Source organism: Streptomyces sp. NBC_00376, from assembly GCF_036077095.1.
GTDB lineage: Bacteria > Actinomycetota > Actinomycetes > Streptomycetales > Streptomycetaceae > Streptomyces.
The window spans coordinates 570779-628449 of the sequence record NZ_CP107961.1 but is presented as its reverse complement, the minus strand read 5'-3'; the positions used below and the strand labels follow the sequence as shown (position 1 = coordinate 628449).

The following is a 57671-nucleotide window of genomic DNA, read 5'->3' as shown; positions in this document are numbered from 1 at the left end:
CCTGACTCGGTGACGTCGTGGACGCGGATGCCGGGGGTGTCCGGGCCGTTGAAGGTCTGGGTCAGCGGCAGCACGATGACCTCCGACCCGGGCGGGAACGGGGTCGGGAAGGTGACGCGGGTGAAGGTGGAGGTGTTGCCTCCCGTCGTCTCGACCGCGTTGTCGGAGCGGAGTTCGATCTTGCCGGTCTGCATCATGGTCATGGTCTGCTCCCTGAGGTCTGTCGGCTGCCGTCCGGCAACCGGCGCCAGTCTGACCCAAGTTGGAGCAGATGATTCCGCTTTCATTACAACGAGTGATCGGCTTTCGGCCGTCACTCCCACGGGGCGGGCGCCGCCCCTGTCTGGCTCCTGCGAATGCCGCGTAGCCCATGGCACCGCCCCGGCAATACCGTCCGCTCGCCCACCGCAACCGCCCATCAGTCGAGATTTGTCCGCAAATCGACGATTTGCAGGGTCGTTAATGTCGCCCAAAATAGGCGGTTTGTCGTGCCGGTGGGGCGTCCGTGGTCTGGCCGGGCTCGTTGGTCAGGGTGTCTGTGCGCTCCAGGTGGTGGCGCGGACGTCGATGATGGTGAGGCCGGCGGCCAGGGCTGCGGTGACGCCTTCGTCGGTGTTCTCGAAGGCCAGGCACCGGGCGGGTTCGGTGGCGAGTTCCGCGGCGGCCAGCAGGTAGCACTCGGGGTCCGGCTTGAGGCGCTCGACGTGTTCGCGGGCGACGACGGTCTGGAACAGGGCGGCCAGGCCGATGGCGGCCAGGCCGGCGTCGACCACGCGGCCGTCGTTGGCCGAGGCCACGGCCGCGGGCACGGTTGTGGCGAGGTGGCGTGCCACGGCCGTGACGCGCGGAATCTCCCGCACCTGGTGGCTGTGGGTGAGCCAGTGCCTGCGGGCGATCGTCACGAACTCCCCGTCGGTGCAGGGAAGCCGCAGGTTCAGGTCGGTGTACAGGCGCTGGCGGAGCAGGGCGATGTCGGCCAGCGGCGCGTCCTGCAGCCACGGTTCGGGGACGGTGAGGCCCAGGTCGGCGAGGGTGGCGCGGGCGGCGTCGGTATTGAGGGTGCTGGTGTCGGCCAGGGTGCCGTCGAAGTCGAAGACGACCACGGCCGGGCGAAGGGTCGTCAGCAGAAGGCGGTCGGCCGGGGCCGGGGCCGACAGGTGGCGGCCGGTAGTGGGATACACGGAGGTCACGGGCGCGGCCCCCGGTGCTGGTCGGCGGTGAGGGTGTCGCGCAGGCCACGGGCGGCCAGGGCACGGATCTGGGGGCGGGTGGCGGTGAGGAAGGGCCTCGGCCCGTACATGAGGGGCCGGTCCCTCCAGGTGCCGTCGTCGGTCTGGGTGTTGATGAGGAAGCGCACGGCCTTGTCCACGGCGGGGGCGGATTTCGGGAGGTAGCGGCGGTGTGCGGTGAGGGCGGTGAGGGCGAGGCCGGTGGCGGCGGGGCTGGAGTACGGTTCGCCGTCGATGCGTGGCCAGCCGCCGTCGGGCCGCTGCTGCGCGAGGAGGGTGTCGACGGTGGCGGGGTGCGGGGCGTGGGGGTGGGCGGTGGTGCTGATCTCGGCCGCGCCGTAGGCAGCAGGGACGTACCAGTCACTGGGCCAGTACCCGCTCCTGCCGTGGTCGGCGAGCCACCGTCGCGCCGGGGCGGTGTCAATGCCGGACAAAACGGCGAAGTCGATGCCGGCGACCATGTGTGCGACGACATCGGGAGCGGGGGTGTCGTCGTGCGAGAGCCAGGTCGTCCACAGCCCCTCGGGGGTCTGGTGGCGGCGCGCGTAGCCGGAGGCCGCGGCACGCACCTGGTCGGCCCACGGGGTGCCGGCCAGCACGAGGAGGGTGTTGCCGGTGGTGTCGTTGTCCGAGTCCAGGGCCGCGGCGCAGCCCCACCCGCCGTCGCCGTTCTGGTCCTGCGCGAGGAACGCCAGGGCGTCGGGCAGCGCGGCTTGGTCGAAGTGGTGGTGTCCGCGTAGGGCGCGGACCATCAGGCCGGTGTCCCAGGTCTCACTGACCATGAACCGCCACGTGCCGTCCGGGTGCTGGCCGGCCAGCAGGTTCTCCCGGGCCCGCAACGTTGCCCGGTGCCCGGGCGCCACGCGGTTCAGGGCCAGGTGCAGCATCCCGGTGACCAGCGGCATCCCGTAGAACGAGCCGTCCGGGCCCTGGGCACGGCCCAGTGCCTCGATGCCGGCGGCCGGCACCGGCAGCCCGAGAACGCTGCGGGCGATCGCTTGGAAAGCCAGCAGCATGGTTCGCTGCCAGGGCTTGAGCCGCTGCCCGTACTCGGCCGCGAGCGCCTGCCCGACCTGATCGAGCAGCCGGCGCGCATCGGCCCCCTCGCAGCCCGCCGCGCAGGCCAGGGCGTGCAGGTAGAGCGCCCGCCTGGCCCGCGGCCCGTCCGAGACGTCCAGGTCCACGAACGCGGCACCGGCGCCGGTGGTGGCCACCGCGACGAGCCAGCCGTCAGCGGCCTCCGCGAACCGGTCGTGCCGCTGCACCTGTGCACCGGCCAGCCAGCGCGCGGCACGCGCCCGCGCCGCCTGCGCGCCCTCCACCCCCGTCAGGGAGCAGGCGACGACAGCGTTCTCCAGAATGCGCGGCTCCGTGAACACGCGCCAGGCGCCGTCAAGTCCCTGGGTGCTGGCGGCGAACTCCGAGGCCATCCGCAGAGAGCGTGCTGCCGCCGCGGCGGCACCGCCAGGCGTGGGCCGGGACGGATGACCCGCAACGGCGGCCCCGGGTGAACTGATGGTGCTGCGTGACATCCGCGCCCCTCCGTGAACGTAGCCCGCTTGCCTCATCGCGCCTGGCGGTGGGCAGAAGCAGCGACGCGCCCGTGACCGGTCGCCGGGACGTACGGTGCCTCTAGACCGGTTGTTGTCGCCGCGATCAACGACCGGCCCCCTCGGCGGGACACGGCCCCGCACCGCCGTTCAGGAGTCGCGCGGAAACCCTTGCCGGCCCACCCTCGTCCCCCACCGCCAGGACCAGATGACGCGGTCTGAGCCGGGGGCCGGTGAACCCCAGCACCAGGGCGTCGACCGTGTCCGCGTGCCGAACCGTCACCCACCGGCGCTGTCCCGACGGATAGCCGGCACTGCCGCGGTTGCAGACGACGCCCTCGATGCCCTGCTCCCGCAGGGCGTCGTACCAGAGCGCGGCGACGTCCCGGTCGTCGGTGGCTGGGGTGGCCTGGATCGGCGGCCCGACATCGGCGAGGAGCTCCAGGAGGAGGGCGCGGCGCTCGGTGTACGGCAGGCGTCGGCAGTCACCGATCGCCGGGTCTGGGTGCTGCAGAACGTCCCGGCAGATGTAGGAGGCCGGGTCGCCAGGGCGCGGGCCCGGGTCGTGGATGACGCGGCCCGTGACTGCGCCGCGGCGAAGTCGAGCCGACCGTCCCGCCAGATCACGGCCTCGCCGTCCAAGACCGTGCCTGGCCTGAGTGTCATGCCGACAACGGCCAGGTCCATCCAGTGCTGGGTGACAACTCTGCCGGACCGGGCGTACAGCACGACGGTCTCGTCGGCACGGCGCAGCACTGTTCTGTGGCCGTCCTTCTCCAGACTTCGATGTGTCTCATGAGACACATCGGGCACCGGAGCCATGGTCATCGCGACGCTGAGACCGGTCACCGCCGGGGCCAAGTCCTGTCGGTGCATCTCGGCGGGGAACGCAGGTTTCTCGAGGCGCAGCCGAAGATCGATGTCGTACACCCTCCCTCCGGGAGAGTCATGTCGCTACATTCGCGCTGTCTTGTGAGGCTTCTTCCTTGGAGTGCGGCTTCAGGACGCCCCGCCCACGCGTACGGTCTATCTCGCGCCATTCCGGACGCAGTCCAGCCAGATTCGTGGTGAGGAAGTACGCGGCGCCGCAGGCGAGCAGCACCGGCACGAGTCCGACACCGGTCACCGCCGCCCCGGCGAGCAGCCCGCCGAGAGGGATACCTGCCCAGGACAGCGAGTCACCGAGCGCGTTGACGCGGCCCAGCATCCGGCGCGGCACCCGCTCGACGAGGACGGCCCCCAGCACTGGGTTGACGAAGCCGGCACCGAACCCACTGACCGCGAAGACGGCCAGTACCACCCCCAACGGAGCATCGAAGGCGAGGATCAGGAACCTCGGTGCGCCGGCCAGTAGGAACCCGGTGAGAACCACTACCCGCCGCCGCAGCCGGTGCGCGACCACTGCGGCGATCAGGCTCCCGCCGACCGCTGCGGCCCCCATCACGCTACCCATGAGGCCGATCGCGGTTGGCCCGTTGCCGGACTCCCTGGCCCAGACGGGCACGAGCACCGAGGTGAACGCCGCGTCCAGCAGGTTGGTGATCCCCACCATGACGATGACAGTGAGCAGCAGCGGCTCGCCGCGCAGGAAGGTGAAGCCCTCGCCGAACCGCCGCCAGTAGCCCGGTCCTGTTCCCCTGGCCGGCGAGGGGGCTTCCTCGACCGCGTGCCCCATGCCGCGAGGCAGCGCGAGTTTGATGATCACCGATCCGAGGGCGAAGCAGCCCGCGTTGACGGCGAGTCCGGTCAGGGGACCGAGCAGCGCCACCAGGGATCCGCCGACGGCCAGGCCGATGGTAGAGGCGAGCCGCTCGATCACACCGGCCAGACCGGTGGCCCGCTCCAGCGGTATCCGGCCGCGCTCAGCCGCCTCCGGGACCATCACCTCCTTGGCCAGGTCGCCGGGTCCCCGGGCCGCGCCGATCAGCGCGACCAGAACCAGCAGAAGGGGAAAGGACAGCAGGTCCAGGGCGTGGAGCAGGGGAACCGCGGCGGCGGCGGTCGCGCTGGCCAGATCGGTGGTCCAGGAAACGGCACGCGGGCCGATCCGGTCCACCAGCGGCCCGGTGAACGCCTTGACCACCACGTAGGGCGCCATCTCGCAGAAGGCGACCAGTCCGGTCTGGGTGGCGCTGCCGGTTGTGACGAGGACGAACCAGGGCAGTGCCACAACGGAGATCCGCGTGCCGGTCAGCGACACAACCATGGCCGCCAGCACCCCGCTCAGCGGCCGTAAGGACCTCTTGCCGGGTATGCCGCCGGCCTCCGAGGCGTCGTCGGTCATGACGTCGGGCTTCCTTCCTCTTCCTGAGGGCCTGAAGGGAGCGACGACGCGGCAGGCGTATCCAGTTCGGGCAGGATCTGCGTGATCACGGCGACCCGTTCGGCTCCCTCGGGGGCACTCGCCGCCGTCTCCGGTGCGTCTCGCCGATAGCGCGCGATGACGTCCGCCAACTCCCGGTACAGGGCAGCGGCTTCCTCTGGCGTGAGCCGCAAGGCCCAGTCGCTCATGTCGAAGGTGTTCCGCCATGCGCAGGGCATCGTCTGAAGCCCGTTCAGGGTCTGCTGCGTACGCAGGGTGTAGGTGGCGGCGACGGACTGCTGGTAGGCCAGTGCGGCCTCGGGCTCCCGCTCGGCCAGCTCCGGATCGTTGAACCAGGTAGTCCGGTGCACCGACCGCCACCAGCGCTCACGCGCGTTTCCGCGTTCGGTGTCCTCCTCGACGAAACCGGCCGCACCCAGCTGCCGGAGGTGGTAACTGGCCGTACCGGAGTTCACACCCAGCCGCTCCGCGAGGCGGGTCGCTGTCGACGGGCCGTACTTCCGCAACAGCCCGACCAACTGCACGCGCACCGGATGCGCGAGGGCTCGCAGCCCCTTGGCATCCAGAACAGCCGAGTCAGCTTCGGTTTGCGGGCCGTCCGGCCTCACTTTTGGGTCAGTCATACCGCGCACTCTAGACCGCAAAGACTTGTTCGCGAAGACTTCTTTGCGAACAAATCTTTGCGGTCTAGTCGGCCTTCGCTGTGCCACTGCTCAGACACGTCCTCGCGTCATCGGCGACGAACGTGCCTCGTCTACGGAGGTGCGCCGCCTGAGACACCCTGGGGCTGAGACGCCTTGTACAGGTCGCATAACGCCGTCCAGCCCCGTACCGGCGGGCAGCTGGGCGAGCGCGGCCTGCTGGATCTCCAGGAAGGCGCCCGTCAGGTCGGCATCACGGCGCGAGCGCAGGACCGCCACCCCGGCCTCATGGACCTCGAGTCGGCACCGGAACCCGTCCCACTTCGGTTCAGCCGCGTGGCCGGGATGAGACATCTTCAGATGTCTGGAGAACCGTCGCACTTGGGCTCGTACCACCAGCCCGGACCCTCGGGCAGGACCGGGACGGCCTGGGCCAGCGCCACCTTGGTCGGGAACTCCACGGAACCGATCCTGCGAGCCCGGCGGCCGCGGAGCGCGTCGGGCGGTCCGTACGGCCCTACCCGTCGGCCAGGCCCGTCTCGGGTTTGCAGATCTGGCAGGGCTCGATGTCCGGCTCTGCGAGCGCGATCAATGCGTCCTCACGGATGATGAAACCGAACTGGGCGTTGTACAGGCCGCAGCCCCCGCGGTGCAGCAGCGCCGTATCGCCCGACCGTTTCGGCTGGATCCTCCAGGACCGCTCGGGCCGCGCCCGCTCCTTGCGCCGCCGTTCCTGCTCCTCCTAGGCCTCAAGTTCCCGCACGCGGTTCCGGGCCTTCCGTAGTTGCCACTCCAGCCACTCGACCAAGGCCCGGTTCTTGTCCAGGTCGGATATCCCGCCGGGGCCGGACACGGCTACGCCTCGTCCTCGGCCGGCTCGTGGGCGTGCTTGAGCGCCATGCGGGCCCCGACACGGTCGCCGGTTTCCACGGAGTCCCAGAAGGGGTGGGTGGACACGGTGGTGCTGAGTTCCAGGAGCCGGGCGCGGAAGCGGGTGACTTCCGCGGCCTGGTCCTCGGTGTATCCCGGGCTGTCCGGCTTCGAGGAGATGTGGTTGCTGTGGAGTTGCTTGTCGTTCTCCCAGCCGGGCATCGGCTCGGCCGACCACGGGAGGCTCTTGGCGTACTGCTCGCAGGCGGCGCGGGTCTCGTGAAGGGCGAGCTGGGCATCGCGCAGGTCGTGGGGAAGTCGTACTTGAGCACGCACCAATGCCACGCCTGTTCGATATCGGATGCGAATGACGCACCGAACCATCACAAAACAATGCATTCAGGGACGCCTGTGGACCAGTTCTCTGACGAGTCGGACTACTTGGCTTGAGCGCCCGTCCCGGATGTCCTCCGATCACCCCGGACCCGGCGAGCGCAGCGATGTTGATCTCGCGGACGGGTTCGCCGTCCGGCCTCCTCACCAGCGGATCCCCAGCTCGTCGAGAGCTGCGGTCTGCTGGGGTGTGAGGCGCCCCTGGTTACGGCGGGTGCGCTGCACGCTGAGCCAGGCGTCGAGGCGTCGGCCTTTGACGACGGTGGGTGCGGGTGGGGTGAGGTGGCGTGGAACTGGCGGGCGTCGTCGAGCCGGTTCTGCCACGCGTGTTCGGTCCGTACGTCGGCCATGCCGCGGCCGGGGGTCCAGTCGATGCCGAGTTCGTCCAGGGCCGAGGCCCGGTCCGGGGCTAGGGTGCCGCGCCGGTGAGCGGAGCGCTGCCGGGTCAGCCATACAGTCAGGTCGGTGCCTTCGATGACGGTGCCGGCCGAGGGCCGCAGGTGGCCGCGTTCTCCGCGGTAGCGGCGGGCGGCTTCGAGAACACCCCCGCAACCTGCCCCGGAGCACCGGCACCTGAGGGATCGATACATCCCGCACTTCCCGTGGGCCAGCGATGAGCCCGGTGGTGGCATCGGCTTCGAGGTGAGGTCACCACCGGGCGGGAGCGGCCCCACATGAGAGTAGACGGCCTGTCACCGCCTCGGCCCCACCCAGCCGGAGCACATGATCGGGCGCGGCAGCAGGTTGCACAGGAATTCGGCGACAACGCGGGCCCATCTCGACTGCGCCCGCGCCCGGAGGGGAACACGTATGCATCAGCTCGCCGGGCGGTGAACCACTGCTGCCTGAGCGCTACGAGCTGGAGCCGGAATGGGGCGGTTCATCCCGTGGGGCCAGGCCCATGTGGATGGCCAAGGCTGTGGCGAGGGAGGCGACGGTGGGGTGCTGCCAGACGAAGTTGCTGGCCAGGCGGACATCGAGGTCGGTATCGAGGCGGATGCGCAGTTCCGTGGCAAGGAGCGAGTCGAAACCGAGGGACTTGAGGGGGGTATGCGGGTCAAGCGTGCTGCTGCCGGTACGCAGGATGGCACGGATGTGGTCAGCCAGGTAGCTCTCCAGGGCAGTCTGACGGGCGATGCCAGCGGGCAGGGCCTCGAGTCGGCACCGGATGCCGCCCTGGGGGCGTTTCAGGGTATTGTCCCCGTCCGTGACGGGTTCGGCGCTTTCGGACGGAGCTGGAGCGAGGAGCTCGAAGAGGCTGGAGTACGCGGCGGCGCTGGGGATCCAGGTCTGAGCCGGACCCGGGATGACTGCCGTCTGGACCCGCTGGTGGGCAAGGAGGGAGTGCAGAGCCTCTAGTCCCTTGCGGGTGGGGATCGTCTCGTAGCCGCGTTCGGCGAAGTCGACAGCCTGCCCCGTTTCGCCCCAGGGGCCCCAGTCGACGGCCAGTGTGGGCGAGCCGTTGCGGGTGCGCCAGGTGGCGAACGCGTCGAGCCAGGCGTTGGCTGCCGCGTATGTTCCTTGCCCGGCGTTGCCCAGAAGGGAACTCATCGACGAGTACAGAACAAACCAGTCCAGCGAGTGGGTCGCGGTGGCCTGGTGGAGGTTCCAGGCACCGGTGACCTTGGGGGCCCATACCCGCTTGAGCTGGTGGTCCCGGACGGTGGCCAGTGCCGCGTCGTCAAGGACCATGGCGCAGTGCACGATTCCGCGCAGGGGCACACCCCCGGTGGTGGCGGCGGTGACCAGTCGCTGGGCGGTGTCGGGCCGGGAGATGTCGCCGAGGACGACCGTGGTGCTGGAGGCGAGTTCGTTGATGTCCCGTGCGGTTTCGAGTGAGGGGCACCGGCGGCCGTTGAGAATGATGCGGCTGGCTCCTTGTTCAGCCAGCCAGCGGGCGGTGGCCAGTCCCAGGCCTCCCAGACCACCGGTGATGATATAGGCGCCGTCGGTGCGGACGACGGGTGGTCCGTCGGGCAGCACGGCCGTGGTCTCTCCCCGGTCGGGGACGGTTAGAACGATCTTGCCGATGTGACCGGCACGGGCCATCAGGTGGAAGGCGTCTGCTGCTCGGTCGAGCGGGTACTCGGTACACAGGAGCGGTTTGAGCCGCTGGGCGGCGATTTGGCCCATGGCCTCGCGGAAGACTGTGGCGAATAGCTCCGGGCGCCGCTGTTGTAGTTCGATGAGGTCGACGGTGCTGAAAGTGATGTTGTGGCGCAGGGGGGCGAGCCTGAGGGGCGCGTCAGCCAGGATGTCGCGTACGCCGAGTTCGATGAACCTGCCGAACGGGCGCAGGCTTTCAAGGCCGGCTCGGACGGCGGGGCCTGATAGGGAGTTGAGGACGACATCGACTCCCTGGCCGTCGGTGGCTTGGCGGGTCTGTTCGGCGAAGTCCAGGGTGCGCGAGTCCATGACACAGCGGATTCCCATGCCGCGCAGGTGGTGCCGTTTCTCTTCGCTGCCGGCCGTCGCCAGGATGTCCGCGCCCAGCAGGCGGGCGACGGCGATTGCGGCCAGGCCGGTGCCTCCGGTAGCGGAGTGGATGAGTACGCGTTCGCCCGGGGCGAGCTGGGCGACGTGCCGCAGCGCGTACCAGGCGGTGAGGTAAGCCGTGGGCAGTCCTGCTGCAGTGGTGGGTGAGAGGGTGGGTGGCAGGGGGGTGACGGCTGCGGCGGGGAGGGTGATGAAGGAGCCGAAGGCGCCGCCCTCGAGCTGGACGGCGAGCACGTTGTCTTTGGGGCGGAGGTGGTGCACGCCGGGTCCTACGGCGCTGATTTCGCCTGCGCACTCGAAGCCGATGCGGTAGGGGGTGTCCGGCTTGGAGCCGAGCATGCCGAGGGTGGTCAGGACATCGCGGAAGTTGAGGCCTGTGGCGTCGACACGTACTTCGACTTCGCCTTCGCCGGGCTGGCGGCGGCCGGTCGCGGCGAGTTCGAGACTGTCGAGATTGCCGAGCTGTCCGACGCGCAGGCGGAACCCGTCCTGTCCGAATCGGACGGTTCGGGTGGCGCAGGCGGTGCGTTCGGTGGGGGTGATGGGGGCGCGGTTAATGCGGGCAATGTGTCGGGTGTCACCGCGTAGTGCGACCTCGTCTTCGGGTGCGTCGGCGAGGAGTTCGACGGCAAGGGCTCGCAGCCCGTTCTCGCCGGGGTCGGTGTCGATGAGGGTCGGTCGCATGTGGGGCTGCTCGACGGCCATGACGCGTGCCACGCCGCGCACGGTGCTGTGGGCCGGGTGGCCGGACTCGTCTTCGGTGACGGCGTAGGCGTGCCGGGTGACGGCGTACAGGCGCCATGCTCCGCGGTGCTCGTCGGCAGCCTGGGCGAAAGCAAGCAGTCGCCGTGCTCGCTGCTGTGCGCCTTGGACGGGGTCGGTGTGGGGGGCGGTCGGTGCGCGGAAGAGCAGGACTACGGCGCGCCAGGGGTTTGTTGGGGTGGTCAGGTGTTGGCCGAAGGTGTCGGCTAGGGGCAATACCGGTGATTTAGGTGCTCTTCTGGCGTCTGCTGGCGGGTTTGGTGGGCGGGATGAGTGTGATTGCTGCTGCGGGTGGTCGGGGTGGGTTGCGGTGGTGGGTGTGTTTGAGGTGCCAGTTGGCCATCTTGCGTTTGATGACACGGGGGTTGGAGCGTTGCCTGCGGGGTGGCAGGAGTCGTTCCAGCAGCTCACGGATGGCGTGGGTCAGGGCTCGACTGAGTCGTGAGGGGGGAAAGTGCCGCCTGGTCGGTGACGTGGCGGCGAGCGATGCGAAGGGTGCGGGTGAAGGACAGTCTGTCGGGGTCGAGGCCGGCCTGGTGAGCGGTGTGGTGCATGACGTCCCGGAGTGCGTGGTGGACAAGAAGGAAACCGTAGATTTCCTGCTCGACGCCATCGGGGTACTGGGAGCGGAGGACGAGGCGGTGTCCGCCCTGATGGGTCTTGATCTCGTCCAGGGTGTTCTCGATCTCCCAGCGTTGATGGTAGAGGCCCGCCAGGTCGGCCGCAGGGGCCTCCTGCGGGTTGCAGATGGTCGTGATCAGCCGGTAGACCGTGTCGGCGTCCTCGCGGCCGAGGGTGTACTCGATGACGCGGACCCGGACCGGGTCCCGGTGCTTGCGGTCGCCTGCCGCAACGATCTCGGACAGGTAGGAGCCGTCGTCGAAGGCTTCGAGGACCGGGAGCACGATGTTCTTCCGGACGCGCCACAACAGGTCCGCGCCCGTGTCCGAGGCGGCCCGCCACAGCTCGAAGCCGGTGATGCCGCGGTCGGCCATCAGCAGCATTCCCGGCTCGAGCCGGCCCAGCAGGCCGGGAATCAACTGCTGTTCATGAACCGACAGCGGGCCGGTCGCCGCGGCGAACACCGCGTGTGTCCCGCACTCCACCAGCGCAGCGACCCTCACCTGCGGGTAGGCACTGCGCTGCTGTCCCCGGCCCGAGCCGGGCCGGCCGAAGAAATCGCTGTTCGCCCCGGTGTCCGGCACATCGAAGACCGTGCCGTCCACCGCAACCAGACGCCACTGCCGATACCAGGCACCAGTAGTGTCCGGGGCGGCCACCGGCCGGCACACTCGCGCGAACAGCACCTTCAACGGCTCCGGCCCCAATCGCCGGCGGGCCCGGCCGATCGCCGCTGTCGTGGGCACCTGCCACGGTTTCTCCCACCGCCGCACCCGCTCCAGCCCCTGCGTCAGCAGTCGGGCCACCTCCTCATAGCCCTGCCCGGAGAACAGACACATCGCGAGCACGAAATAGACCACCACCCGGGCCGGCAACAGCCGCGACCGCTGTTCCAGACGCCCACACCCAACAACCACCTCATCCACCAACTCGGGCGGAAACACCCGCGTCAGCACACCCAGAGCGATCCGGTCCGACAACCGCTCACCCGACGACTTCACCTGTCCAGGCCTTGGCACACCACACCCAACGACCCACCACCAACAAAGTCACCGGTATTGCGGCTAGGGGTGCAAGTTCCTCCGCGTCCGAGGGGTATTCCCGTACCTCCGTCTGGGCGCCGGCGGCGCGTAGGAGCGTGGCCAGGTGTTCGCCCTGGCCGTCCCCTTCGTCCATGATGAGCCAGTTTCCGGGTGGGGTCGTTGTCGTGCGGGGGGAGGGTGTTCGGTGCCAGCCGTGTTGCATGAACCACTGGTCGACGGCGTTGTCTTGGGTGGGTTCGCGGCGGGTGAACCGCACGCCGTCAAGGGCGAGTAGGGGCTGGCCTTGGGCGTTCAGGACACGGACGTCTCCGGCGAGCGTCGTACCGTTGTTTTCGGTTACCCGTGCGTGGGCGTGGGCGGCCTGGGTGGGGTCTCCGAGGATCCGCAGGGCGCGGACCTGGAGCGGCAGGATTGGTGCAGGGGTGCTCTCGAAGCCGATTCCCGCTACCAGTAGTTGGAGGCACAGGTCGAGGAGGACGGGGTGGATGCTGAGGGCGGGTTCGGGAGTGCGCGCGGTGGGCGGTAGCTGGATGTCGGCCCAGAAGCTGTCCCGGTGGCTCGTCGTGTGCAACGTGGTGATGCCGGTGAAGGCGGGGCCGTGTTCGAGCCCGCAGGCACGCAGGGCGGCGTAGAGCCTGGCGGGGTCGAGGGGGACGGGGTGCCTGTCGCTGAGGCTGGGCACGGATGTGGGGCGGGCGTCGTGGGGTGCGGGCCCGCGGCGGGCAATGGCTGCGGCGTGCAGTTGCCAGGAGCCGTCCGGGTTTCGGGAGTGGACCTCGCAGGCGGCCTGCTCGCCGTTGGTGAGTGTGACGGTGGTGCTCATCTGGGTGTCGTCGTCCAGGCGCAGGAGGTCTTGGAAGGTGATGTCGGTGAGGCCGATGTCCGTGGGCACGCTGGTGAGTGCGGCGTGGGCTGTGGTGTGGAGGAGGGCGCAGAAGCCGGCGCCGGGGAGGATGGGGGTGCCGTGGACGTGGTGGTCGTTGAGCCAGGGAAGGTGGAGGGCTGGCGCGGCGGCGCTCCAGGTGTGGCGGACCTGGTCGCCGGGGGTCTCGGTGTGTCGGCCGGGCAGGGCGTCCACATGGGCTGGTGTGGTCCGGCCGACGGCCCAGTGGTGGGTGCGGTCGAAGGTGATGGTGGGGGCGTCCACCAGGTTGTCTTCGCCGTACAGGTGGGTCCAGTCGACGGTGCCGCCGTTGCAGTGGAGGGTGGCCAGCTGGGCCCGGAAGGTGGTGGGTTCGTCCTGGGCGCGGCGCAATGTAGGCAGGACCACGGCGTCGGGTACCAGTTCGGTCAGGCTGTCGGTGAGGGATTGGGTGACCACGGGGTGGGGCGAGATCTCGATGTAGATCTGGTGGCGGTCCTGGGCGGCGGCGACGACGGCGGGGTGGAAGCGGACGGGGCGGCGCAGGTTGTCGCACCAGTAGGCGGCGTCGAGGAGGGAGGTGTGGCGGGGGTCTTCGGTCACGGTGGAGTAGAAGGGGATCCGGGGTGGGCGGGGGGTCAGGCTGGAGAGTGCCTGGTGCAGATCGGGCAGGAGGGAGTCGACGTGAGGGCTGTGGGAGGCGACGTCGACGGCGATGAGAGCGGCGGGAATGCCGAGCTGGTCCCATTGGCTGGTCAGGTGGGTGATCTGGTCGGCGTCGCCGGAGATGATGGTGGTGTCGGGCGCGGCCAGAACTGCCACGGAGACGGCGTCGGCCCCGGCGTCGGCGAGGGTGGCTTCCACGGTGGTCTGGGCCAGGCCGACGCTGGCCATCGCTCCTGTCCCGGCAATTCGCTCCAGTAGTGCCGAGCGGTGGCAGATGACGCGGACGCCGTCGGCGAGGGTGAGGGCTCCGGCCACGACTGCGGCTGCGGCCTCCCCCATGGAGTGGCCGATGACGGCGGCGGGTCGGACGCCATGTGCCTGCCATGTCGCGGCGAGGGCGATCTGCAGGGCGAAGAGGACTGGTTGGACCTTTGGACATCCTGTGATGGGTTCGCCGGCCCGGATCAGTCCCAGGACGGAGAATCCTGCCTCGTTGCGGATGAGTGCGTCCACTTCGTTCAGGGCTTTGGCGAAGGCCTTGTCGTGGGCGAGGAGTTCGCGGCCCATGCCGGGCCATTGGGAGCCCTGTCCGGAGAACACCCATACGGGTTGGCGGGGGGCGGTGACGTCGGTTGTGCCTGGGATGAGGGCTGGGTGCGGCAGGCCGTCGGCGAACAGTCGGAGCGCGTCGACCGTTTCGGTGCGGGAACGGGCGAGGACCGCGAGGCGTCCTCGCCCGGGGCTGCGGCGTAGGGCCAAGGTGTGGGCGGTGTCCCGCAGCGGGGTGTTGGCGCCGTCGTTGTCCAGCCAGTCGGCCAGGCGGCGGGCGGCGTCCGGAAGGGCTTGGTGGGATCCGGCCGCGACGAGGATCACCTCGGCCGGGGAGGGACGAGGTTTGCGGGGGGCGGGCAGGCTGGGACGGCGGGGGGTTGGAGGTTGCTGCAGGATGACGTGGGCGTTGGTGCCGGAGAAGCCGAATGAGGAGACTGCGGCCAGTCTGACCGGTTGGTTGCCGGGCCACGGGGTGCAGTCGACCGGGACGAAGAAGCGGGTGGTGTCTGCGGCGATGGCCGGGTTCCATCGGGTGAAGTGGAGGTTGGGTGGGATGGTCCCGTGCTGAAGGCACAGCACGGTCTTGATCAGCCCGGTGATGCCTGCGGCGGGTTCCAGGTGGCCGAGGATGGTCTTGACCGAGCCCAGGGCGCATGGGGAGAGGCCGTTGCCGTAAACGGCGGCCAGGCTGGCGAACTCGACGGGGTCACCGACGGGGGTGCCCGTGCCGTGGGCTTCGACCAGCGAGATGCGGGCGGGGTCGACACCGGCCCGGTCGAGTGCTGTGCGGTAGAGGGTCTGCTGGGCGGTGAGGGAGGGGGCGGCGAGGCCGTCGGAGCGTCCGTCCTGGTTTACGGCGGATCCGCGGACGACGGCGAGGATACGGTCGCCGTCTTTGCGGGCATCGGCCAGGCGTTTGAGGACGACGGCGCCGCAGCCCTCGCCGCGGACGAATCCGTCTGCGGCGGCGTCGAAGGTGTGGCAGTGTCCGGTCGGGGACAGCATGCCCATCCTGGCGAAGGAGCGGGTGATGCGCGGGGCGAGCATGAGGGTGACGCCGGCGGCCAGGGCGAGATCGCAGTCATTGCGGTGCAGTGACTCGCAGGCCAGGTGGAACGCGACCAGGGAGGACGAGCAGGCGGTGTCGACGGCGAGACTGGGGCCGTGCAGGCCGAGGAGGTAGGAGAGGCGGCCGGCGGCGACGCAGTGCCCGTTTGTCAGGATGGAGCCTTCGAGTTCCTGGGGCTGGCCGGCCAGCTGGTCCATGTAGTCGTTGTAGCTCAGCCCCGTGAAGACGCCTGTCGGGGAGCCGGCGAGCCGCTCGGGTGGCAGCCCGGCATGTTCGAGGGCCTCCCAGGCGACCTCCAGCAGCAGCCGGTGCTGGGGATCGAGTACGTCGGCCTCGCGTCCGGAAACCCCGAAGAAGTCCGCGTCGAACCGTGAGATGTCCTTCAGGTAACCACCTCGATGGAAGACGGGTTGGGCGTGGGAGGGCAGCCCGTCCTCGGGGTTGGTCATCTCGCGGCCGGGTGGTGGAGTGCTCACTGCTTCGCGGCCCTTGACCAGCAGACGCCACAAGGCGGCCGGGGAGTCGGCGTCTCCGGGAAGTCGGCAGCCCATGCCGATGACGGCGATGGGCGGGTTCACTTGGTGACGGGGGTGCGTGCGGTGGGCCACGGGGTTCTCCTTGACGTTCGCGGGTGGCGGCGGTGTATGCGGCTCGGGACGAAGGAGGTGTGCCAGGCGGTAGAGGGCAAAGTGCGCACCGGTGTGTACGTGCGTGCGTGTGGGCCGTCCGGGCCGGGGCGGTGGGGGGTGTGAGAGGCGGTGGAGCGGGGGCTGGGCCGTCGCCTCCCCTAGGGCGACGGCCTGTGAACAATGAGACGGCTGAGGGAACAGCGGCTCAGACGTCGGGGCTTCCCAGCAGGATCGCGCTTTTCACACCCCCGACTTGGTAGTTGAAGCTGAAGGCGTAGTCGAAGTCGAGGCGGCGGGGTGCTGTTCCTGGAACCGGATCGAAGGTCAGCTGTTGCGCCGGCTGTTCGCAGTTGGCGGTGGGGCACACCTGGCCGTGGTTCATCATGAGCAGGGTCAGGGCCACGCCGAGACAGCCGGCCGGGGCGCCGTTGTGACCGAAGCAGCCTTCCTGCGAAGTCATGAGCAGGTCGCTCGACGTGGGACCGTACAGTTCCTTGATGGCGTTCGCCTCGAATGCTGTGACGACGACGTTGCCGTCGCTGCCGCCGTGGATGTAGGGCACCTGGGTGATCTCCCAGGTGTCACCGAGGCATCGCCGCACTGCGGAGACCAGTGCCTTTCCGCTCTCGTCGCTGGCCAGTGGATTGGCCAGCCCGTCGCGGGTGGTTGCCTGCGACAGGACTTGTCCGTAGGGGCGGGCGTCCCGGCGGAAGGCGTGTTCCCTGCTCTCCATGACGATGGTCGCTGACCCCTCGCCGTGGTTGATGCATTCTGCGCGCCGGTCGTAGGGGCGCATCAGGGCGTCGAACGACGGCAGGAGGCTGGGCATGTCCTGGGACCGCATGGTGTCGTAGGCCCTCTGGGCCCCGCTCAGCAGACGCTGGATGTTGCGGATGAGCGTGACGCTGAAGACGTCGACTCCGGTCACGACGGCGACATCGACCTCACCGGCGGCGATGAGGCGCTGTGCGTTGCCGATCTGAAGGGCAGATGACGCGCAGCCGCAGGAGACGGTGAAGTTCGTGGCCTTGGACCGCGTGAGTGCGCCCTGGACCAGTGCAACATCCGAGGGGGTGATGGCTTGTTCCGCCGCGACGAACATCTCCAGCGCGTCCGCGACTGGGTAGGTCGCGGGGTCGGCCCTGAGGACGGCGAGATAGCTGTCGACGTTGGCGTCCACGCCGCCGCGGCCCACCAGGATGGCGGCTTCTTCCAGATCGTGCTGGGTCTCGAGGCCGGCGTCCGCGCACGCCTGCGCCAGCGACACCAGTCCGAAGCGGTGGGCATCTGTGTAGTGGCGTGAGAAGAACTCGGGAATCCCGGGCACGCGTTCATCGAAGGTTTCGTCCGGCAGGTCCACGCTGCCGTAGTAGACGCCGTTCTTGATGAGGCAGGACGTTCCGGTGGACGCGACGTTCCAGAGATCGTCCGCGGTGAACACCGGGGACCCTGGACCGGGAAGGCACAGCCCGATGCCGGTGACCACAGCATCCCGGGCTCGGCCTCCGGTCCGCCGCGTCATGAGTCACCTGCAGCAGATGCTGATGGATTGATCATGGAATTTTCCCTTCAGGATCACGGGATGGCCCTATTCGGCCACATATGTGCGACCGCACCAGCGATAGACGGGCAGCTGCTCACCTTCATAGAGGGAGTAACTTCCCGAGAAATCGAAATGTTCATAGGCGTTGCCGCAAAGGATCTTCACTTTGGTTTGGGTCTCCAGAGACTGGACGTACCATACGACAGGAATGGGAATCCATTCCGGGCCCCCGGAAAGCTTGACTCGAATACGGTCGGACAATTCCATCTCCAATGTCGGTCGGCAGTAGAGGGCGACTGATCGACGCCATTTCACACTCCGCGCATGCACACCACACCCCAGAGCGCTTCACCTGGAACGCGGCACGAAATCGCCGGCCCCTCACTCGCGAGCACTTGACAGAAAAGGCGAGAATCAGAAACCGGAATCCATTCAGCAGGCGCGACACAGGGAATTGAAGAAGGAAGCGACCAGTACAGTGACCATGCAGTGGGAAAAAGTGCATCACTTTTCAGGCATACATGTATGCCCGCGCCGTGAGCGCGGAGAGGAAGCAAATAGCCGGCCTCGCCTCGTGGTTCGCTGGCTTCAGAGGTCCGGGCCGCGGGGGCTCCGGCTGCACATGGAGAGAACCAGCGAATTCTCGCCGGCCGCTCCGGCGGCCCACCGCCGCCTGAGCGGCGGTGGGCCGCCGGCCTGCGCACCGGCCTCCAGGCCGGGACCTGAAGGCCGGGCAATGGCCGGGCCAGCTGAGGCGGGATGAGAACGCCTGGTCACAGACGCCCGCCTGGGCGCCGGTCAGGTCGCGCTGGCCAGCGCCTGGCTGATCGACGAAGCGGTCGCCTGCTCGGAGCTCAGAGCCGAACTGGCGGCCCCGAGCAGGTTGTACACGCTGGCGGCCGCGTTGGTCGCGGAAGCCATGAGGACATTAGCCCCCACCACCGGCAGCTGCCCGGCGCAGTCGCCGAGCGCGGAGACGAGCGAGGTGGAGGTGCTCAGGTTGCTGGAGAAGGCGGCCTTGGTGTCGTTGGTCTGGTCGGCGGCAATGGCGGCGCTGTTGGACGCCTGCGCGGCCTGCAGGTCGCTGACACACGCGGAAGCGGCCACAGCGGCGGGAGCCGCTGCGGCCAGGGGGGCGAAGCCCACTACGGCGCCCGCCGCCAGAGCGGCGGCGACAGTGACGGTGGCAATACGGGAACGGAACATACTGGCACTCCCTACAAATGACGTACGCGCTCATTGGCAGCGACGTCGGCTGAGCGGGGCCCTTCTCTTCCCAAAGGGACGGTCTGTTCTGCGAGCAAGAACACCGTCTGGCCGCCGCACACTTCAATGTGACGGGAGCGAGGACCGGAACGGGTAGCAGCCACGTCCCCGGGAAGGGATGGGCGACCCGCCGGTTCCAATCCAGTAAGCGGGACGAATTAGTGACACCTCAAGAGAGGAAGCCACCAATCACCCGATTGGAGTACCGTGCAAAGCGGAAATCAAACGCAACAACATTCACTGTCGTAACAGTGTGCACACCCCCTTTCCTGCCTCCGCAGAATTCAGGCCACAACAAAGCCGCATAACCCCGCCGAAATAACGATTCGGCACTTTGCGGCAACCCCGCCAGAGGAACCCTGTCAGATACCAGATGTTCACGGTTGCGGACCCGGCAGCAATGAGAAACCGGGACTTAAGGCGCCAGAAATCCGCCACGTGGCCGACGGCCGAAACACCCACCCCGCCCATTCGTCCATTTCTAAACTAGACAGAATCCATAAATTTAATCGCATCGCATTAGGCCATTCGGGTACTGTCCCGCTGGCACCTATTGCCGTCATATGCAGACCCGACGCATAACGGTTGTGTCCAACGGTTGGCCGCCCGACCTCTCCGGGGAAGTGGCTATCCAACCGATCAAGTGTCTGATTCGCGCCAGCCGCTGAACGGTTGGTTACCGCTATGGGCGCCCCGTGAGAGGTATTGGACGCGTCAGCCGGCGCCACCCGGCGTCGGCTGACGTTCAGGATCCAGCACCCGGTCGAGCGCGTCGCGGCAAGGCCACGTCGCCGCCGGCCCAGACCAGCCCGACAGACCGCCGTCCCGCATTGGCACGGCGGTTGTCGCCGTATTTGGCCCGGGTCCGCGCCAGAGCATCCGTCCAGGAGCCCGGGACGCCCCTGCACAAAGGCTCATCACGCCGCCGAGCGAAAGGAGCGTGCGGACAACAGAACCGGCGCCCCGTATGCGCCCTTCCGTCTTCGTGTCCACCGCCGTCCCCTATATACAGGCCCCATGAATGCACAGTGCCGTGCTCCTTCTTCTCACACGCGTGAAGGGACACCCCCGACACGCTGGCGGCGCCACCACGCGCCGCTTTGGGACACCAGAACCTTCTGCCGCCTGCGCCTCTCACGAGCACCAGGAGAGTCATGTCGACAACCCGCGCATATGCGTGTATCGCGCTCACCCCGCAAGAAGTCGAACGATGGCCTGATACGCCGGTGGCGAATGTACTGGCCGCCGGCTGGCTCCGATCGCGTTCCACCACCCTGCACCTCCCGGCAGTGGACCGAGCCGTCCCTGTTTGCCGATACCTGACCCGTTTATGGCTCGATCAGCAACATTTGACCGACGAAGGCGTCCGGCACACGACCTTGCTGATCACCACGGAACTCGCCACGAACGCCATTCTCCATACCAACAGCAGCATCATCACCACCGACCTGCAGCAGAACAGAGGTCACCTGCGCATCCAGATGCGCGACCAGGGTACGGAACGGACCGTCAAACACTGGCACAGCAACTCCGGTTTCGGCCGTGGCCTGGGGATCGTCGCCAACTGCACCCGAGCACTTGGCACACACGTGGAACGCGACGGGTCCCGGACGATCTGGGCCACCATCTCCCTGACGCGGCACCCGCCGGAACCCCGTGCATGAGAAGTAGGTGGCCCGGATCGAGTGAGGTGTCCCCCGGAGTGTGGACACAGGGGCTCATGCCGCAATTGAGAGTTTAGCTGCTCGCAGATGCTGCTGTTCGAACTCGGCTGGTGAGAGGTAGTTGAGGGCGCTGTGGCGCCTGCGGGCGTTGTAGTAGGTGAGCCACTGGAAGACTTCCAGCCTCGCCTGACGCATCGTGGAGAACAGCCTCTGGCGCACCGTCTCCCTCTTGAGTCCCTGCCAGAACGACTCGGCGAGGGCGTTGTCGTAGCTCGAACCGACCCGGCCCATGCTCCTGCGGATCCCGAAACCATCGCAGACCTGCGCGAACGCAGCCGACGTGTACTGGGCGCCCCTGTCCGCGTGGAAGATCACTCCGGCGACGTTGCCGCCGCGCGCCGTGACCGCCATCTTCAGCGCGTCGATGACCAGCTCGGCGCGCATGTGCGAGGCCATCGAGTAGCCGAGCACCCGGCGTGAACAGATGTCCAGGACACAGGCGAGATACATCCACGCGCCACCGACCTGCACGTATGTGATGTCGCCGCACCACTTCTCGTCCAACTGCCCGGCAGAGAAGTCGCGCTGGACTAGGTCCGGGGCCGGTGGTGCGAGCCGGTCGGCGATCGTGGTGCGCTTGCGCCGCCGCAGGTGCCGGCCCTCAAGCCGGTGCTGGCGCATCAGGCGCTCGACACGCTTGCGGTTGACGGTGTGCCCGAAGCCGCGCAGTTCGGCGTGGACGCGGCGGACCCCGTAGGTGCCCTTGTGCGCGGTGTGGACCTCGCGGATCTCCGCGACCAGGGCGTCCTCGGCAGCCTGCCGCCCCGCGCGGGCCTTCGCGCCGGTGATCCACCGGTAGTAGCCCGAGCGCGAGATCTGAAGAACCCGACATATCCGCTGGACGCCGAAGGATGAGGCGTGGGCGGAGACGAAGTCCCAGCGGCGGGTCTTCACTTCATCTCCTTCGCGAAATAGGCCGCCGCCCGGCGCAGGATCTCCCGCTCGAGCTCCCACTCCTTCTCCGCTTTGCGCAGCCGGCCGTTCTCCGCGCGAAGCCGGGCCAGCTCCTCATCCTGGCCCTGCGCGGTCTGGTCCTCGCGGCCGTGATCCCGGCCTGCGTGCTCGTCGGCCTGGCGCACCCAGCTCCGCAGCGTCTCGCCGGTCACCCCGACATCCGCCGCGACCGCCGCATACGTACGCTTCCCACCCGCCGACCGGTACAGCGCGACCGCGTCATTCCTGAACTCCGCCGGATACGGAGATTGCCGTCCCACCAGGACACCCTTCCTCGGATCCACAAGATCCATTGTCAGAGTGTCCACACCACCGGGGGCACCTCAAGCGAGACCGCCACCGTCCTTGAGGACACGCACGCCTTCGCGATCGTGGCCGCCGCCTTCGCGGGAACTGGGACGACCTGATCCACACCCCATCGCTGCCCCGGCCCCCATCGAGGCCGAGCTGCACAGCTGTCTGGGCGTCTTCGGTCTGGTCTTCGGCTCCGCGCTGACCGGCGTCGGGGACGCCCCGGAGCGGTGGACGGCGATCGAGTGCCAGCCGAACGGACAGCGCCTTAGGTTCGACAGGGAGAAGTCGTGCCGACTCCAAAGGCCAGGCGCCGATTGCGGGGGCACCAGGCCAGGAAGGCAGTGGAGGAAGGCGGTATCCGGGTTCCGGCGCAATTCTGCTGGCTGCTCGTCGGTGTGTCGGTTGCTTCCGTTTCGTCCGCTGGACGATGCTCCGTGAGGGGGGCTGCAGCGGGAAGAGGAGCCCTCGGTGGGCTGGAGAAAGCGTCACCCTGGCTGGTCCTTTCGTACGCCGACGACCGCGGTGGCGCTGGTCGGTTGCGCCCTGCTGGGGCCCGCTTGCTCGGCTGTGCCCGATTCGGCTCCCGGGGCGGGCACGACGGCCGGGGCGTCCCGTCCGGCCGCGCACGCGAAGGATCCGCGGCAGTGCCGTCGCACCCTGGTCGGCGTGGCGCATCCTGATGACGACCTGGCCTTTTTGAACCCGGAGATCAGGCAGACCATCCGCGCCGGGTGCCCGGTCGACACGGTGTATCTGACCGCCGGCGACGATGCCAAGAAGAACCGGGTCGAGGCGTTGGAGTACGTGGACCGCAGGGAGTACGGGGTGCGGGCGGCCTACGCGGAGATGGCGGAGGCGACCAACCGCTGGGAACGGTCGGATGTGCAGGCGGACGGTGTCCGGGTCAGGTCCTACCAGCTCGCGGACGACGCCAGGGACACCGATGTGCGGCTGACGTTCCTGGACCTCCATGACGGACTGCCGCACGGCCAGGAGGCGAACAGCCTGCTCAGACTGTTCGACCGGGACAAGAAGAGCATCGAGCCGTTCCAGAGCACCGCGAGTTACACGGAGGACCGGCTGCTCGCGGTGGTGTCCGCACTGGTCCGGCTGAGCCGGGCAGAGCGCATCCTGACGATGGATCACGACAACGCCTCGTTCGCCTTCGGCCTCGGCGGCGGTGTCGACCACGCCGACCACGGCGTCGGCGCCCGGTACTTCCGCAGGGTGGGCTACGCGCTCGGGGTTCCCGTGTCGGCCTACCTCGGCTACACCATGTCGCCGCTCGCACCGAACCTGACCCCCGGGGCCTCGGCCGAGAAGGACGAGGTGGCGCGCTGGTATCTCGCCAGCCGGAAGTGCCGGGCCACCGGGACGTGCGCGAACGTCACCGCCTACAAAGGCCCGCTCCAGAAGGACTGGAGTCTGTGGATCCAGCGGCAGTACCAGCAGACCCCCCGGTCCCCGCGCGCCGGGGAGATCCTCGGGGACATCGGCCGGACGACGTACTTCACCGGAAGGGGACCGTCACAGTGCCTCCACGCCACCACCGGGCCGTCGAACGCCGGTACGGCCGACATCCGCGGCTGTGACGGATCAGCCGCGCAGAAGTGGGACATGAGGAAGGACGGGACGATCAGGCCACGGCTCGACCGCGACTCGTGTCTGGCCGCGAACTCATCGGCCGTCGGACTTGAGCGGTGCGAGGACGGTCGCGGGAGCCAGCGATGGACCCGTGAGCCGTGGCAGAGCTCGACCTGGAAACGTCACGCCTGGCGGATCGTCAGCAGTGACCACCGCTGTCTGTTCCAGGACGACCGCGAACTCCCCGCCCGCTGGAACGACCGCGACCGGCAGAACCCCGAGCTCGAGCTCTCCGACTGCGGCACGCAGCCCCGGCCCGAACTCTACTGGCGCTGGAGTGGCTGAGCTCGCATGGCCTCGGCCGGCGCCTCACCGAATCGCGCCAGGAGCAGCACTCCCGGGAGTCGGCCAGGCGCACCGCGCGCGGACCGAAGCGCCTGCCAAGGCCGGCTGACCGCCGCGGACTCCGGGCCGACGACTGTCAACTCCCGCCCAGGCGACGGCCGTCGGTCCGAGATGCTCCAGTAGGCTGCTCCGGCCATGGATACACACGTCGGACCCGAACAGACCCGGAACAACGCGATCGCTTCCGGTCCGCCGATCCGGCAGCTCTTCCAGGACGTCATCGCCGACCGCCTGCAGGGCCCCAGGCCACCCCAGGCGGCGATGCTGTTCGACGCCGAGGTCGCCCCCTACTGGGACGACCGGAGCTTCCTCGGCGACTTCTATAACGAGATCCTCCACCAGAACACCTGCCGGCCCGCACCGCTGACGGCCTCGCCCTGGTCGCGGCCCTCGCCGTTGACGACCGGATTCTCGCCCGAAACCGGTTCCAAGCTGTCGACCTGCTGTTCAGGGCTGCCACTGTCGCCGAACGCCACCTCGCCGAGACCTGGCCTGCCACCCCGCAACATGCCGATCCCGACAGCGAGGCCCGGCCCGCAACGCGGTCCAGGTCCGCACTCCAGATCTACTGACCCGCTGGTCGGCCGAATGTTTTGCGGTTCGCCTCGCACTCGCCGGCCTTGCCGTCGTCTTCCCAACGGACCGTACCCTGCCCGCACTGGCACCGCGCCTGCAGACCTTCACGCACCAGCTACGTGCGGTTCGTCCCAGGACGACGACCAGATCCTTGCGGTGACAGAGAAGCTCACTGACGCCTGCTGGACGGGAACAGCGCGCGGGGTGCCGACACGGGCACGGTCCCTCCACCTCCTCGGCCAGATGCTGACCAGGGTCGGAGCCGGACTCACCCGGCCACGCGCCGGGCAGTGACACCCCGCGGGCACGACGAGCGACGCACCGCCCGTCGCTCGCGCTGCTATTTCTCGTGAACGTTCACGGGCCTCAAGATCCGCAACTGCTGCCCGAACCAGCGGACAAACGCGGCCCTCGACGCCGTTCCTCCGCTCAGTAGACGGTTGAGGCCCAAGTCGACCTCGGGCACCTTCACCGCACCCTCCGGGACCCTCGTGCTGGGGACGGCGGCCTGGAGCGACTACTGGCCGCAGGTGGGCCGACGCTGTCCGACCAGGCCCGGGCCGCGGCCGCCGCGGCAGCGGCCACCTGCACGGAGCCGACGACAGCGAGCTGACGCAGATCCCCGACCTCCTTGACATCTGACCCGGTGTCATCCGGGCCACGGAAGTCGGCCGGCTGAAACGGCCCAGCGGGCCCGAGCCCTCAGTGGTGGATCGGGAAGGATGCCTGGAACGCCAGGCGCTCGTCTGCTGCGTCGCCGATGTCGGCGAGAACCCCGTCAAGCGCGATGAACTCCTCCCAGGCCGCCCGGCCAGTTGCTTCGGCCAGCCGAGCCACGACGAGATCCTCCAGGTCGGAAGCACGCTTGTTCTTCCAGATCTTGTCAGCGAGGCTGACCAGCAGGTCGTCCAGGCCGACCCGTACGTCCGTCCACGACGCGTGAGTCGCGGCGAAGCGCGCCAGTTCCGGGCTGATGCCGTGGCGGAGCAGAAGAGCCTGCCCGGCTTCCTCGTGCGCCGATCCGGGCCCGGAGAGCTCGGTGATGTGCACTGTCTTTCCTACGTCGTGCGTGGCCGCCCCGAAGAGCACTGCCTCGCGGTCGAAGACAACAGCGGGGTAGCGCTGTTCCACCCAGTCGACCAACTGGTGTGCGACGTCATGGACGGCACGCAGGTGAGCTGCCAGCCGTGGCGGACTTCCCAGCTCTGACAGAAGCTCTGCGACACGGCCCGTCAGAGGGAGCAGAGGCGGGTCGACGGTGCTGCTCATGGCCTTGGACAAGACAGTGCTGGTGTTCACCGCGTCAGGGTACTGACCACAGCCTCTTCCTGTGTCCGTAAGCGGATCCCTCACCGGGACGACCGAGGCCGAGCTTCGCGATCCGCTCGGGCTGCGCGCTTGCCGTTTCGTGTACGTGGTCCGCGCAATTGTCCGGTGAAGGGGGGGTACAAACGGTACGCTCGCCCGGCGGGGGAATTCATCGGCTACGCCAGGTGCTCGACCGTCGAACAAGACCTCACCGCCCAACGCGAGACCCTCAACGCGCTCGGTGTTCCGGATGACCGGATCTACCTCGACAAGGGACTCACCGGCACCAGTCTCGCCCGGCCTGGCCTCGATCAGGCCCTGGCCGCCGTCCGAGTCGGCGACATCCTGGTCGTGCCCGAGCTCGCCCGCGGCGTCCGCCTCTCCCTGGGCGGCAGCGTCTACGACCCGGCCAACCCGATGTCAGATGCTCTTCAACATGCCGGTCGTCTTCGCCCAGTTCGAGGCCGACCTGCTGGGAATCCGCACCCGCGAGGGCATGGCCGCCGCCCGCGCCCGCGGCAAACTCAAGGGGCGCCAGCCCAAGCTGTCAGCACGCCAGCAGGCCGAACCCGTCCGCATGCACGCCACCGGCGACTACACGATCGCCGAACTGATGAAGGTGTTCTCCGTGGGCCGCCCCACCGTATGCCGTGCTCTGGAACGCATCGGAATCCTGGCCTGGCCGGCCTGGGCCACAACCTGCCAGGGGTCGCGCGTCCACGTACCGAACGCATGCCTGGATACCACGCCGCCAGAACGTGTTCTCCGGCTCGATCACCTGCAACTTCACGAACCGCGCCAGCAACGCAGGACCCCCGGGGCGTGCTGAACTTCAGCAGCTCCTGCGCAGGCGTGCTCGGTCCCCGCTCACCCTCCGACCCTTCCCGCTCAGCTACCGCCTCGCCTACCTCGGAACCCTTCGGGAGCCAACTCCCACTCCGGACACGAGGATCCGCCAGGTGCTCGATCGTTTCGGTGTCGTGCGCCCGCCCCGCTGAGAGAACCTTCGCCAGGGCTCCATAGAACTCATAACCCGATCTTGCTGGCGTGCAGCGGCTGCTCGGGGATGCTATTGAGTAGGTTGCCGCCGCCGGTGCCAAGGTCGTTCACAGGCTTCGCCGGAGTCATGCCGGGATGAAGCTTGGCCACCAGGGTGGGATGTTGCCCGGGCACAACGGGGCGGGGTAGGAGTCCGGCATACCGAGCCATGTGACAAGGAACCAGGTGAACCACAGGGTGAAGATGATCCCTGCAGCCAGGGCTGTCCTCCGATGACGTCTTCCGAGGGTTCTGATCAGGATCACCCACGGAACCGCAGCGGCGATCCATATTAGAGGCGCAAGAAACAGCAAAGCCATGGCGTTGGCTGCTGCGTTGCTGCCGATGTCACAAGCAGCCCATGCCCTCCCAATTGCAGCAATGGTCACCACCGCGGTCAGCCCACCGAAGAGGACACCAAAGCCAGTTTCTCTGAACCAGCGGCTCGGAGGGCTCGACGGCTCTGTTCCCACGATTATCTCCCCCGCCTCGCCGTAGATGCGGAGAGTACCAACGTTGTGAAGCAGCCCCGCTGGGGCCCTGGCCTGCCCTGACACTGGTCAGTCGTTCTTGGGCTTCCGAAGCCGTCGCCAGCAGATGAGGCAGCATGCGAGGGAGGCGAAGGCGTCGTGGAGTTCGGTGCGGCGTTTACACAGACGCTCCACAGCCTCCATGGCTCAAACGTGGCCGCAAAGGTACGGGGCCTGCTTCGAACCGCGACCCAGCCGCGTCTTTGACCACGGTGGCCAGTTTTCGGACGCGGAAAGCACATCCCTACGTGGCCGGAAGGGCCACCGTGCGGAGTCCGCCCTGGCATGATCAGGTGCCCGTCAACAAGAGCGGGAAGCACCCTGATTTTCGAGTCGATCGCACCTTCGAGTCGTCTGCCGGTAATGGGCGCATATCCGGTGCGTCCTGGATCGCAGCAGGGTGCGAAAGATGCAAGGTCCAGGAATCAGGGGACGGACGCTTCCATGTTCGTGATCGAGGAGTGGAGCTGAAAATTGGGAACCTCATCGCCCCAGAATGGCGGTCCCGGCCGGCCGGGATGTGTGATCGGCCTGTTCTGGATAGAAGAGAGCAGAGTGTGTCTGGGTGCGCCTCCGGCCGAGGAGGGCTCTGGGGTGTTCCTCTCCCCTACCGAGCTGTCAGTCACCGGCCCTGAACAACATGTCTGGGGCTGGGAGGATGTGACGGATCTCCAGGTCCTCGACGTACCGGTGCGCTCGGCTGCCGTCCGATGGGCGACCCGGGTGACGACGGTTGCCGCGGCGGCCCTCGACGCCTGGGTTCCGGGCAGTCCGCCGCAGATGACGGTAGTTGTGCATGCCCAGGACCAGCGCGTCGAGACGCTGGTCCTCTCCGCCGCGGACACCGCGTACACGCAGCGGGAAGTCGACCTCTCGCTCGGTCTGCTCTCCCACTTCGTGCGGGGCAGCGCCTCACCTTCGACCCTGACACAGTGGTGGGCGGAGAACCGACCAACCGAGGTCCTGCGCTCACGTCGCCGGGAAGCCGCTCTGGAAGGGTGGCTGGCTCCCCTGCTGTGACAGCCCGCGACCGCACCAGGCCGTTACCCTCCCACGTCACGCATCCCGTCCTGTTCCTGCTTCTGTTCCCGTGAAGCGGAGTAACGCCAGTACACGCGTACAGCTCGGGCTCCAGAGACAGGACCGTGACCGGATCCTCCGCCTTCACCGAGTGCCAGGCCGAGGCGCATGGGACCGTTGCAGCGTTTCAGGCCGTTAACCTGTCGGTATGTCAGATCGTGTCATGCCCGGTCGCACGGACGGCCTGATCACCCTGGTTGCCGCGGACACTCTGTGGGTCGACTTGACCGCCGCCAGTGCTGTGCCGACGGCTTCTGGGGCATTCACCTGCTCTCCTGCCCGTGCCCAGGTGAGGTACGTCCTGCTCGGCAGCCATGTGGTGGCGACGGTGAGGGCGAGCAACGGTCAGTGGAGTGTTCCGGAGGTTGAGGTGCGCCGGGCGGCCGCGGAATTGAACGCGGTTGGGATGGACCGGCAGGACCTGGTCCGTATCGGTCCGTTTCGTGGGGCGCCGAGGCAGGAGTGCAACGAGGAAACGCCGCTGCGTTGGCGCCAGCGCATCATGGGGGAACTTCAGGAGCTGGGCGGCCCCGAGCGGGCAGCACGACGTGAAGCCGGCCGGCCGTACCATCTGGCGGGGATCGACTGGCGACAGATTCTCGTGGAGCAGACCCGCGACGGGACGCAGCGCACGTGGTGGCTGCCGCGCGCTGTGGTCAGGCTGCTGGACGCGGCCGAGCACGCCGAAACGCAGTGGGTGCAAGCCGCGCGGACCCGCCAGGCAAGCGCAGCCGTCACCGAGCCGCCCTCCCACCCCCGGCAGGCCCGAGACGCCGGCAGTCGGCAGACGACGAGCCCCGAGGGCCCCACCGCCTCACTGCGCCCGTACAACAAAGAGCTGGAAGGCCAGCTGTACTCGGTGCTCAGCAGGAAGACCGGTACCTCCCGCAGGGTGGCTGGGTGGGCGTGCGCCGTCTGCCGCACTGCGCCCGCCACCGTGCTCGACCACTGCCACGAACACGGCTACGTCCGCGCCCCCGTCTGCCAGTCCTGCAACACACAGGAACGCCCCGACCACCTGTACAGCAACGACATCCGCGTGGCGAACCGCTACACACGCCTCTTCCACACCGACGCCGACTACTGGCTCCGCCATTGGCACCGCTGCCCCGGCTGCCGCGCACGCACCACCCTGCCCCTGCCGCACCTCGCCGCATGGACCGCCCACATAGCCTGCCGATCGCTGCGTCCGACCCACCGTGCCCCCCGCGGGCGCAAGCCCTGCGGTGTCCTGCGCGTGTCCTGGGCGGGCAGTCAGAGCGCGCCCCGCTCCTGCCTGCTCACTGTCGCCGTCGACTTCTGTCCCTCCGGCGAGCACCGTGTCCTGGCGCGAGTCCCCTACCGCGAAGCCGCCGAGCGGTTTCGTGTCTGGTTGGCCGAGACGGCCCCTGCCGTGGCCGCCGCGGCCGGTCCTGACCGCTTGGACGGCCTCCCTGCCCAGTTCCGGCCAGTCATCGCGGACACCAGCGGCGAGGGCCTAGCACTGTTTTGAGCGGGCACCGGGAGACCTGACACCCCACCGCCACCTCGCAGCTGCTGGCTCCCGAAACGGTCACCCCGCACGCCCCAGCGAAATGCGCAGCAGAGTCCCGCTCCGTGTCCGCGAGCACCACCCAGTAGTCCGTGTTCACCGCCTGATGATCGTTCACACGAGGCTCTCGACACAACCCGATCCAACGATCCAAGAAGGGCGCTTTGGCCCCGATGTCGGCTCTGTTCATTTTTCGCCTCCAACTGAGACGACCTCTAATACTGCAACGGTGTTTGCTGTGACGGGTAGGCAGGTCGATCGTTGGTGTTGTCATGGGTGGGGATCTTGCTGAGGTCAGGTCGTGGGCCGGTGAGTTGGGTGCGGTGCAAGGGCGGTTTCTTCACCGATTCGGCAGATCGGAGCCTCGTGAGTCAGCTCTTGCCTATATGCGGGGACTCGTAGCCCCGTTGCAGCGGAAGAACGGCTGGACGCTGGCCGAAGAAGCCGGCCACGCAGGTCCGGACCGCATCCACCGGCTGTTGAACCGGATCGAGTGGGACGCCGACGAGGTTCTGGACGATGTGCGTGACTACGTGGTCGAGCATCTCGGCGATCCTGGTGCGGTGCTGATCGTGGACGACACCGGCTTCCTGAAGAAGGGCACCGGTTCGGCCGGGGTGCAACGGCAGTACTCCGGCACCGCGGGCCGCACGGAGAACTGCCAGGTCGGTGTCTTCCTCGCCTATGCGGCCCCGCTCGGACGAACGCTGATCGACCGCCGTCTGTATCTGCCTGCCTCCTGGACGGACGACCGAGAGCGGTGCCGCCGGGCCGGCATTGACGACGAGGTCGGCTTCGCGACGAAGGTGGCGATGGCCAAGGAGATGGTCCGCCGCGCGATCGCCGGCAAGATCCCGTTCCGCTGGGTGACCGCAGATGCCGGCTACGGCTACAGCAAGGGCTGGCGCTCTGAGCTGGAACAGGCGGACGTCTTCCACGTCATGGCCACCACCCGCCACGACACGGTCGTCACCCGCTGGGCCATCGACCACCCCGTGAGCGATCTATTTCCCGCCCTGCCCCGGCAGAAATGGAAACGCCGCTCGTGCGGCCAGGGCTCCCACGGGCCCCGCGTCTATGACTGGGCACGCGTCGAAGTCCGCCCCTGGCACCGGCCCGACCGCCGGCATTGGGTGATCGCCCGTCGCAGCGTTGCCCGTCCCCAAGAGCTCTCCTACTACATCGCCTACGGCCCGGCCGACGCCACCCTGGACGAGCTGATCCACATCGCCGGGAGCCGCTGGGCGATCGAGGAATGCTTCCAGACCGCAAAGCAGGAGTGCGGCCTGGACGACTACCAGGTCCGCCGCTACCCCGGCTGGCACCGCCACATCACCCTGGCCATGGCCGCCCACGCCTGCCTCACCGTCCTGCGGGCCCGCCAGCTCGACACCGGGAAAGCAGAAACGGATCCTCCCAGCTCATCCACCTCAGCCTCGCCGAGATCAGACGCCTGATCCACCGCCTCACCAACCGACGGCACGCACCCGTCGACCACATCCTGCACTGGTCGACCTGGCGCCGAAAACGACAACACCAAGCCCGAACCAGCCACTACAAACAACGAGGCCACGCCCCACCGACTGACCACCCGTCACGACAAACACCGTTGCAGTACTAGGGCGCGTATCGAGTCGTGATCATTCTACGGATTCGCCCCGGTGGCGGGCAGAGGACGGGAGCGGCCTGACACCACCGGGCCGTACCAGTACTGCCGAATGGTGCCGGTTCGGTGAGCCTGCTGGAGAGGAGCGCCACCACTGTCCCCACTGTTGAACGGCGCGTAGCGTGTCGAGGCATGACGCTGCTGCCGGACCTGCCCCAGAACACGGCGCTGCTCGCCCTGCTGCGGCAGCAGGGCGTTCCGCAGGAGCGCGGCGCCTACGTCTACGAGGGGTGGGAGCTGCATACCCACCCCGATCTGGTCGAGAGGCTTGAGGACCTTGCTCCCCAGTGGCCCGTCCTGGCGACGTTCGGGATGCCGGTGCTTGCGGCCAAGGGCATCGCTGCGGTCGTCGCCTGGAGCATGGGCATGCTGCTGGTGCGCCTTCCCGAAGCGCCGACTGAGCCCCTGGAGCCCGCAGAGCCCTGCCCGCCCCTGACGGATCCGGGCCAGGGTTGGTACTCGCTCTGCCCCTGGCAGAGCGAGCTTCCCTCGGCGGAGTCCAAGCGCCTGTTGGCGCTGCTGATCCAGCATGCGCTCTCGTATGCAGCGAGCCTCTCGGAGGACGACAGCATCGACTGGCAGGGGCGCCCAGTGCAGGCTCCGGGCAGGCGCAGGGGCAAGGCCAAGAGCAGACGACCCAGCAGGGACAAGGGCAGACGGCAGGGCGGACGCGGACGACGGCGCTAACTTGATCTTTATCTGACTTCGGCTCGTCAGGGTGACGTTGGGGTGTCGAGGGTCAGGCCGGTGCCGGCTATGAAGCCGTCGAGGGTGTCGGGCCGGTACTGAAGTCGTTTGAGCCGGTTGCGTACGAGGGCCTCGAGTCGGTCGAGGGCGACCACGGCGAGGTTGGCCAGGCTGCGCTTGACGTGTGCCCAGACCCACTCCACGGGGTTGAGGTCGGGCGAGTAGGCGGGGAGCAGGAACACTGTCAGCCAGGCACGCTCGGCGATCAGCCCGCGCATGGCGTGGGAGACGTGGGTGTTCAGGCGGTCCCAGACCAGCACGATCGGTGCCTTGACGAGCTGGTGGACACCGTCGATCAGTGCGGTGAAGTCGCGCTCGCCCATGCTGCGGCGCTTGCCCTTGCCGGAGGGGTGGGTGCGCAGGCGGTGGCACAGCCGGGTGCGGGAGCCGGGCCGCATGGCGATCAGTCCTGCCACCGACAAACGTCCCGAGCGGCGGCCGCTGACTGTCACGACAGGGGTGCGGCCGCGCCGGCCCCAGGTGCGTCCTTTGGGCGGCCGGCGGGTGAAGCCTGCCTCGTCCTCGAAGCAGATGTAGCCCCCGCAGGCCGCCCGGGCTCTTTTACCTCCGCCCAGGTCGCCTCCTTCCATGCGGTGACGGCCTGCTCGTCGCGCTCGGCCACCCGCCGCGCAGGGACCTGCGGGCTGAAACCGAGCCGGTGCATCAGCCTCGTCGCCCCCGAGACGCTGTAGGAGACGTGGAACTTCCGGCCGATCAGCGTGGCCACCCTCGCCGCGGTCCACACCTGGTCCTCCACCCAGCCATGCGCGGCCGGGCCCTGGTCCAGATACGCAGCGAGTTTCTCCAGACAGCGTGGGGACAGTCGGCACCGCGAACCGCTCGGGCCACGGGAGGCCAGCGCCGGCGCACCGCCCTCCCGCCACAACTGCTGCCACTGGTAGGCCGACTTCCCGCTCACCCGCAGGCGCCGTGCCACCTCCAACGGCTTAGTTCCCTGCTCGAACAACTCGGCCGCCTGCATCCGCACCGACTCACGACGCAGCCGACCCGCAGCGGTCAGCCCGCCCCCATCCGCATACCTCACACAACAGGGAATACAGCCACCACGGCGAACGCGTCAGGGACTTCGAAAAGGTTCACCCCCAACGAGCCGAAGTCAGAAGGCCGCCCTGCCGAGTGGCGCCCATCCACAGACCGGCGCGCCCTGAGTGGGGAATCAAGCGAGCAGGCTTGATGAACCGTGAGCACTGGGTGGGGAAAATCAAGGTTCTGTCCGCACTTCCGTGAACGGGGTTCGGCTGCCTTGGATGGCGGATCGTTCCTCCAGGGCAGCTCTTGGTGGTGGGGGCTACTGAGCGATCGATCGAACAGCTGCTGTACCCAGGCACCGACGGCGTTGCAATGGAAGGCTTCACGGCCGACGACTGCCTCGTCGAAGTTCGAGCGTTCAGTCGGACACCTCTCCGCTCATGCTCCACCTGCGGCGTTCCGTCGAAGCGCGTCCACAGCCGGTACGAGCGGAGGATTTCTGATCGCCCTGTTGCCGGCCGGTCGACGGTCATTCTGCTGACGGTTCGCCGGTTCTTCTGTGACAACACCGGATGCGTGCGGCGTACGTTCGTGGAGCAGATCGCCGGGATCAGTGAGCGATACCGCCAGGCCAGCACGGGGTTGCGGCAGCTGTTGCATGCCATCGCGACCGAGCTCGGAGGGCGCCCCGGATCCAGGTTGTGCCGGAAGATGGGTGTGCCAGCGGGGAGAATGCGGCTGCTGCAACTCCTTCATGCTCCACCCGTCGCACAACGAGCACCCCGCATTCTGGGCGTGGATGAGTTCGCCTTCAGGCGGGGACGCACTTACGGAACGATCCTCGTCGACGTGGAAAAGCGTTGTCCCGTCGATGTTCTTCCCGATCGCACGTCTGAGACGCTCGCGTCCTGGCTCGTCGCCCATCCTGGAGTGGAGATCGTCTGCCGAGACAGAGCCAGTGCTTACACGCGAGCGATCAAGGAAGCGGCTCCGCACGCAGTGGAGGTTGCGGACCGCTGGCACCTGCTGCGGAATCTGTCGCAAGCGGTCGAGAAGACCTGCCAGCAGCACCGATCCTGCCTGCGGAAATACGCCGAGCAGGCGCCTTCCCCGACACCCAGCATGCCCCTGCTGGAGGCGCTGCCTCCCACTTTGATCGTGCAGCGCGTTCAACAGCGACACGAACTCATCAACCGCATGCTCGACGGCGGCTACCCGCTGAGCGAGGTGGCCCGCAGGGTCGGCCTGGACCGGAAGACCGCCCGGCGCTATCGCGATACAGAGCTCGACGTTCTGATTGCGTCCGCCCGTGACCGGCGCAATGTCCCCCTGGATCGATACAAGCCTTTCCTTCAGGCTCAGTTCGCATCGGGGGTGACCAGCGCGAAGGAGCTGTACGACCAGATTTGTGCGCAGGGGTTCCAGGGAGGGTACTCAACCCTGTCTCGCGACGTTCTGTCTCTCCGTAACGGAGTGGCTGTCGCAGCGCCGGCCCAGATTCCCAGCCCTCGCTCGATTACGGCGTGGATCATGCATCCCAGAGAAAGTCTGTCAACCAGCGAGGTCACTCGTCTCGACGAGGTCAGAATCGCATGCCCCGACATCACCGAGGCATGCAATCTCGCGCGTGCCTTCACCGATCTGGTGCGGCACCGCCGCGGGACCATGCTCGGGCTGTGGATCCGAGAAGCCGAGCAATCCACGATCGGTCCCATCCGATCGTTCGGCAGCTTTCTGCGGCAAGACTTCGACGCAGTGACCGCCGGCCTGACCCTGCCCTACAGCTCAGGCGTCGTCGAAGGTCACGTCTGCCGCGTGAAACTGCTGAAGAGGAGCATGTACGGACGCGCAACATTCGCTCTGCTGCGGGCACGCATTCTCGCGAGACCCTGAGCCCGGTCCAGGCTCAGGCCGGGCCTACCGCCTTGCCTGACCTCCGGATCGGCGGGCCAAGAACGTTGTCGACCTCCGTGGCCGCGACGTCGAGAAGTTCCTCACCGAACAGGCAGAGAGACTCTTCCCAGGGGTGTCCGAAGCTGCCGAAGCGGAAGTCCTCTGCAAGGAAGATGAAGTAGTCCCCGTCGGGATACGGGCTCAACGGCCAGGCCGGTTGTCCAGGACCGCCCACCTCTTGCGGTGCGAAGCGGTACGACGGGTGCTGCCAGTCGAGGGCGAACAGAGTGCCCGACGGGCCAACGCAGGAGGACAGTCCTTGCTCGACGACGGCGACCAGGCGGTCCAGACGCTCGTAGTCAGGTTCGTCGGGAAGCGTCGCCAGACTCCATGTGACTGATGCGCCGGGCTCTTTGATGGCCGGCCACTTGGACGGACTCATGCTCGGCTGGAAGCTGAACTTCTCGTAGAAGCGGTCCCAGACGCGGCGCTTCTCAGCGTCTGACAGCTCTATCACAGGTTCGTCCATCACCCATCGATCGTACCGACCGGCTGGCAGAGAGGGTGTTGGGAGATCGTTCACGAAAGTGCGGACAGAACCAAAATCAACGAGCCCCATCAGTGGGCGGCACCCCGTGCGGGGTGCCGCCCACCGGGCGTTGGTGGCGCACATGTCAGCCGACTGCCGGCCGACCTGGAGGGGATCAGATGAAGGTGATGTCCCAGTGGACGCCGCCGCTGCGGGGGATTTCGTAGACGTACTCGGCGGAGATGCCGTTCAGGGTGCCGTGCCAGCGGGCGTCGGTGCCCCGGGGAGAGGCCTTGCGCTGGGTGGTCTTGATCCAGTTGGTCACGCAGCGGCCCTCGTCGCGGGTGCGCAGGTCGAGCTTGTAACCGTTGGCGTGGGAGCGGGGGCCGGCGCTGTGGCCGGACTCGGTGCCACCGGTGATGGTGATGGTGCAGCCGCTGGCCTTCTTCAGCGCGATGACACCCTGGATGGTCCGGGCACGGACACCTGCGAGGGAGGTCCGGCCGACCGGTGCCTTGATCCCGGCCGCGGCGAGCTGCGTGAGCGCCTGGCGCTGGGTCAGCCTGCCGTTCGAGGGTGCGGGCGTGGTCGGTGCGGGCGTGGTCGGGGCGGACTTCGCGCCGTTGATCAGCTTGTTCCACGTCTTCGGACCGATGACGCCGTCGGCGGTCAGGCCGTGGGACCGCTGGAACGCCATGGCCGCGTTCCGGGTCGCCGGGCCGAACGCACCGTCGACCGCGATGCGGTTGCCGTACCCGGCGAGCTGCGCCTGGGCGGCCTTCACCGCGGCTCCGTTCGCGCCCTGGCCAACGGTGCGGACGAGCTTGTTCCAGGTGTTCGGGCCGATGATGCCGTCGGCGGTCAGGCCGTGGGCGCGCTGGAACGCGGCGGCGGCGTTCTGGGTGTTCGGGCCGTAGATCCCGTCGGCGGTGACGGACTGGCCGGCCGCGGCGAGCAGGTGCTGGGCGGTGGTGACGTTCACGCCCCGCGCCCCGTTCTTCAGCAGCGGCCACACGGCCGCGGCCGGAGCAGACGCACCACCACCAGCCCCCGTACCGGCTCCGGTGCCGGTGCCGTTGCCCGTGGAAGGCGTCGGCGTACCCGTGCCGGGGCTCGTGGGGGTCTGGCCGGGGGCGAGGGGGGCGAGGGCGCGGAGCTGGGTCAGCGTGCCCTTGTAGACGTTGACGTCGGCCCTGCCCCGCAGGCCGGGTACCGTCCCGTTCTCGGTGTACTGCCAGATCGACCAGTACCTGCCGCCGACCGGGGCGGGCTCACGCGTTCCGCTCTCGTAGCGGGGCTGCCACAGCGGGCTGTTGGCCAGGGCGCCGGTGTTGCCGCGCAGGCAGGTGTCGGCGAAGTCCTTCGAGGTGTAGACGATGGGGTTCACCCCGAACGCCTGACGCGCCTTGGAGAGGAACGCGGCGACCTGGGTGTTGTTCACCCCGGCCGGGCACCGGCCGCGGATCTTCTCCAGGTCGACCACCGGCGGCAGCTGCCCGGCACGCTTGCCGTCGTAGCCGGCGGCCCTGGCCGTACGGACGAAGTGGTCGGCCTGGGCGGCGCCGGAACCGGAGTCGTAGAAGTGGTAGGGCGCGACCATCAGCCCGGCCCGCGACGCCCCCGCGAAGTCACCGGCGAACTGCGGGTCGCGGTAACCGGTGCCCTGCGTCGCCTTCTGGAACACGAACGAGTACCCCGCGCTCACGGACGCCGACCACTGGATCGGGTGGGCGTTGTGGTGGCTGGTGTCGAAGCCCTTCACGCTGTACGCGGCCGGGCTGTTCGCCTGCGCCTCCTCGTTCCCGGAGAAGCTGATCAGGCCAAATCCAGCGGCCGCGACCGCCACCATGGCACCCGCCTGAAGACCCGTCTTCTTGCTGATGATCCGCACGACTTCACCCCTCGTCAGACCCACCGACACACACCCGGCAGGCAGTTTGCGCCGCGCCTTTGCGGCGTCGACGAGATGAAGATTCGGGGTACCGCCGTCCCACCGGTAGCCTGATCGCCATTCCAGCCGTACCGCGCCGTCCCGGCCGTTCCACAAGGCCCCTGACCTGCGAAAAGAAACGGCTCTGGAACACGACGATCACATCGGAACCAGGGGGAGATCTGTGCAGCCCAACCAAGGCGACAACCCACCCGCACAGCCACTGCCACAAGTCACCGCACTGCTCCAGGCACTACGGCAGGTCAAGGCATCCAAGAACCTCTCCCTGGACGCCTTCACCCACGACACCGGCTACTCCCGCTCCTCCTGGAACCGCGTCCTCAAAGGCACCGCATTCCCACCCCGAGCAGCCGTCGAACGCCTCTGCACCCGCCGCGGCCTCGACAAGAACACCCTCCTCGACCTCTGGGACACCGCCGACCAAGCCCGCCGCGCCCAAGACGCCCAGGAAGAAGCACCGCCCGGAACAGCGCCCGTTCCCGCACCGGCAGCCCCCGCACCAGGCGTACCGGACCCCGTACCGCCGACGGCCCCGGCCCCCGTACCGCCGGCAGCCGCGGACCCCGTGTCGCCTACAGTCCCGGACACCGTTCCTGGCACCGCAGCTCCGAAACCCGCAGCGGCCAGCCCGGCTCCCGCACCGTCCATGCCCGGCCCGGCCGAACCGGCAAGGCCGGCCGCTGCTCCCCGGGGCCGGATCAAAATCCTCGCGCTGATCGCCGCTGCCCTCGTCGCGCTGCTGCTGGTCGGACGCTGGTACTCGGTCCACGAGACGAAGGACTCCGCCGTCTCCCAGCCCGAGACCGGCGGCGACAACCGCCCCGGAGACGACCAACCAGTGGTCGACGAAACCCCCGTGCCCCCGAAGAGCAGCACCGCACCGACCAAGACTCCGACGGACGGCGAGAAGAAGGACAAGGACCAGGACTCCACGGGCGAGGAGGACACGAATACGAAGACGTCGCGCCCCAGCAGTTCAGCCAAGGGCGAGACCTCTTCCTCACCCTCTGCTCCTGCCTCGCCCAGTACGGCCGCCTCGCCCGGCGCCGCTGGCCGCGCCAGCTGCCGCTACAACTGGGACCGCAAGCAGGTCATGGCCAAGGGCATGGTCGGCTCGAAGGTGAAGCAGATCCAGTGCCTGCTGAACTCCAACTACGACTACACGCTCACCGTCGACGGCAAGTTCGGAGAAAGTACCGACGTCGCCGTACGTGCCGTCCAGCGCTGCAGCGGCCTCAAACCCGACGGCCAGGTCGGACCCCAGACCTGGAAATACCTCGACACCCCCATGTCCGGCTGCGGACACTGAAACGGGTACATGCAGCAACCCGCCCGCCGGGCAAAAACCAGCTCAAAGCGCTGCTGCCGTCACGCTGTAACGACGGCGTGACGGCGACGTATGCGCAGGGACATCGCCGGGTCGTCGTGGGGCGGTGAGAGAAGCGTTGCGTGGCATCGCTTCGCAGGGCACCGCATGAGGGCGGCCGGGACTGTCCGGAACTGTCCGGCCTGGTCAGGAGCAGTCCCGTGAGCGCGCCGCGCCGGGGCCGGGGGCCTGGGGGTGCTCTGTGGCCGGGACACCGACAGGCTGGACGGTCCCGGACTGTCCCGTGGCAGCCAGCCCAGACTGGCGTCGGAGCACCCCGGCTGATGCGGCAGTCCGTGCCTGAAGCCGACCCGGTCCTCAGCGAGACAGAACAAGCGCGAAGGCGATGCTGTTGTTTGACCACATGGCGAACTGGTGGATTCGGTGGGCCAGGAGACAGAAGATCGCCAGACTGGGCTTTTCCGCCACAAGAATGAGCAGGAGTGGTCATGGAGCCAGCACCCCAGCCGCAGTCGGTAACGACGTCAGCCGAGTTCGTCGCGATGCTGCGCCAGCTCCGCAGTTGGGCCGGCCTGAGTCTGCGAGATCTGGAACGGAGAGCCGCCAGCACCGGCGGGGCTCTGCCTCGCGCGACAGTCTCCGGGGCACTCAACCGTACGGAGCTGCCACGCGAAGAGTTCGTCTCCGCATACGTCCGCGCCTGCGGCATGGACCCGGACATTGTCGAGATCTGGGTGTCCACACGCAGACGTCTGGCCGTTGCCTCCGAACCGCTGCCCACCCCAGCCCCCACCACCGAACGGCAAACGGACGACCAAGAGGCAGCAGGTGGCATACCCGACTTGGACGAGCAGCCCGAGTGCGCCGAAGCCACCACCAGCGAAACAGATGACCGAGCCGAGACTTCCGCCATCCCAGGGCAGGAAGAATTACCCGCATTCGTGGCAACCGCTAAGGCATCCCGACGAACGCCGGGCAGGGTGATACGTAAACGGGCAGCCCTGGCAGCAGGAACGGCAACCGCCCTCACGGCCCTTGTCCTGGGCACTTTGGCGTTCTGGCCGAACGACCTCCCCCAAGACGCTGCGCAGCCTTCGGCCTCCCGGTCCGGCAACACCCCGGCCTCATCGCACTCACCGAAACCGTCGAAATCACCGAGACCCGTTCTCGCACCGGGCACATACCGAATGCGCGCTGCCGCCGACGGCCGGTGTGTCGCGGAGCGCCGTGACGGAACCCCAGAGACCGAAGAGCCGGGCCTGTTCCTCATATCGTGTACCACGAGGGAGAGCGACCGGGTCACCCTGGAGGAAACCGGCAACGGAACCTACCAGCTCATTTTCCCCAGCACGAAGGAAGAAAGTCCCCGGTGTTTAGGCGTCTTGGGCGCATCGCTCCAGGACGGCGGGGCCGTGACCATCGATTACTGCGGCACTCGAGAACTCGATGAGGCCGAAAAGTTCCGCCTGGAGAAGACCAGCGACCACGGAGGAGGATTCCGTCTCCGAGCCGACCACCTCCGCTTCGTACCGGCAGACCAGCGACAAGACCTGTGTATCGGCGCACCGGACGGAGACCACACGGAATGGGCCAACGTCTTCCAGCTCGCATGCAATGAGAGCGGCACGGTTTTCCGCTTCCTCCGATGACCCGGATGCGTGCCATCCGGCTCCGGCGGCCGCGCCGCCCAGATCATCGGCCACGCCCTCGCCGAGGGCCCCGCACCTGGGAAGAGAATCTACCGGAGCGCGGAGTCGGCACCGCGCCCGCGGCTGCTGCCCGCCGAGCGGATCGAGCACGATGCGCTCCTGGGCACTGCTGACGCCGAGCAGCTGCCCGCGCGAAAGGGCCGGCGGGATCCTCGGGCCTGGGATCTCCTGCGTCATCCTTTGCACGATCTCGTGCAGCATCTCCTGCGGTATCTGTTGGACCCTCTCTCCACGGCGTCGGGCGTTTATGCAGGTCGCCATGCCTGTATAGGTGTGGTCGGGGTGCTGACATCCCCTCTGCGTACCCCCCTGGCGCCCGAACTGCCGAAATGGAGAGGGTGGGGGCGGGGCGGGCGGGAGCGCTTCGGGGATCGGCGGCCGGCCAGTCCCTTCTCGTGCGTCGGCGGGGCCGCGCGCGGGCCGGGCCTGGTGCCCGGCCGTTTCGCTCAGACGGCTTCGGTCATCGACCCGATCCCTCATGTATCCCGTTCAGGAAAGACGCTGGATCGTTAGGCGCATCCCGCCTTACGGTGGCGCCATGAGCGATCACTCGGAAGCGCCTGTCGCGCCCGTCGAAGCCTATGAACCCCCCTACTACGTGGCTGTCTTCACTACGGTGCGAGCCCAGGATCAGAGCGGCTACAGCGAGACCAACGCACGCATGGAAGACCTGGTGAAAGGCGTCCCTGGGTTCCTGGGGATGGACCACGCGCAGACTCCCGGCGGGCTGGGCATCACCGTCGGGTACTTCCGCGACGCCAACGCCCTCACGGAGTGGCGGAGCAACGCCGAGCACCGCGCGGCGCAAAAGCGCGGGCAAGCCGAGTGGTACCAGAGCTACACGCTGCATGTGGCGAAAGTGGAGCGGAGCCACGGGTTCATGCGAGCGCAGGTCCTGCAGAGCCCGACAGCAGGCTGACCAACCGAAGTCACCTCCTGGTCCGGTGAAGCGCCGTCCCGCCAGGCTGTCCGGGTGGCAGAACGAGTACGCGTCCGCGAGATCGATGACGACGAGGGCAAGCGCCTGCTGCGGATCATCCGCAGGTGCACCGGCTCGGTGGTGACCTGGCGGCGGGCCCAGAATTGCCTGATGCGGCACTAGTAGTGCTTGGTCATGTGCGGTCTGCGATGGCGTGTCTTCTTGATGGGTCGTGTCGTTGACAGGACGTGCTGAGTGGGGAGTTGGCTGCGGTCCGGTGTGATCTGGAGGACTTCGCGGCGGAGATGTTCGAGCCGTTCGCGCGAGCGGATCAGCGTCGGTGGGGTGGGGTCTATCTGCGGGGCCTGCTGCTGGACGGCGGGCGCAAGTCGGTGGAACCGATGGCCGCCCGCCTGGGCGAAGACGGGAACCGGCAGGCGCTGGCCCACTTCATCACCTCCAGCCCGTGGGATGCGGCGCATGTGCGGGCCCGTCTGGCCTGGCGTATGCAGCCGGTCGTCAAGCCCACCGCGTTGATCATCGATGACACCGGGTTCCTCAAGGACGGGGATGCGTCGGCGTGTGTGACCCGGCAGTACACCGGCACTGCGGGCAAGGTCACCAACTGCCAGGCCGGGGTGTCGCTGCACCTGGCTTCCAACGGCGCCTCGGCGGCGGTGAACTGGCGTCTGTTCCTGCCCGGGAGCTGGGATCCCGCCTCGCCGAAGGCCGATCAGGCCAAAGTGGCCCGCCGTGGCAAGTGCGCCATCCCTGCCCAGGTGGGCCATGTCGAGAAGTGGCAGCTGGCCCTCGACATGATCGACGAGACGCGGTCCTGGGGCATCGAGGTGCCCCAGGTCATCGCCGACGGCGGCTACGGTGACACCGCCGCCTTCCGGCTCGGCCTGGAAGAACGCGGTCTCGATTACGTGGTGGGCATCTCGACCCCGACCACCGCACAGCCCGAGGACGCACAGCCGTCTGCCCCGGCCTGCACAGGCCGGGGCAGACGGCCGGTTCCTGCCTACCCCGAGCCGGCCCGGAGGGTGAAGAGCCTGGTCATCGCGGCCGGAAAGTCTTCCGCGCGGCCGGTGCAGTGGAGGGAGGGATCACGGCCGGGCAGTGGCCGCAGCGGGCACAAACGCATGTACTCGCGCTTCGTGGCCCTGCGGATCCGGCCCGCCGGACGCGAGATCCGCAAGGCCACGGCCGCCACCGAGCTTCCGGTCCGCTGGTTGCTGGCCGAATGGCCCGCCGACCAGGACGAGCCCGTGCAGTTCTGGCTCTCCAACCTGCCCGCAACCACCCCGTTGCCCGTCCTCGTGCGCACCGCGAAGCTCCGCTGGCGCATCGAGAACGACTACCGCGAGATGAAACAGGCCCTGGGCCTGGCCCACTTCGAAGGCCGAACCTGGCCAGGCTGGCACCACCACGTCACCCTCGTCTCGGTCGCCCACGCCTTCTGCACCCTGCAGCGACTGAGCCGATCCCCAAAAGAGACGGCGTCGGCCTGAGCCTCTACCGAGTCGTCCACGAGCTGCAGATACTCCTCGCGATCTGGACCGGCGCCTGCCCCACCTGTCACCGCAACATGCCAGACCCCGCACCAACATGACCAAGCACTACTAGGTGAGAGTGGCCACCACGTACGCGGCGGCCTCGGCGAGGAGGGCCTGATCGTACTCGGCGTCCTTGGTGGCCTTGCTGGACATGATCGCGATGACGAGTGGCGCGGCATTCGGGGGCCACACCACAGCTATGTCGTTGAGGGTGCCGTAGTCACCGGTCCCGGTCTTGTCCGCCACGTTCCATCCCCGCGGTATGCCGGCCCGGATACGTTGCGCGCCGGCAGCGGTGGCGTTGCGTTCCAGCAGGTGGCGGAGGAAGGTGCGCTTGTCCGTCGGCAGGGCGTCCCCCAGCAGGATCTTCCGGTAGTTGGTACCGAACGCCCGGGGCGAGGTGGTGTCGCGGGGGTCTCCCGGGGTGGCTTGCGCGATCGTCGGCTCGATCCGGTCCATCCTGGTGACCGTGTCGCCGAGGCTGCGCACGTACGCCGTGAACCGGGCCGGCCCGCCGAGATCGCGGAGCAGGAGATTGCCGGCCGTTCCGTCGCTGTAGCGGACCGCGGCATCACACAGTTGTCGGATCGTCATTCCGGTGGCCACATGCCGTCTGGTGATGGCCGAGCTCTTCATCAGGTCGCCTTCGGTGTACCTGATGACCGTATCCAGGTGCGACAGCGGATTGCGGTGCAGGACCGCCGCTGCCGCCAGCCCCTTGAACGTCGAGCAGAACGCGAACCGTTCGTCCGCCCGGTGGGTGATGGTGGCCCCGGTGCCGGTGGCGAGGGCGTACACCCCTAAGCGTGCTTCGAACTTCCTTTCCAATGCGGCCAGTTGACTGTGGCGAGCGCTCGCCGTGGCGGAGGGGGATGAGGGCTCGCCCGCTGACGGTCGCGTCGCTGTCCTCTTGCCCTCCGCGCATCCGGCCAACGGCAGGAGTGCCGCCACCCCTAGAAGCGCGCGGCGCGTGATGGCCGGTTGTTGTGACGTCATGGTCTTCCCTTCACCGGGGCGAGTTACGACTACGGCAAGCGGGCTCGAGTTCGCTTGCCGCAGATGGGGTGTCCGCCGGGCAACATTTCCCCTCCGGAAGCTCATTACCGACAAACCGGTATCTACTTCGAGAGATGACCCAGGTCGGGCAGAAGGCAATCTGGCATTCGGCAGTACATTCTGTCCAAGACAGAAATGCGCAGACCCATGCTGATCCGGCATAGCTATAAGCTCCGGCCGTGGACATGGTCAGGGCCTGCGAGGCGTTCGTGGCGGTGAGTGGGCATGGCAGCTTCACCGTCGGTGCCGCTGCGGCAGGCATGCCGCAGTCGGTCGTCAGCCGGCGGATCGCCGCCCTGGAGGAGCACTTCGGCGCCAAGTTGTTCGACCGGTCGTCACGAAACGTCACTCTGACCCTGTTCGGCCGGGACATGCTGTCCTCGGCCCGGCGGCTGGTCGAACTCGTCGAGGCGATGGAGCACGACGCCGAGTGTGCCAAGCGACGCCGGTTCCGGCTGGCCATACCGGCGGTCTCCGCCCCACGCCGGCTCGCCGGGCTCGTTGCCGAGGCGCGTCGGCACGACCTGAATCTCGCGCTGCACACAGCCGGGCCGGGTGAACGCGCGGCGCTCGCCCGGACGTTGGAGGTCCGGGCGGCGATCGTGTCCGTACCCGCGGACGGAGCGCCATGGCGGATACCGTTGGGGCTGGCCGGCAGCGCCGAGCCGGCGGGGCAGACGATATACGTGGAAAACCTGCGCGCGGGCCGGGCCGGACGTAACGCACGCCGACGACGCGTCTGGATCCAGCCGGAGGACGACGTGCCTCACGTACGCGACCGGGTGATCCGCTTACGGGACGGGGTCGGCCTCCAACCCGCCCAGGTCGTGGTCTCGGCCTCACTCGTCGACGCCGCGGCCGAGGTGCTCGGCTCGGCCGACCTGTTGCTCTGCTCCGCCGTCCAGGCCGACGAACTGGGGCTGTACTGGCGGCCGATCGGCGAGTTGGAGCTGGTACGGGGTTACGACGTCGAGGCCGGACTGCGCGAGGACGCCCAGCGGATCCGGACCCTCCCGCTCGCCACGATCGGGCGCTGCCTCGGCATGTCGGACCACGGTAGCCGGAGCGGCGACGTGCCGGGCGACGGTGAGGCGTAGTGGTGGGGACGACCAAGGTCCTGCGCGATGCGCGGGAGGCCCTGCACGACGGCGGCCTGCGCGGCTCGTTCCTGGTGCGTGACCTGGACACCGGCGATGAACTCGCGATCGACGCCGAGGTGGAGTATCCGATCGCTTCCCTGGTCAAGGTGCCGCTCGCGATCGCCACACTGGAACGTGTCGGACGCGGCGAACTCGACCTGGCCGCAACGATCGTGGTGCAGCCCGGCCGCGTCACCGTGCCGGGACCGACCGGCCTGACCAAGTTCCGGCACCCGGCCACGGTCGCGCTCGAGGACCTGCTGTATCTCAGCACGGCGATCAGCGACGGCACCGCGGCCGACGCGCTGTTCGCCCTCACCCCGCCCGCCGCGGTCACCGCGGAGCTGCGGCGGCTCGGCTACGACGGCATCGTGGTACGCCACCTCATGGGGGACCTCACCCAGACGCCGGCCGAACGGTTCGCGCCGACCGAGGTGCACCTTGCCCACGCCCTCGCCATCGGCGCGGCGACAGCGGGACAGGGGCATCCCGTGGCCCAGCTCGACATCAGTCGCGCGAACGTCGGGTCGGCCCGGACCTTCGTCGACCTGCTGGAGGGATTGTGGCGGCCGACGACGATCCAGCCCGCCACCGCGGTGCGGGTCCGCGAGCTGATGACGAACAACGTGATCCGGCAGCGACTGGCTCCCGACTTCAGCTCCGACGCGTCCCGGTGGTCGTCGAAGACCGGTACGTTGCTCAACCTCCGACACGAGGCCGGGGTCGTCGAGCACGCCGACGGGCAGACGTTCGCCGTCGCCGCCCTCACCGAATCCCGCGTACCGGCCGTGCTGCAGCCCGAGACGGAAGCACTGATGGCACAGGTCGCCCGGACGCTCCGCGACCAGTTGCGGATGGCCTGAACGGGTGGATGCTCCCACCACTCCTGACGGCTCAACGGGGCAGCTCGGCGCCGTAGGAGTCGAGGATGAAGACGCAGCGACTTCAGCCGGGCGGCGTGCGGTGGCGTTCACTCAGTGAACAACACATATGTATCTAGGTAAAAGAGTGCCCTGACCTGGACGGATACCCGCACCCCCCGGGCCGGGTGATCATGCGGAACGGGCCCGAGGCGGGGCGTGAAGGGGGTCAGGAGCGCCGATCTCCGCGTCGGTGTCGGGGAGTGCCGATCATGCCCCGAGAGCCGCACAGGGCCGCTCAGGGACATCCCGCCCTGCGCTGGCTCGGGTGTCCGGCTATCTCGGCCTCGGTACTGGTGGGCTCGCGTATTCAACTGTCGCCAGTTCTTGGGTGCAGCCAGGACGATGCTGACGGTGTGTAGCGAAAGCGGCCCTGTTCTCGTATAGCTACGGCGAGCGGACATGTAGCGCTGAGTAATGCTCGGGGCCAGACAGGGCGCGCGGGCCGGCGGTGCAGCGATTGGCGGTAGCGGCAGTTTTGTTTCGAGGTCCACTTATCGGACTTTCGGCGCCTGGTGGTGCGTCAGGGCGGTGCCGCAGTAAATACCGGATTTACTGCGGCAGGCCCTCTACCGTGATCATCGTGACCTGCGACGGGCTCTCCGGCTGCCACAGGCGAGGTGTACGCATTTACTGCGGCAGTGCCGGAAGGGTAGGGCGGGCGTGGCGATCGAACCGGTGACCGAACTCGGGAGCGGGAGCGCGGTTCGGTTGCCGCGCGCCCGGGTCGTGCCGCTGTCCGCCCCGCCCGCGTCGTACACCGCGGCGGTCGAGCGCTACCTCACCGGCGTGGGCATCGCGAAGTCTTCCGCGCGGATCTACCGGATCTCACTGACGACGTGGGGGTGGATGCTCGCCGGCGAACCCGCGCCGACCGGACCCGCCCGCCGAGGCGCGAAGCCGCCAACCTTCCCCGTTACCGCGATCGACGATTGCGCACTGCCCGAGGTGCTGGCCGAGCTGGCGGCGGCTCGGGCGGACGAGATGGACGCCGACACCGTGAACCGGGAACTGTCCATCGTGCGCAAGGCGATCGGCTGGTGGCAGCGCCAGGGCTGGATCATCAGTGACCCGACGATCGGGATCGAGCGGCGGCCGGCCCCGCCGGACCGCACCAAGGCACTGGCTAAGAACCAGATCACCGCCCTGCGGCGCCTGGACGTCGCCCTGCGGGAGAAGACGTTCTGGAAGATGCTCTACGAATCGGCAGCCCGGGCCGACGAGGTGCTGTGCCTGAACGTGGAAAACCTCTACCCGCAGGACAAACGCGGGAAGATCACCGCCAAGGGCGGGGCAACCGAGTGGATCCACTGGCAGTCCGGCACCGCACAGCTTCTGCCTCGCCTCATCGCCCGCCGCACCCGCGGCCCGCTGTTCCTCACCGACCGCAAGGCCCCGGCCGGGACACCGACGCTCGACGTGTGCCCGGAGACCGGCCGGGCTCGGCTCTCCTACCGCCGGGCCGAGGAGATCTTCGAGGAGAACACCCGGCTGCTGGCCAATCCGCTGGCCTCACCCGACGACATCGAGGACCTGGACGGCTGGCCGCTCCACCGGCTCCGCCACAGTGCCCTCACACACGACGCCGAGGACGGTACGTCCACCCCGATGTTGCTGGCCCGCTCCCGCCACGCCTCCGTACGCTCCCTGGAGCGATACGCCCGCCCCGGCGTCGACGCGGTCGCCCGACACGTCGCCGAGCGCGACCCCGCCGCACGTCGCCGGATGTGACACCCATGTTGGCGGCCGGTGGCGGCGTTCTTACCCGCCCCTTCCATCGTTCGCCTGGACTCAACGCATCCCGGGCAGGCGACGGAGCTCGTTGACTTTCAGCAACCGGGCAAGAAGGAGGTAGGCCAGGGCTGTCGCGAGCGCCCCGGCACCCAATGCGGCAGCAGTGGGCCACGTTCCGTCTCCCAGGCCAGCACACGCACGCGCTGCTGCCCAGCCCAGCCCAGCAGCCGGGCACGCGGCGCACAGCAGCTTCACGTAGGTGCGGCGCAGACCTCCGTCGTCGATCCGGCTCCCCATCTTCTTGCGCAGCAGGTAGGCGGTGAGTGCGAGACCGGCCACGTAGGAGAGGGTGTAGGCCCCGGCCATGCCGACCACCGACCAGCGGGCGGGCAGCAGCAGATGGCAGGCCGTGGCCAGGGCGATGTTCACGCCTGCGATCCAGGACGCCATGAAGAACGGGGTGCGGGTGTCCTCGAAGGCGTAGAAGCCTCGCAGCAGCAGGTACTGAGCGGAGAACGGGATGAGCCCAAGCCCGAACGCCTGCAGCATGTGGCCCAGTGGCCGGGCTGAAGCAGCGTCGGCTGCTCCGTGGGCGAACAGCAGCGAAGAGATCTGGGGCCCCAGGGCGAGGAAGAGGAAGGCGGCGGGCACAATGACCACGCCGCTGATCCGCAGCGCCCGGGACAGGTCCGCGCGCAGGTCCGGAATGCGCCCCTCGGCGACGGCCCGGCTCATGCGCGGCAGTAGCGCCGTCACCAGGGACACGGTCACGATCGATTGCGGCAGCATCCAGATGGTCTGTGCGTAGGTGTAGGCGGAGTAGCCTGCGCCGGCCTGCGGCAGCTCTTGGTCGGCGGCGTTGGCGTAGTTCGTGACCACCGTCAGGGAGACCTGGTTGGCCAGGACGAACAGCAGCGTCCACTTCGCTGCGTGCACGCTCTTGCCCAGACCGGTGCCCCGCCAGTCGAACCGCGGCCGGAACCGGAAGCCGGCTGCCCGCGCGAACGGAATCAGGGCCACGGCCTGCAGAGCGATTCCTGCCGTCGTCCCGATCCCCAGCAACTGCACCTGGGCGGCGGTGATGTCCTCCACCCGGTCGGGCACCGTCATCAGCCCCAGATAGGCGGCGAACATGCCGACCAGTACGACGTTGTTCAGCACCGGGGTCCACATCATCGCGCCGAACTTCTCACGCGCGTTCAGCACCTGCCCGTAGATGCTGAACAGGCCATAGAAGAAGATCTGCGGCAGTAGGAACCGCGCGAACGTCACCGTCAGCTCGAACGCCTCGTGACTGTCCGGGGTGTCCCGCATGTACAGGCTCACGATCTGCGGCGCTGCCCATACCGCCAGCGCCGTCCCTACGCCCAACACGCACACCACGAGCGTGACCAGCCGCTGCTCGTAGGCCCGCCCGCCGTCGGGGTCCGTGGTCCGGGCCCGCACCAGCTGCGGTACCAGCACGGCATTGAGCGCGCCGCCGATCAGCAGCGTGTACAGGCTCGTCGGCACGGTGTTCGCCGTGTTGTACGTACTGGCCAGCAGGCCCGTTCCCAGAGCCGCGGCCTGCAGCACCTGACGGATCAGCCCCGTCGCCCGCGACACCACCGTGCCAACAGCCATCAACAACGACGAACGAGCCAGCCCGCCCTTGTCCTTCTTCCGCCGGGCGGCATGCCGCCCCCTTGTCTGCTGCTCCTGCGGCATGGTCTGCGCCGCGGAGTTCGCCCCCTCCACCATGGCGTCAACCTATGCCCCAAGATCCCACGCCCCTAATTCGCGCACTTCACTGCTCGCGCGGTCCCGGCACTCGTCCGTCCGCTTCCTGGAGCGGCACACCAGCCCGGCCCGCTCACGCGGGGGCCGTCGCGCTCTCACTCTCGGGGCGGCGCGGGCCGGGAACCGCCTTGGCCGTGGTGGCCAGGTCCAGCTCCAGGCGGCTGTTCATGTCCAGCTCGAACCTGCCGTAGGGGTTCACGTGCGTCCAGAACAGCGGGGACAGGGCCCGCCGGTCGGCGTCGGTGAGCATGTCGGCCCACTTCGGGTCGGCAAGGACCTGCTGCATCAGCAGCGTGTTGACGTGCACGAGAGCGGACTGGAGCAGGTGAAGGGCGAGCATGGACACCTCCTGGGACTCCTTGTCCGCACCTGCCAGGTCGCCGTCCTTGCCGTAGAAGAGGTCCTTGTTCGCGCTGTTCCAGTTCTCCACGACCTGCAAGCCCTCGTGGATCTCCTGCCGCAGCTCGACGTCGGCGAGGTAGTCGCACACGAACGCCGTACGTACCGCCCGCCCGAGTTCCTCGATCGCCTGGTAGGTGGGGTGCTTGGGGCCGCCGCGGGTGAAGCGGCGCAGGACTTGCTCGGCCTCGGCGGTGCCCAGCCGCAGAGCGGTGGTGTACTTCACGATCTGGTCGTACTGCTGGCGGATCAGGTCCCAGTTGATCGTCTTGGTGGAGAGCACCGGGGCGAGGTTCGGCCAGTTGTCGTCCTCCCCGGCGGCCGGCCGGTACAGCCTGGCGGAGCCGATGTTCTTCAGTCGCGGCATCAGCTTGAAGTCGAGCATGTGCGCGAAGGCGAAGCCGACGATGGACGCACCGTGGGTGTCGGTGTACTGCCGGTCCACTTCCATGTCGGTGCAGTGCCGCAGCACGCCCTCGATCATCGAGGCGACCTCGGAGGCCGAGCAGGACTTGAGCTGGGAGTAGATGCACACCGACTTCCGCTCGACGTGCCAGTAGATCATCACGCCAGGGCCCCGGTAGCGTTGGTGCCACTCGGTCATCAGGTTCGAGGACCAGGCGCCGAACTTGCGGCTGTCGGAGGCGCACGCGGTGCCTGTGCCCCACCACATCTCGTCGCGGGCGGCGAAGGTGGCGTTGACCAGCTTCCGCAAAGCCGCGCGCATGTTGGCGCGGTTGACGAACAGGTGCCGCACCCGGCGCAGCGTCGCCTCCGACTCGCCGTGCTTGCCGGTCACCGCGACCCGCTTGATCCCCATGTTCGTGCCGAGCCCGAACAGCACCAGCAGCAGCCGGCGCCGCAACACGTCCTTGGACAGGTTCTCGCGGGTGGCGACCGAGGTGAACTCGGCGATGAAGTCCGTGTCGAACTCGGCGTACTTCAGGATGTCCAGCAGGTCAATGGTGCCCCAGCGCCGTTCGATCTCCGCCTTGATTGCCACCAGCGACTCAGGCTCGCCCTGCTTGCCGCGCGGGGAGACCCTGATCCACGGCTCGCCGTGCTTCTTGACGACCGCGACCCCGCCCGTTGCGCCCTCGGCCAGAGCCTGCTCGAAGCAGTCCAGCGACGCCCGCAGCTTGCTCTGGAGGGCGGTGATGAACTCGCCGGCGTCCTGCGGCTGGCCCAGAGCGGCGTAGTGGACGTCCCGGTTGTTCTCGAAGTCGGCGGGCAGATCGTCCTCCGGATTGCGCCACCGGTTGGCGCCCACGACCCAGATCTCCCGCCGCCGCATCGCGTCCCGCAAGCTGACGAGCACGCACAGCTCGTACGGAATGCGCTCGACGCGGCCCTTATCGTCGACGACCGCCGCCCGCCACTGCTCGGGAACCACCCCGTCCAGCGGAACCGCCTCGGCCGGGTCGAAGAAGGCGCCCTCCTTCAGCGGCTGCTCCAGGTACCGCACCAGCAGGTCGATCGCGTCCATCACCGGTCGGTAGGCGGTGTTGTTGCACTTCAGCTCTAGCGCCCGCAGCAGCGGCGACAGCATCCGCCGCCAGTGCGCCGAGTACGACGACCGCAGCACCGTGCGGACCTGGGCCTTGTAGCGGGCCTCGTTCGCCGCGGCCTCCGCCGCCAGCGCCTTGAGTGTCTTCTCCCCGCCGACCACCGGGAAGATCACCCGCCGCACCGTGCCGGACGGCTCCGACAGCGCCGCCTCCGCGCCCCGCAGCAGCATCGCCTCCTTGCCGCGGACCTTCTTCAGCTCCGCCCCCAGTTCCTTCTCGACCTTCCGCTCCGCGCGTGTGTTGATCTTCAGCACGAGCTGGATGAACAGGTCCACCAGCGAGTCGGTGATCTCCGTCTGCCGGACGTGGCACAGCGTGGCCAGCAGGGTCAGCCGCCGAGGCGGTTTCATCCGCTCCAGGTTTGCCGGGTACTCCTTCGATGCCCGGGCCCGCCAGGCGTCCACCAGCTTCTCCGACACGTCCGCGAACAGGTCCGCGGGCAGCTCCAGCCGCCGCACCCGCTCCAGCTTGTTGACCTCCGCAAGCAGGCTCTCCAGGCCCGGGGCGCCAGGGTCCGTCTTCAGCTCGGTGAAGTGCGATCGCCCGCCCCCGGCCACGGCGTTGTCGCCGTCCGTGCCGTGCTCGGTGTCGTCGCCCGCGATCAGATCTTCCAGCCGCGATCGAGTCGTGTGGTTGAGCCGGTCCAGCGTGCTGAGGCAGAACCGCTTCTCGAAGTCCTTGACCGCCTTGCCGACCAGCCGCCGCACCTGCCCGGGTGCCGGCGGCTCGATGTGGTCGTTGCGGCACCGGGCCACGACGGCAGCCGCGAGCCGGTCCCGCGACAGCTCCACCGGGCACAGCTCAGTGGCCAGCCACGCGGCCAGCCGGTCCTGGTCCTCCTCGGTGTTCGCCCGGAACCCGTACACCGCTCGGATCTCGCCCCGGTGCCGCTGGATCGCCTTGCTCTGCCAGTCGTAGTCCGCCCATGCCTCCGCAGGCACCTTGACCTGCTGGGCCACGTACTCCACCGCGGCGGCAGGCACCTCCTTGACCGACTCTGGGAACCGGGCCTCCACCTCGAAGAACTTCAGCAACAGTGCGAACCCGAGCCGAGTCGCCCCCGACTTGTTCCGCACCCGCTTCATGTCGTCTTCCAGCAGCGTCCAGACCTCGATCAGGTCCTCCGGCTCCCAGTCCTGCCGCACCCCGTACTCCTCCGCCCCGCCCGAGATCACTCGTTCAGCTCAACGAGACGCCCGGCAAAGGGAAACGACGACCACAGCAGTCACACAGCGCTACATGTCCGTTGGCCGTAGCTATACGAGAACAGGGCCAAAGCAGCTCGGTGACCCCATTGCCTTGCCCAGCCAGCGTGGGCGGTGCCGCCGAGTGTGCTCGGCGGCACCCCCGCTTTGATACTCAGTCGTGTGTCTCCGCAGGGGTGTTGAACGAGATCCAGACGTCAGGAGGCAGGTCGGGCCGACCTGGTATCGGTCTGCGTTCCTCTGTCCATGCGTCGTCGGCGATCTCCGTGGCGACGCGACGCCAGAAGTGCACCGCGGCGATGTTGGCATCCTGAAACGCGACTTCCCACGAGCCTGGGTGTCTGGCCGCGATCTCCTGAACAGCGTGCAGCCCGGTCCTTGTCCGCCGTGCACCGCGCACCACGAAAAAGCTGTTCAGCACCCGTGTCGGGGCGGTCAGACTGCGGACGAACGCGAACCCAGCGGGGCTGTCACCACTTGTGAGGAGGTATGGCGCCCAGTCGGGCTCAGAGAAGGCCATGTGGAGCCGGTCGCTGCGGAAGGTTCCGTCAGTGTTGGGCAGCAGACTGTCGAACTCCGACATGTCATGGCGGAACATCAGCCATAGCCGCTCCACTACGGGGCGGTCGGCGATGCCTGCGAGGCGAATGGATACGTCTGGCACGTGACTCCTTTGCAGAGGTGGCCAACCGGCGCGCGCCCCGCATGCCCGGATCGGGTGATACCGAGGCTTGGGGCTGACGCCTGTTTGATGAGCGCTGGTCCCCGGACAAGCGGCGCCAGGGCATGAAAAAAGCCTCCCTGGGTGGATGTTGTATCCGGGCCAGGAAGGCTCACTACTGACGGAGATCTTAGCAGGTGAGTGCACCAGCCTGCCTTCACGTTCCGCGGGCACGGGTCTGGGCGTGTGCATGGTCGTCCGTGTGATCGCCGGCGGCGTATCGGCTCCATGTCCCGCCGGCCTCTCTGATCAGGCGGCTGGTGGTTTTGTCGTGGTAGCCGAGGGCGTCCGCGACGACAGGGGCGGGCAGTTCGAGGAGCTGCTGGCGGATGGCGGCGCCGCGGGCAGCGGCGGCCGGGACCCCGACCTCGTTCAGGAGCGCGGACAGATGATCCGGGCGGGACGGCTGGCCGGCTCGGCGGCCTGGGAAGAGCCAGGGGGACGCCGGGTTGGTGACGGTGTTCATGTTGTCGCGGTTCGCGATGTGCTCCAGCAGCAGGTCAGCGACCGGTGCGGGAACGGGCGAGGCTGGATCCCCGAGCCTCGGCAGCACGGTCTCGCCGACGCGGATCACGTCATCGACGCTGAGTCGGACGATGCGGCTCACGGGCTGTGCGTAGAGGAGCACGATGACTCCTGCGACACGCAGACGCATCGGAATCTCCGCGTCGGTCAGCAGTCGGCCGAGGGCATCGAGGCGCTCATCCTCGCTCAGTGCGGCCCGCCGGGAGACCTTCATAGCAGGGATGGAAAGAGAGCGTCGGCAGTGGCGGCCCTGCACGGCCCAGTTGAGGAAGGCTCGCAGGCAGGTGCGGCCGTGTTCGGTGTTCTCGGCGTACCAGGCGTCGATGTCGATCTGGCCGCAGGACACGAGGGTGCTGTTGCGCTCACCGAGCCATTGCAGGAAGACGGTCGCGTACTTGATCTGCTCGGCGGCGAACCGCCGGACGCTCGGTGTGATGTGGCTCCGCTCGGCGCGGGCCCGCAGCCGAGGAAGGACGCGCCAGGTCGCGAAAAGCCTGATCGTCTTGACGTGCTCGGGATCGGCGATGTCGGCCAGATGCCCGGGAAGCCAGCGCTGGAAGGAACAGAGATACTTGTCGACCGCGGGCAGGACTCCGCACGTCATCAGGAGTTCTTCCAGATGAGCGGCGGCCCGCCAGGGCTGGAGCTCGTGGAACGCGTCGTGGGTCAGCGGGATCTCGCCGAGGCCGAGCCGCCGCAGCAACTGTGAGGCGTTTCCCGGCTGGCCGCGGCGCATCTCCAGCCAGGCCAGCCCGCTCCTGGGCTTGTCCATCGCCACCAGCAGGTCGAACAGCGGGACCAGCGCGGGACGGATGCGGCCAGTGCCGTCGTCCAAGAACTCGGTGAGGCGGTCGGTGAGGGTGCAGCGTTCACACAGCCGTCCGCCCAGGAGCTTGCCCTCGAATCCGCACCGCGAGCAGTCGAAGGTCTGGGAGAAGCCGGCGCAGGTGGTGCAGACCGCGGCCCCGTCACCGGGGCGGAGTCCGGGGAGGGCACGGTCCTGGCCGCATCCCGGACAGGTGCCCCGTGTGCGGACGGCGCGGTCCGAGCAGGTTCGGCAGACGTATCCATCCGGCCAGGTGCCGGCCTTGTGCCTGCGGCGGCCGCACTCGGCCATGTACCAGCGTTCGTACTGTTCGCCGGTGGCGTAGGTGCGGGTCATGAGTCGGGCAGGATGCGGGCGGCTCGAGGGCGGAGTTTCGCGACGTCCGCGGGCGGGGCGGGCAGGTCGCCGGTGGCGGTCTTGCGGACGCCGGCGTTCTCGGCGGTGGTGGCCACCAGGTCGGCCGGGGTGCAGGACAAGATGTCGCAGAGCGCGGCCATGACCTGCAACGACAGACGTTCCGAGGTGCCGGAGACCAAGCGGTGGACCTGGGAGGCGGACAGATCGATGCCCCGCTCGCGCAGCAGCGGCACCAGTTCGGTGGCCGTGAAGATCTGCTGCTGGGCCATGACCTCGCGCAGCCGCCAGGTGTATCCGACCTTGCGTTTCATGCTTGCCTCCCGGTCTGGGTCTCAAGGGCCGCGGCGACGGTGTCGTCCAGATGCCGCCGCAGGGTGCGGGTGCGGAAGTCCGAGGACACGCAGGTGTAGAGGGAGGTGGTGCTGGCGTGTTCGTGACCGACCTGCTCTTGAACGAAGCGCGGGTCCCAGCCGTCCTCGATCAGGTGGGTGACGTAGGACCTGCGCAAGGAGTGGAAGTCCAGTCCATCATCGAGGCCAAGGGCCTTGCGGTAGGCGATAAAGCGGGAGTTGAGCCGCTGGCAGCCGATCCGCAGGCCCCGTTCGGAGGGCCAGGCCGCCGGGTTGTTGTCAGTGCCGAACAGCGGGCGGACCTCGGTGAACCACTCGTCCAGGACGTCCGGGGTCCAGTCGAACACGGTCAGCACCCCGCGGCGCTTGGGCGGCGAGCCCTTCTTGGCCTTGCCGAACCGTACCTGACACCGGCCGTACTCGCCGAACTCGCCGCCGTGCGGGTTGCGGCCGAAGTCGGCAGCGTCCAGCATCCGCGTCTCGTTGCGCCGCAGCCCGTAGGCGTAGGCGGTCTTGAACAAGGTTGCGTCGCGGAAGGCGGGCAGCCAGCCCTTGCGGCCGAAGGCCCGGATGCGGGCGACCTCGTCGTCGCAGTGTGCGAAGAAGGCATGCAACTCGGTCTTGGCGAAGGCGCGTTTCTTGGCGTCCGCCTCGTTGTCCTGGACGTGCACCGCGGTGTTCCACTCGTGCACGACCTGTACCGGGTGGGTGCCGAACCGTTCTTCGCAGGTGACCGTCCACTCGTAGAGCGGATCAGTGATGAAGTGGCAGAAAGCCCGCACAGCTTCGGAGTACGAGCGGATCGTGGAGCGCTTCAGATCCCGTAGCGAACGCAGGTCACCGAGCCACTCGTCGACCATCGCCGGAGTCCGGAGCCAGGGGTAGGTGTTGGGCCTTGACCCCGGATCTTGAACACGTCTATGCGGCTCGGGTCAAGGTAGTTGATGTTGTTTGGAAGGTGTTCTCGTAAGCGATCGGGGAGCGTTGTCCGAGGCGGGAGTGCCGGCGTCGGGTGTTGTATCGGGTCAGCCAGCGGAAGGCGTCGAGTCGGGCCTCACGCTCGCTCGACCAGCCCTTTCGGCCTTTCACCGTCTCCCTTTTGAAGCTGGCGTTGAACGATTCGGCGGCGGCGTTGTCCGCGCTGGACCCGACCGCGCCCATACTCTGCCGCACCCCAGCCGACCTGCAGACTTCAGCGAAGATTCGACTCGTATATTGGACGGATTCAATCGGTCGTCGCAACGCTGGCTGGTGGGAGCGATCGTAGCTGCTTGGTGAATACTTCAGCCGGGGTTCGCCACCCGAGTGTTTTCCGGGGCCGGTTGTTGAAGACCGCCGCGACGGCCTGGAGCTCTTCGCTGTTCCAGCGGGACAAGTCGGTGCCCTTGGGGAAGTACTGACGCAGTAGGCCGTTGGTGTTCTCGTTGGTCCCGCGTTGCCAGGGGCTGTGGGGGTCAGCGAAGTAGACAGGGATGCCGGTCTCGACCGTGAAGGCGGCGTGCGCGGACAACTCCTTGCCGCGGTCCCAGGTGAGAGACCGCCGGAGTTGCTCAGGCAGTGTGGTCATCGTCCTGGCCAGGGCGTTCTTCATCGTGCTGGCACCGTATCCGGCCAGAGCGGGTCCGTTCTTCGTGCGCGGGACCACACCGTAGCCCTCCTCGCGCGGCAGGTGGACCAGCATGGTGAACCTGGTGGTGCGCTCGACGAGAGTCCCGATCGCCGAGCGCTTCAGCCCGATGATGAGGTCGCCCTCCCAGTGCCCGGGAACGGCGCGGTCCTCGGCCTCGGCGGGACGCTCGCCGAGGAGGACCTTGTCGGTGACGTGGGCCCACGCCTTCTGCCGGCTGCGTGCCCGGGGAACACGCAGCGCCCGTCCGGTGCGCAGGCAGGCCACCAGCTCGCGTTTCAGCGCACCACGTCCCTCGACGTAGAGCGCCTGGTAGATCGCCTCGTGACTGATGCGCATGTCCTCATCGTCGGGGAACTCGACCGGCAGGCGTCGCGCGATCTGCTCCGGGCTCCATGCTGTCACCCAGCCTCTGTCGCCGCGGTGCGGCTTGTTGCGCCCCTTCCAGGCCGGGCCCTCCGGGCCCAGACGGTTGCCTCCGGCGTCGGTGACGTCCCTCGACAGCCGGGCCTGGATATAGGCTCGCAGCCTCGGATTGTCCACGAGCTTGGCCGTCTTCGGGCGCCGGGCCCGGCGTTCAGCGTGCCACTGCGCGGTCGAGGCCCGGTAGTCCAGCTTGTAGGTCCGGGTAGAGGC

General features: G+C 68.2%; 43 protein-coding genes and 6 pseudogenes (2 of these 49 running past the window's edge). 18 read left to right on the top strand and 31 right to left on the bottom strand.

Annotated elements, in window-relative coordinates:
• From OG842_RS42735 to OG842_RS42725, 3 genes are all read right to left on the bottom strand, one after another.
• Positions 1-203, bottom strand: the 5' portion of a protein-coding gene (locus tag OG842_RS42735; protein ID WP_266737463.1) for a hypothetical protein. 100 nt of this gene lie to the left of the window's left edge; the window shows 203 of its 303 coding nt (coding positions 1-203); it begins with the start codon at positions 201-203; its stop codon lies off the left edge, out of view.
• 324 nt (positions 204-527) lie between these two features.
• The gene (locus OG842_RS42730; RefSeq protein WP_266737465.1) at positions 528-1190 is read right to left on the bottom strand and encodes an HAD family hydrolase; all 663 of its coding nucleotides are present in this window, start codon (positions 1188-1190) and stop codon (positions 528-530) included.
• Positions 1187-2659 carry a prenyltransferase/squalene oxidase repeat-containing protein gene (locus OG842_RS42725; protein WP_266737467.1) on the bottom strand — a complete coding sequence of 491 codons (1473 nt, stop codon included), beginning with the start codon at positions 2657-2659 and terminating at the stop codon, positions 1187-1189. The genes OG842_RS42730 and OG842_RS42725 overlap by 4 nt, the downstream gene beginning before the upstream one ends.
• Before the next feature lie 388 nt (positions 2660-3047).
• Between OG842_RS42725 and OG842_RS42720 the strand changes: the two genes are divergently transcribed.
• Complete coding sequence (locus OG842_RS42720) at positions 3048-3578, top strand: hypothetical protein (RefSeq protein ID WP_266737469.1); 531 nt, start codon at positions 3048-3050, stop codon at positions 3576-3578.
• Between the two features lie 147 nt (positions 3579-3725).
• Here the strand turns inward: OG842_RS42720 and OG842_RS42715 are convergent, their stop codons facing one another.
• The 12 genes and pseudogenes from OG842_RS42715 to OG842_RS42670 all read right to left on the bottom strand — a co-directional run bounded on the left by OG842_RS42715 (position 3726) and on the right by OG842_RS42670 (position 18455).
• Positions 3726-5063, bottom strand: coding sequence for an MFS transporter (locus OG842_RS42715; RefSeq protein ID WP_266737470.1), 1338 nt, complete (start codon positions 5061-5063; stop codon positions 3726-3728).
• The gene (locus tag OG842_RS42710; RefSeq protein ID WP_266737472.1) at positions 5060-5725 is read right to left on the bottom strand and encodes an ArsR/SmtB family transcription factor; all 666 of its coding nucleotides are present in this window, start codon (positions 5723-5725) and stop codon (positions 5060-5062) included. Before OG842_RS42710 ends, OG842_RS42715 begins: the two co-directional genes overlap by 4 nt.
• A gap of 535 nt (positions 5726-6260) precedes the next feature.
• Positions 6261-6431 carry a DUF6233 domain-containing protein gene (locus tag OG842_RS42705; RefSeq protein WP_266738088.1) on the bottom strand — a complete coding sequence of 57 codons (171 nt, stop codon included), beginning with the start codon at positions 6429-6431 and terminating at the stop codon, positions 6261-6263.
• Positions 6432-6598: 167 nt separating this feature from the next.
• A complete protein-coding gene (locus tag OG842_RS42700) occupies positions 6599-6958 on the bottom strand; it encodes a hypothetical protein (RefSeq protein ID WP_266737473.1) in 360 nt (119 codons plus the stop codon).
• A gap of 192 nt (positions 6959-7150) precedes the next feature.
• On the bottom strand, positions 7151-7330 hold the full coding sequence (locus OG842_RS42695) for a helicase associated domain-containing protein (RefSeq protein WP_266737474.1): 180 nt from the start codon (positions 7328-7330) through the stop codon (positions 7151-7153).
• A 62-nt stretch (positions 7331-7392) separates the two neighbouring features.
• Positions 7393-7596: pseudogene (locus OG842_RS45510) on the bottom strand (helicase associated domain-containing protein); the annotation flags it as partial.
• A gap of 262 nt (positions 7597-7858) precedes the next feature.
• A complete protein-coding gene (locus tag OG842_RS42690) occupies positions 7859-10480 on the bottom strand; it encodes an SDR family NAD(P)-dependent oxidoreductase (RefSeq protein WP_328512728.1) in 2622 nt (873 codons plus the stop codon).
• A 191-nt stretch (positions 10481-10671) separates the two neighbouring features.
• Positions 10672-11904: an IS4 family transposase gene (locus tag OG842_RS42685; protein WP_266734240.1), complete on the bottom strand. Its 1233-nt coding sequence runs from the start codon at positions 11902-11904 to the stop codon at positions 10672-10674.
• On the bottom strand, positions 11870-15685 hold the full coding sequence (locus OG842_RS42680) for a type I polyketide synthase (RefSeq protein WP_328512727.1): 3816 nt from the start codon (positions 15683-15685) through the stop codon (positions 11870-11872). The genes OG842_RS42685 and OG842_RS42680 overlap by 35 nt, the downstream gene beginning before the upstream one ends.
• 226 nt (positions 15686-15911) lie before the next feature.
• Positions 15912-17147: a beta-ketoacyl synthase N-terminal-like domain-containing protein gene (locus OG842_RS42675; RefSeq protein WP_401878816.1), complete on the bottom strand. Its 1236-nt coding sequence runs from the start codon at positions 17145-17147 to the stop codon at positions 15912-15914.
• A gap of 147 nt (positions 17148-17294) precedes the next feature.
• On the bottom strand, positions 17295-17516 hold the full coding sequence (locus OG842_RS45505) for a DUF5988 family protein (protein WP_353962613.1): 222 nt from the start codon (positions 17514-17516) through the stop codon (positions 17295-17297).
• A gap of 531 nt (positions 17517-18047) precedes the next feature.
• Positions 18048-18455 (bottom strand): hypothetical protein, encoded by a 408-nt coding sequence (locus OG842_RS42670; RefSeq protein WP_266737477.1) that lies wholly within the window; start codon positions 18453-18455, stop codon positions 18048-18050.
• Between the two features lie 1214 nt (positions 18456-19669).
• Here OG842_RS42670 and OG842_RS42665 point away from each other — a divergent pair.
• On the top strand, positions 19670-20179 hold the full coding sequence (locus OG842_RS42665) for an ATP-binding protein (RefSeq protein WP_266737478.1): 510 nt from the start codon (positions 19670-19672) through the stop codon (positions 20177-20179).
• A gap of 54 nt (positions 20180-20233) precedes the next feature.
• Here OG842_RS42665 and OG842_RS42660 read toward each other — a convergent pair.
• A protein-coding gene (locus tag OG842_RS42660) for an IS3 family transposase (protein WP_328512735.1) occupies positions 20234-21453 on the bottom strand; the annotation gives its coding sequence in 2 pieces (ribosomal slippage) (positions 20234-21198 and positions 21198-21453; 1221 coding nt in all).
• 700 nt (positions 21454-22153) lie between these two features.
• On the opposite strand from OG842_RS42660, the gene OG842_RS42655 reads away from it, so the two are divergent.
• Positions 22154-23416 (top strand): ricin-type beta-trefoil lectin domain protein, encoded by a 1263-nt coding sequence (locus tag OG842_RS42655; RefSeq protein ID WP_266737479.1) that lies wholly within the window; start codon positions 22154-22156, stop codon positions 23414-23416.
• A 380-nt stretch (positions 23417-23796) separates the two neighbouring features.
• Here the strand turns inward: OG842_RS42655 and OG842_RS42650 are convergent, their stop codons facing one another.
• Positions 23797-23952, bottom strand: a complete 156-nt coding sequence (locus tag OG842_RS42650) for a hypothetical protein (RefSeq protein ID WP_266737480.1) — start codon at positions 23950-23952, stop codon at positions 23797-23799.
• A gap of 802 nt (positions 23953-24754) precedes the next feature.
• A complete protein-coding gene (locus tag OG842_RS42645) occupies positions 24755-25321 on the bottom strand; it encodes a phosphohydrolase (RefSeq protein ID WP_266738091.1) in 567 nt (188 codons plus the stop codon).
• Between the two features lie 210 nt (positions 25322-25531).
• Between OG842_RS42645 and OG842_RS42640 the strand changes: the two are divergent.
• Positions 25532-26024, top strand: a pseudogene (locus OG842_RS42640) (recombinase family protein); the annotation flags it as partial.
• A 460-nt stretch (positions 26025-26484) separates the two neighbouring features.
• Here OG842_RS42640 and OG842_RS42635 read toward each other — a convergent pair.
• A complete protein-coding gene (locus OG842_RS42635) occupies positions 26485-26871 on the bottom strand; it encodes a hypothetical protein (RefSeq protein WP_266737482.1) in 387 nt (128 codons plus the stop codon).
• 651 nt (positions 26872-27522) lie between these two features.
• Here OG842_RS42635 and OG842_RS42630 point away from each other — a divergent pair.
• From OG842_RS42630 to OG842_RS42615, 4 genes are all read left to right on the top strand, one after another.
• Positions 27523-27948, top strand: coding sequence for a hypothetical protein (locus OG842_RS42630; RefSeq protein ID WP_266737483.1), 426 nt, complete (start codon positions 27523-27525; stop codon positions 27946-27948).
• 208 nt (positions 27949-28156) lie between these two features.
• Positions 28157-29500 carry an endonuclease domain-containing protein gene (locus tag OG842_RS42625; RefSeq protein ID WP_266737485.1) on the top strand — a complete coding sequence of 448 codons (1344 nt, stop codon included), beginning with the start codon at positions 28157-28159 and terminating at the stop codon, positions 29498-29500.
• 311 nt (positions 29501-29811) lie between these two features.
• Positions 29812-30996, top strand: coding sequence for an IS701 family transposase (locus tag OG842_RS42620; protein ID WP_266726591.1), 1185 nt, complete (start codon positions 29812-29814; stop codon positions 30994-30996).
• A 341-nt stretch (positions 30997-31337) separates the two neighbouring features.
• Positions 31338-31892: a hypothetical protein gene (locus tag OG842_RS42615; protein WP_266737487.1), complete on the top strand. Its 555-nt coding sequence runs from the start codon at positions 31338-31340 to the stop codon at positions 31890-31892.
• A 26-nt stretch (positions 31893-31918) separates the two neighbouring features.
• On the opposite strand, the gene OG842_RS45500 is transcribed toward OG842_RS42615, so the two are convergent.
• A protein-coding gene (locus OG842_RS45500) for an IS630 family transposase (RefSeq protein WP_443064094.1) occupies positions 31919-32997 on the bottom strand; the annotation gives its coding sequence in 2 pieces (ribosomal slippage) (positions 31919-32496 and positions 32496-32997; 1080 coding nt in all).
• Positions 32998-33314: 317 nt separating this feature from the next.
• Between OG842_RS45500 and OG842_RS42600 the strand changes: the two genes are divergently transcribed.
• Positions 33315-34835, top strand: coding sequence for an ISL3 family transposase (locus OG842_RS42600; protein WP_266738094.1), 1521 nt, complete (start codon positions 33315-33317; stop codon positions 34833-34835).
• 13 nt (positions 34836-34848) lie between these two features.
• On the opposite strand, the gene OG842_RS42595 is transcribed toward OG842_RS42600, so the two are convergent.
• Both OG842_RS42595 and OG842_RS42590 read right to left on the bottom strand, forming a co-directional pair.
• The gene (locus tag OG842_RS42595; protein WP_124723770.1) at positions 34849-35364 is read right to left on the bottom strand and encodes a DUF2716 domain-containing protein; all 516 of its coding nucleotides are present in this window, start codon (positions 35362-35364) and stop codon (positions 34849-34851) included.
• A gap of 175 nt (positions 35365-35539) precedes the next feature.
• Positions 35540-37255, bottom strand: coding sequence for a GH25 family lysozyme (locus tag OG842_RS42590; protein ID WP_266737489.1), 1716 nt, complete (start codon positions 37253-37255; stop codon positions 35540-35542).
• A 223-nt stretch (positions 37256-37478) separates the two neighbouring features.
• Between OG842_RS42590 and OG842_RS42585 the strand changes: the two genes are divergently transcribed.
• From OG842_RS42585 to OG842_RS42565, 6 genes and pseudogenes are all read left to right on the top strand, one after another.
• Positions 37479-38624: a peptidoglycan-binding protein gene (locus OG842_RS42585; RefSeq protein ID WP_266737491.1), complete on the top strand. Its 1146-nt coding sequence runs from the start codon at positions 37479-37481 to the stop codon at positions 38622-38624.
• A gap of 506 nt (positions 38625-39130) precedes the next feature.
• Positions 39131-39352 (top strand): annotated as a pseudogene (locus OG842_RS45495) (helix-turn-helix domain-containing protein); the annotation flags it as partial.
• A 477-nt stretch (positions 39353-39829) separates the two neighbouring features.
• Positions 39830-40291, top strand: coding sequence for an RICIN domain-containing protein (locus OG842_RS42580; RefSeq protein WP_266737493.1), 462 nt, complete (start codon positions 39830-39832; stop codon positions 40289-40291).
• Between the two features lie 598 nt (positions 40292-40889).
• Positions 40890-41270: an antibiotic biosynthesis monooxygenase family protein gene (locus OG842_RS42575; RefSeq protein WP_266737494.1), complete on the top strand. Its 381-nt coding sequence runs from the start codon at positions 40890-40892 to the stop codon at positions 41268-41270.
• 54 nt (positions 41271-41324) lie between these two features.
• Positions 41325-41444: pseudogene (locus tag OG842_RS42570) on the top strand (IS630 family transposase); the annotation flags it as partial.
• Between the two features lie 74 nt (positions 41445-41518).
• Positions 41519-42784 carry an IS701 family transposase gene (locus tag OG842_RS42565; RefSeq protein ID WP_443063957.1) on the top strand — a complete coding sequence of 422 codons (1266 nt, stop codon included), beginning with the start codon at positions 41519-41521 and terminating at the stop codon, positions 42782-42784.
• Between the two features lie 111 nt (positions 42785-42895).
• On the opposite strand, the gene bla is transcribed toward OG842_RS42565, so the two are convergent.
• Complete coding sequence (bla, locus tag OG842_RS42560) at positions 42896-43825, bottom strand: class A beta-lactamase (protein ID WP_266737496.1); 930 nt, start codon at positions 43823-43825, stop codon at positions 42896-42898.
• 239 nt (positions 43826-44064) lie between these two features.
• On the opposite strand from bla, the gene OG842_RS42555 reads away from it, so the two are divergent.
• The 3 genes from OG842_RS42555 (at position 44065) to OG842_RS42545 (ending at position 47675) form a co-directional block, all read left to right on the top strand.
• Complete coding sequence (locus tag OG842_RS42555) at positions 44065-44982, top strand: LysR family transcriptional regulator (RefSeq protein WP_328512726.1); 918 nt, start codon at positions 44065-44067, stop codon at positions 44980-44982.
• A gap of 2 nt (positions 44983-44984) precedes the next feature.
• Complete coding sequence (locus OG842_RS42550) at positions 44985-45887, top strand: serine hydrolase (protein WP_266737497.1); 903 nt, start codon at positions 44985-44987, stop codon at positions 45885-45887.
• 720 nt (positions 45888-46607) lie between these two features.
• Positions 46608-47675 carry a tyrosine-type recombinase/integrase gene (locus tag OG842_RS42545; protein WP_266737498.1) on the top strand — a complete coding sequence of 356 codons (1068 nt, stop codon included), beginning with the start codon at positions 46608-46610 and terminating at the stop codon, positions 47673-47675.
• A 60-nt stretch (positions 47676-47735) separates the two neighbouring features.
• Here the strand turns inward: OG842_RS42545 and murJ are convergent, their stop codons facing one another.
• From murJ to OG842_RS42505, 8 genes and pseudogenes are all read right to left on the bottom strand, one after another.
• Complete coding sequence (gene murJ, locus OG842_RS42540; RefSeq protein WP_266737499.1) at positions 47736-49418, bottom strand: murein biosynthesis integral membrane protein MurJ; 1683 nt, start codon at positions 49416-49418, stop codon at positions 47736-47738.
• A gap of 112 nt (positions 49419-49530) precedes the next feature.
• Positions 49531-52569 carry a Tn3 family transposase gene (locus OG842_RS42535; RefSeq protein ID WP_266737501.1) on the bottom strand — a complete coding sequence of 1013 codons (3039 nt, stop codon included), beginning with the start codon at positions 52567-52569 and terminating at the stop codon, positions 49531-49533.
• Positions 52570-52783: 214 nt separating this feature from the next.
• Positions 52784-53293, bottom strand: a complete 510-nt coding sequence (locus tag OG842_RS42530) for a GNAT family N-acetyltransferase (protein ID WP_266737502.1) — start codon at positions 53291-53293, stop codon at positions 52784-52786.
• A 214-nt stretch (positions 53294-53507) separates the two neighbouring features.
• Complete coding sequence (locus tag OG842_RS42525; RefSeq protein ID WP_266737503.1) at positions 53508-55037, bottom strand: hypothetical protein; 1530 nt, start codon at positions 55035-55037, stop codon at positions 53508-53510.
• Complete coding sequence (locus OG842_RS42520) at positions 55034-55369, bottom strand: helix-turn-helix domain-containing protein (RefSeq protein WP_266737505.1); 336 nt, start codon at positions 55367-55369, stop codon at positions 55034-55036. The genes OG842_RS42525 and OG842_RS42520 overlap by 4 nt, the downstream gene beginning before the upstream one ends.
• Positions 55366-56295: pseudogene (locus OG842_RS42515) on the bottom strand (tyrosine-type recombinase/integrase); the annotation flags it as partial. The pseudogene OG842_RS42515 and the gene OG842_RS42520, both read right to left, overlap by 4 nt.
• Before the next feature lie 31 nt (positions 56296-56326).
• A pseudogene (locus OG842_RS42510) lies at positions 56327-56626 on the bottom strand (integrase core domain-containing protein); the annotation flags it as partial.
• Positions 56627-56633: 7 nt separating this feature from the next.
• A protein-coding gene (locus OG842_RS42505) for an IS30 family transposase (RefSeq protein ID WP_266726503.1) crosses the window boundary here: on the bottom strand, positions 56634-57671 show its 3' portion. Its footprint extends 360 nt past the window's final position; only the last 1038 of its 1398 coding nucleotides appear in the window; its start codon lies beyond the right edge, outside the window; it ends in the stop codon at positions 56634-56636.

Excerpts from the sequence above, each read along its gene's own strand:
- OG842_RS42595 (WP_124723770.1), bottom strand. The coding sequence starts at position 35,364 with ATGGACGAACCTGTGATAGAGCTGTCAGACGCTGAGAAGCGCCGCGTC.
- OG842_RS42645 (WP_266738091.1), bottom strand. The coding sequence starts at position 25,321 with ATGAGCAGCACCGTCGACCCGCCTCTGCTCCCTCTGACGGGCCGTGTC.
- OG842_RS42625 (WP_266737485.1), top strand. The coding sequence starts at position 28,157 with ATGTCAGATCGTGTCATGCCCGGTCGCACGGACGGCCTGATCACCCTG.
- OG842_RS42620 (WP_266726591.1), top strand. The coding sequence starts at position 29,812 with ATGGGTGGGGATCTTGCTGAGGTCAGGTCGTGGGCCGGTGAGTTGGGT.
- OG842_RS42670 (WP_266737477.1), bottom strand. The coding sequence starts at position 18,455 with ATGTTCCGTTCCCGTATTGCCACCGTCACTGTCGCCGCCGCTCTGGCG.
- OG842_RS42715 (WP_266737470.1), bottom strand. The coding sequence starts at position 5,063 with ATGACCGACGACGCCTCGGAGGCCGGCGGCATACCCGGCAAGAGGTCC.
- OG842_RS42575 (WP_266737494.1), top strand. The coding sequence starts at position 40,890 with ATGAGCGATCACTCGGAAGCGCCTGTCGCGCCCGTCGAAGCCTATGAA.
- OG842_RS45505 (WP_353962613.1), bottom strand. The coding sequence starts at position 17,516 with ATGGAATTGTCCGACCGTATTCGAGTCAAGCTTTCCGGGGGCCCGGAA.
- OG842_RS42600 (WP_266738094.1), top strand. The coding sequence starts at position 33,315 with ATGGAAGGCTTCACGGCCGACGACTGCCTCGTCGAAGTTCGAGCGTTC.
- OG842_RS42525 (WP_266737503.1), bottom strand. The coding sequence starts at position 55,037 with ATGACCCGCACCTACGCCACCGGCGAACAGTACGAACGCTGGTACATG.
- OG842_RS42725 (WP_266737467.1), bottom strand. The coding sequence starts at position 2,659 with ATGGCCTCGGAGTTCGCCGCCAGCACCCAGGGACTTGACGGCGCCTGG.
- OG842_RS42520 (WP_266737505.1), bottom strand. The coding sequence starts at position 55,369 with ATGAAACGCAAGGTCGGATACACCTGGCGGCTGCGCGAGGTCATGGCC.
- OG842_RS42580 (WP_266737493.1), top strand. The coding sequence starts at position 39,830 with ATGCGCGCTGCCGCCGACGGCCGGTGTGTCGCGGAGCGCCGTGACGGA.
- bla (WP_266737496.1), bottom strand. The coding sequence starts at position 43,825 with ATGACGTCACAACAACCGGCCATCACGCGCCGCGCGCTTCTAGGGGTG.
- OG842_RS42710 (WP_266737472.1), bottom strand. The coding sequence starts at position 5,725 with ATGACTGACCCAAAAGTGAGGCCGGACGGCCCGCAAACCGAAGCTGAC.
- OG842_RS42615 (WP_266737487.1), top strand. The coding sequence starts at position 31,338 with ATGACGCTGCTGCCGGACCTGCCCCAGAACACGGCGCTGCTCGCCCTG.
- murJ (WP_266737499.1), bottom strand. The coding sequence starts at position 49,418 with ATGGTGGAGGGGGCGAACTCCGCGGCGCAGACCATGCCGCAGGAGCAG.
- OG842_RS42665 (WP_266737478.1), top strand. The coding sequence starts at position 19,670 with ATGTCGACAACCCGCGCATATGCGTGTATCGCGCTCACCCCGCAAGAA.